Below are 57,671 nucleotides of genomic sequence, written 5' to 3' on the forward strand. Positions count from 1 at the left end.
CGCTGGTAGCATCGGCACAACGGCCGTCTTTTCCATGCCAGGCTCCAGAGGGGCCGTTAAGCTGGCGATGGAACGCCTCATTTTGCCTGAATTAAGACACGTCATGCGCGAGCTGTACAAGAAATAAAGGAACGCTGCCACTTGTCAGCTTGTCTAAATCTGTTCGAAAATGCTGCTTCCTGCGCTTTCCCGAGAAATAATCACTTGTCCGATACACACAAGCATACATGAGGAACAAGCCATTGATGCAAATAAGGACCTGCCCCATTTCATGCGGAGCAGGTCCTTATCTTGTACTATCATACTCGGTTCATGTTCAATGCCTATCCATATCCTAATGCTCGTCGCTCTCTGTGGACATATAGCTGTCGATCATCTTCTGCTTCATCTCCCAGATCTTCTCGCTTAGATTGACCCGGTAAATCTCAGGATTCAGCTTCCGCAGGTACTGCGGCCAGAAGAGCTGCAGCTGCTCGCGATGGTAATCACGAATCCCCTCGAGAGATGGCAGTTCATATACCTGCTTGCCTTCTACGAAGATCGGCTCCAGCATAGGAATCGCCTCATAATGCTCTACGTATTTCTTAAGGTAAGAATGCACAGGATTGAACAGCTTGAGTCGTTTGCCGTTACGAGGGCGATCCTCATCCGGGAAAAAGATATAATCTGCGATCGCCTTCTTCTGCTTCGGATCGACGATCCGGTATACTTCCTTCTTGCCTGGGGTTGATACCTTCTCCGGGTTACTGGAGATTTTGATCGTCGGCACCATCACACCTTCAACCTCTCGCTCTACCAGCTTATATACGCCTCCTAGAGACGGCTGGTCTGAAGCGGTAATGAGCTGAGTGCCCACGCCCCAGGTATCAATACGCGCTCCCTGTGCCTTCAGGTTAAAGATCGTATTCTCGTCCAGATCATTCGAAGCGACAATCTGCACATAATCCAGGCCAGCCGCATCCAGCATCTCGCGTGCCTGAATGGACAAATACGCCAAGTCGCCGCTGTCCAGACGAATCGCATTCATCCGCTTGCCCTGGGACTCCAGCCATTTGGCTGTCTGAATCGCATGCGGGATGCCGCTTTCCAGTGTATCGAACGTATCGACGAGCAGAGTCACCTGATCTGGCAGCACCTTGGCATAGATATCGAAGGCCTCCTGCTCGGACATAAAAGTCTGTACCCAGGAATGTGCGTGCGTACCTTTGGTCGGGATGCCGAACCGTTCACCCGCCAGCATGTTGGAGGTCGCGTCGAATCCAGCAATGTAGGCTGCGCGTGCTCCCCATACTGCTGCATCTGCCTCCTGCGCTCTGCGAGTACCGAACTCAAGCAGGATATCCCCCTTGGCCACTTGCTTAATACGAGAAGCCTTGGTCGCGATGAGGGTCTGATAGTTCATGAAGTTAAGCAATGCGGTCTCCACCAGCTGCGCCTCCATGATGGTCCCTTCTACCCGGACAAGCGGCTCATTCGGGAACACCAATGCCCCTTCCTTCATCGAGTACAGATCGCCGCGGAATGAGAAATGACGAAGCTCCTCCAGGAAGCGGGGATCGTAATTCTCCTCCTGCTTGGCCAAATACTGAATATCCTGTTCTTCAAATCGAAGGCTCGCAACATAATTCACAATCCGTTCCAGACCTGCGAACACAGCATAGCCGTTACCGAAAGGAAGCTTCCGAAAGTAGGCCTCAAACACCGCCTTGCGTTGGTGCGTTCCATTCGCCCAATGGGCATACATCATATTAATCTGGTATTTGTCCGTATGTAGCGCGAGACTACTTTGCATCGTAATCATCCTTTCTGCCATGCCGCTTCGGCATCCGTTCACCATGAACCATGAACCTGAGTCTGTAGGAGTGGAGCCACATTGCGGTTCCACTCGTTTATTGTTGTATGTCGATAGCCACTTAGAGCCTTGTGACGTAGCCGTCCCCGTAAGTCTTTATACTACGTATAATGGTACGTCGTATACCAGCTACACCGTGAAGATTATTTTGCCAGGACAGTATCCTCAGCGCGCTCTACCTTAGCCCCCAAGCTACCACTGAAGTGTCCGAGCGCCCACTGGTGCCCCGCCTCATTAAAGCTGGCGACCGCATCCTCGTATACGGTGATGGCAAAGCCCTTATTGTAAGCATCTACCGCTGTATGCAGCACACAGATGTCTGTGCACACGCCAACCAGATGCACCTCTGTAATGCCCCGCTCACGCAGCTTCAGCTCCAGATTCGTGCCACTGAAGGCGCTGTATCTTGTTTTGTCCATCCAATAGATACCGTGTCCCAGCTCCATGTACACCGTCGCCAGCTCGCCATACAGCTCACGACCTGCCGTCCCACGAACATTATGAGGCGGGAACAGTGTCGTTTCTGGATGATAGGCATCCTCTCGCTCATGCAGGTCTACCGCCATGACGACGAAATCCCCTTGCGCCACGAAAGCCCGGGTCACAGCAGCAATACGCTCATTCAGGTCGACGGCTGGCTGGCCGACGGGCAGGCTTCCGGTTACAAAATCTTGAGTGTAGTCAATGACAATCAGAGCCTTCATACTCCCATCTCCTTTACGATATCTCAGGTATAGATCGACAAACGCGGAATGCGGTCACTAAAACGATATAGCTGTGCAGGCCGCTGCGAATACTGATTCGAGCTAAGAGGTGTGCCGTCCTCATCCCGAACCTCTTCCAAAATCCCCTGTCTGCTGCGTGTAGACGTTATTTTGCGGATAAAATTAGGCTCCTCAAAGTCAGGCACGACCGTCTGAATAACCTGATATAGCTCACCTAGCGTGAAGTGTGGCGGCAAAAATTGCTTCGCTATCGTTGTCTGCAGCATCTGCATCTGAATCTGGCGATAAGCGTCTGTGATGATCTCCTTGTGGTCGAAGGCAAGCTCCAGCTCCTCCAGAGCCTCCTGCACCGTGAACAGTCCAACCTCGGATGCATCATCTGCAGCCTGCCGCTCCTCCAGCATCCATTCCTCTACAAGCGCAAAGAAGGCATGCGATATAATCCATCCGCGTGGATCACGACCAGGCTTACTGTATACTCCAAGGTACTCCAGATGACCGCCGTCGACCCCAGTCTCCTCCATCAGCTCACGCTTGGCCGCATCATACATGGATTCCTCCTCCTGACAGAATCCCCCTGGTAAGGCCCATCCGCCTTCATAAGGCCAGCGACGACGCTTGATCAGCATCACCTTCAGCTCACGTAGCGGCAAGGTCTTGGTTACGGTCTTGCGCTCACGCTTCGTTAACGTAAACATGACGATATCGGCAGGCGCTCCGTCAGGTGTACGGTATTTCTTTACATCGTAAGCATCCTTCTGTCTCTGTTCATGATCATGATTCTTATTTGAACTCATTCTCATCACCATATTATATCATTTTGATATTTTCATTATGACAAGATTACAAGAAAAGTCAACCCTTCTCCTGCAATCTGCTCTGTGGGATCGACCGGAAAGTTGCTGTAGCAATGGCTCCCACGGTGTCGGCAGTGTCCCTGATCTCTGCTTCCGTTGTTAGTGTCCGTCCCCCTTCATGCACGACACGAGCCGTTATAATGAGCTCGCCCTCCTTCATGGCAGAGAGAAAATGAACATTCAGATTGGTCGTTACACAGGCCCCCTGTGGACGCAGGGCAAGTGCTGCCATCCCCATCGCCTGATCCATCAAGGATGTCAGTACACCTCCATGAATTATGCCCATCGAATTCGTATGCTGGAGCCCAGCCTTCATTGCCAGACGCACACGTTCACCGTCATACCCAAGAAATTTACAGCCCAGCAGACCCCAAAATCGGTGGTCTCCATCTTCAATCATGTTGCGTAGAACCTCTTCCATGCCGGAAACCCCCTTCTCTTGCTAATTAGTCGATATCGCACACAACCTGAGTCCAAAAAAAGTACGGAAGCAGCCTCGCTTCCGCACTTGCCTGTTACCTGTACTGCTCTATCCTTTAATCGCCGCAGCTGGATGGAGGAGCTTCGCTCCCCGTCTCAACATGAACCTTCTCGGATACCGTGTCCCGAATGGCCGACATCACCGATTGGAGAATATCATTGATTTCGACCTGGCTCTGCTGGAACTCTGTCACGATCGGAATATTGTCCAATTGCTCCTGTAGCTCCTCCAGCTCCTGTTCGATTTTGGCAACCATCGTCTGATTACGCAGTGATTCAAAGGCAACAATCTCCTTTTGCTTCTTCTTCATGGCAGAGATCAGCTGCTGAATCTGTGGGTGCTTCTGCACCTTCTCTTCGGCCTGACGGAAATGCTGGACCTCCTCGCTGCTCTGCAGCAAGCGTGCAATCTCCTCAGCCTTTTTCAATATATCTTCACGAACGACAGGGTGCGCCTGGCCGTTTGAGTTCTGATGAGGCTCTTCTGCCCCATGCTGCAACCGTTCTTCTGACACAGTCGATCGCTCCTTTACGATTTATAGGCTAATCTTGATCTATTGAAATACTTGTCCTGCTGGTAGGAACCGTTATTGTGCTACAGGCGTCGCTACAAGGTTACCCTTGATGTACCAAGTTAGTGCATCTGTAATCTCCACTTGCACGAAGGTACCGATCAGATCGGTGGCTCCTTCAAAATGCACCAGCTTATTCGTGCGTGTCCGGCCTGCCAGAACCTGTGCATTGTTCTTGCTCTCGCCCTCGACCAGTACCTCTACGATCTGCCCCCGCATCTTGTCATTGCTGTCCTTGCTATATTCCTTGATGGTATCGTTCAGGCGCTGCAGGCGTTCCTTCTTGATCTCCATCGGTACATTATCCTCCATGATCGCCGCAGGCGTACCCTCACGCGGAGAATAAATATACGTATACGCCATGTCATATCCGACCTCCCGCACCAGCGACAGTGTATCCTCGAATTGCTCATCTGTCTCCCCGGGGAAGCCCACAATGATATCTGTGGTAAGGACGACGTCGGGAATCGCCTGCTTGATTTTGGACGCCAGCTCCAGATAATGTTCTCTAGTGTATTTGCGACTCATCTTCTTCAGTACGGCACTGCTGCCAGACTGCACAGGCAGATGAATATGCTCCACCAGATTACCGCCCTTAGCAAGGACATGGATCAGATGATCGTCGAAGTCTCGCGGATGCGACGTCATAAAACGAATGCGCGGAATATTGATCTTACGCATATCATCCATCAGATCCCCGAAGGTGTATGCCATATCCGTAAAATCCTTACCGTAGGCATTGACATTTTGACCAAGCAACGTAATTTCCTTGAAGCCTTGACGGGCCAGTTCCCGCACCTCCGCAATGACATCCTCGGGGCGACGACTTCGCTCTTTTCCCCGTGTAAATGGTACAATGCAATACGTGCAGAACTTGTCACAGCCGTACATAATATTCACCCATGCCCGCATGCCTTCCCGCTTCTTGGGCAGGTTCTCAATGATATCGCCTTCCTTCGACCATACCTCGACAACCATTTCCTTGCTAAATAAAGAGTCCTTGATCAACTGCGGCAGACGGTGGATGTTATGTGTACCGAAGATCATATCCACGAAGGCATGCTTCTGAAGAATACGATTCACAACGTTCTCCTCCTGCGACATGCAGCCACAGACGCCCAACAGCATATCTGGCTTTTCCAGCTTCAGATGCTTCAGATGTCCCAGCTCTCCGAATACCTTATCCTCTGCATTCTCACGAATAGCACAAGTATTCAGCAGAATAAGGTCGGCCATCTTGCGATCCTCGGTTGGTTGATAGCCCATTTGCTCCAAGAGACCCTTGATCGTCTCTGTATCATGCTCATTCATCTGACATCCATAAGTATAGACCAGATAATGCTTACCCTTACCGAGGTGCTTCAGCTCATCAGGCACGGCATTCTCATACAGGACCCGAACGTCCTCCTTGCCCCGCTTTTTCTCATCTCTATGATTGGGTGTAGCGTTGATCTGTATGTTACGTCCCTTGATTCTATAGGTTGTTTTGCCGTCAGTCTCACTGATGACCTTGGCATCGGAGAAATCAAAATATTTGGAATAGTCCTTCGTATGGTCAGACATAGATATCTCACTTCCTTTTCTGTCAGGGTACCTTTTTTAGCCTATATTCAAAGACCACGATCGTAATGACTACAATAAAAGCTCTAATCAAAAATTATAGCACAAACCCCTTGACTATTCCATGAATGCCCGCATAAACGAAGCTTTATACAGTAATGCCAGCTCTCTCTGTCTACTGCACTCGTCTCATCTCCTGCATACTTTTCACTCTGCATATTAATACATAGGCTTCATCTGTACTTTTGTACTATTAAGGTAGGCCTCAGATCGGGTAGCCTCAAATGGAATTCCATAATTGAACCGTGAAAAAGCCGCCCCCAACGATACCTTGGGTGACGGCTGCGGCCTAAGCTAGCTGTATTGGTAGGCATGTTCTAACAGCCCTGCAATGCGCTCCCGGGAATCAGATAAGGCATCATAGAGGAAATCTACTGTGGAATCCTCTAATCCAGCATAGCCTGCGATTCCGTTATTGGGATAATCCGAGATCATGTGGGTGTAATTATACTTATCGAATACATGTTTCTTTCTAATATGTATCTATAGCACTAAGGGGCGATCCCGACAAGCTCAAGCTTGCGGAATCGCCCCTTAGTACACCTGCGGCTACTCTCCACAGGCAGCTCACCTGTACAAATGACAGTGAGCATGGTTCATTTAATTATTATTCTACGATCTCAGCAGTATCACCGTTGTTAATGCCTGCTGCATTCGCTTCATCTGTATCAATGTGCATGTCCAATGCAAAATCAGGAGATACACGAGCAATGACATTCTCGAATACTACACCACGCTCACCGTTAAAACGCACCTTCAACAGCTGCTTGTCTTGAATGCCCCAGTTCTCTGCATCTGAAGTATGGAAATGGATATGGCGAGCAGCAATGATTACGCCCTCCTCCAGATCTACTTCTCCAGCAGGTCCTTTTACTTTGACCCCTGGTGTGCCGTCAATCTTACCCGATTCACGGACAGGCGCTTTTACACCGATTGCAAAGGAATCTGTACGGGAAATTTCAAGCTGGGAAGCTGGACGTGCTGGTCCCAAAATACGAACCTTCTCAAAGGAACCTTTTGAGCCAATTACAGCTACAGTTTCATTAGCTGCAAATTGTCCTGGTTGGGACAATGGTTTGAATTCTGTGAGTTGATATCCTGCTCCGAACAGAGCCTCGATATGCTCTTGAGTCAGGTGAATATGACGTGCGGATACGCCGACTGGTACGATTTTGCTCATCGTAAAGGTCACTCCTTCTTCTCTATACACGCTTATGCGTCATGGACCATTATACTCCTATTTGTAAGGGAATGAAAACCTTCCTGTCGGATGTTCGTAAAAATGTCGAAAACAACGCGTTAAAATGGCAGTCACCATAGCTTAATCTGCTGACCTGACCATTGAACACCAATCATGTATTTTATACTTAGACGATCATACCCGTAATACACAGATTAACGTACATTGCAGCACATTGGCATAGGCCGATATTGCATCGGCCACACTCCACATTTCTCACACCTTCGTGCTCGATATCGGTGCTTGAGGTAAATTCTTGGCCAGATATCCAAGAGCATTGCCAGCGAGCCAGCCACGAACGAGACTCTCCGGGTAGTGCTTGAGCAACAGCCCTGCCCAAGCTGGATAATCTCCCGGATGCGCCAGTCCGCGGACATGCTGGTCCATCCCGTCAAAGTCCGATCCCAGCATAATCTGTCCAGCCCCCCCTAGTGAACATATATGCTCGATATGCGGCAACAAATCCTCAGCACGTACATCTGCCCCATCCTTTACGAATGGCGGATAGAACACAAGCCCAATACGTCCATCTCTCGCAATCAGAGCACGAATTTGCTCATCAAGCAGGTTCCTTACGTGATTCTGCACATACCGTGCGTTCGAATGAGAAGCCACCGGCGGTGTATCACTTTGCTCCATGACCTCCCAAAAGCCGGACTCGCTCAGATGTGACACATCCAGCAACATCCCCAGCTTATTGCAGTACCGGATCATTTCCCGCCCCTTGTTGGTCAATCCAGCATTACGCTGCTCCAGCACACCATCACCCGCCCAATTGGCATAATTCCAGGTGATTCCGATGAGACGAATACCCAGCTCATAGCTCAAGCGGATATATTCCAGGTTCCCCTCCAGTGCGTCAGCCCCTTCCAATGACAAGAGACCCCACGCTGGGGCTTCCACGACTGCTTTTTGCAGCTTCGGCTCATCCTTCTCTGGTGCAATGCCAGCTTGCCTGGACAACTGCGCTGCCTCTTCACGCCACCGCAGCGTGCTGAGCCCACCATCGGGATAAGCAATATGCTCACGGAACAACTCGACCTGTCTGACAATATGCTCGAACCGCTGACTCCCTACTTGCTGCGGAATGAAGATGGCGAAGGTCTGGAGGCCTACTCCTCCCTCCTTCATTCGGCTACGGGTCACATCCAGCGCCGGATCCTCAAAGCTCAGCGCTTGCCCCAGATGCATTTTGTACAGCACGTCACAATGGAAGTCGATTACAGGCCAGTTCGGTAGCACTGACGTCATTTTATCCCTCCTGTCCTCTAATGCAAGAAAATGCAAAAAGACCCGTTTACCGAATGTAAACAGGTCTATGCTATTTAAGCACTCTATCTTTTATCCCTCACCTGGGCTCCACAATCAGCTTAATGGCTGTGCGGTCCTCTCCGTCAATAACAATATCCGTGAAAGCTGGAATGCAAATCAAATCCACGCCGCTTGGCGCTACAAATCCCCGGGCAATGGCTACAGCTTTGATAGCTTGGTTCAATGCACCTGCTCCAATCGCCTGCAATTCAGCTGCTCCGCGTTCACGCAGAACTCCGGCCAGAGCGCCGGCAACAGAATTGGGATTGGATTTTGCTGATACTTTTAATACTTCCATAGTAAGTACCTCCCCTGGGAATAAGTAATGGCTTGATTCTCCACTAGTAGATGTTATTCGAGGATGGGCAAAAAATTCCTGCTTTTTGGTAATATTATTATTTCAAATCTCAACAATTGAAGCTTACTCCATTGTCCATTCGTCCTCACGCAGGCGAATCTTCTGGATTCGTTCTGCCCGGCCCGTCTGATCATTCAGCTCGACGACAACCGCATGGAAGTGCCACTTGCCCGTATCCACCTGGAACCGAACAGGAAGCTGCGTCTTGAACTTCCGCAGGACAGCCTCTCGTTCCATACCGAGTATGCCTTCCCGCGGTCCTACCATGCCTACATCCGTCATGTAAGCCGTGCCTTGCGGCAGAATGATGTCATCATTACTCTGAACATGGGTATGAGTTCCAACGACGATAGAGGCTCTACCGTCCAAGTGCCAGCCCATAGCGATCTTCTCGGAGGTTGCTTCTGCATGGAAGTCCACCAGAATATGCTTCACCTTCTTGCGCATGCTGTCTACAATATCATCCGCAGCCCGGAATGGACAATCGATCGGGGGGAGAAAGGTTCTCCCTTGCAAGTTGACGATACCCAGCTCCTTACCGTTCGCCTTGATGATGGTATGTCCACGTCCCGGAGTATCTGGCGGAAAATTCGCTGGGCGAATCATACGCGGCTCATCATCAATGAAATCGAAAATTTCTTTGTTATCCCACGTATGATTCCCCATTGTAATGCCATGCACGCCCAGATCAAGCAGGTCTTTTACGATCGCAGCCGTAATTCCTCTACCCGAAGCTGCATTTTCTCCATTTGCAATGATGATGTGGGGGTTATGCTTACGCTTGAGCTCTGGCAGATTGTGCTGTATAGCTTTTCTGCCGACACTCCCGACAATATCGCCAATAAATAAAACCTTGATATGAATTCCTCCTAAATTACCGTGCTCTACCTTTAGCATAATACACTCTACCCGATATTACAAAAAGGCTGCTCGTTTGTACATCGGGTCAAGCCATATCATGATATTGAGTGATTAACTGGGTTGCCAAATGGCTCCTTTGCTTTCTTAAGTCTTACAGCATTCTATAAACTGAATGAAAAATGGCCCCTTCGCAGGTGGCCACTTTTCATTGATCATTCTATTGTGTATGCACAACCGATATACCTAAGCGGTACATCTACTTCGCATACTCGACAGCTCGCGTCTCCCTAATGACAGTTACCTTGATGTGTCCAGGATAATCAAGCTCGTTCTCGATCGTTTTCGTAATATCGCGTGCCAAGCGGAAAGCATCTGCATCATCGATCTTCTCAGGCTGCACCATGACGCGAATTTCGCGTCCGGCTTGAATCGCATAGGATTTCTCTACACCCTCGAAGGATTCCGATATCGCTTCCAGCTTTTCCAGACGCTTGATGTAAGTCTCCAGCGTCTCTCTGCGAGCTCCTGGTCTAGCTGCTGATAATGCATCTGCAGCTCCTACCAGCATTGCAATTACAGAGGTCGCCTCGCAATCGCCGTGGTGAGAAGCAATACTGTTAATGACAACAGGATGCTCCTTGTATTTCTTCGCCAGCTCCACGCCAATTTCGACGTGTGATCCTTCCACTTCATGATCCAGCGCTTTACCAATGTCATGCAGCAAGCCTGCGCGCCGTGCCAAAACTACATCTTCACCCAGTTCTCCAGCCATGAGTCCAGCCAGATAAGCAACTTCCATGGAATGCTTCAGTACATTTTGACCATAGCTGGTACGGAATTTGAGTCGACCCAGTATCTTGATGAGATCCGGGTGCAGACCGTGTACGCCCACTTCAAAGGTAGCTTGCTCTCCATATTCACGGATACGCTCATCTACTTCGCGACGGGATTTCTCTACCATCTCTTCAATCCGTGCTGGGTGAATTCGGCCATCTGCCACTAGCTTCTCTAGAGCAGTACGAGCGATTTCACGACGGATCGGATCGAAGCCGGACAAGATAACAGCTTCCGGTGTATCATCGATAATGAGATCAATCCCTGTCAGGGTCTCCAGTGCACGGATATTACGACCTTCACGTCCAATAATCCGGCCCTTCATTTCCTCGTTAGGCAGAGTTACTACAGATACCGTAGTCTCAGCCACGTGATCGGCGGCACAGCGTTGGATCGCTAGCGTAATGATTTCACGGGATTTCTTATCCGCTTCCTCCTTCGCTTGTTGCTCGATATCCTTGATCATCTGAGCCGTCTCGTGTCGAACCTCCTGCTCTACATTAGAGAGGATAATACTTCTTGCATCTTCCATAGTCAGATTGGAGATACGCTCCAGTTCCGTAACCTGACTCTTGTAGATCGATTCAATTTGTTGCTGGGTTTCATCAATTCGTTTCTCTTTGTTAGCCACTTGTTCTTCTTTACGTTCCAGCGATTCTATTTTTTTATCCAGTGACTCTTCCTTTTGCAGCAATCGTCGTTCCTGCCGTTGAATTTCATTCCGACGTTCACGAGTTTCTTTTTCAGCCTCGTTACGGATGCGGTGGACTTCGTCCTTCGCTTCCAGTACCGTTTCTTTTTTCAGTGCCTCTGCCTCTTTTTTAGCGTTTTCTACAATTTGAGCGGCAGCGTGTTCTGCACTGGAAATCTTAGCTTCTGCAAGAGATTTCCGAATAAAATAACCGATCACGAACCCAAAGAATAATGCGGCTACAACGAGAATGATCGACAAGATCGTAGTAGGATCCATACTGTTCACCTCCTCGTTGGTTCCTCCAAGGCATTCCTTGGGATTTGCAGTTGTCAGTTTTGCTCATCAATCATTAAGCAAGAATAACGGCGGCATGCCGTTTCATTTCAGATGTACACGTGTACAGATGTCCACTTGTACAGGACCGCTCCAGCGGCATCACTTATGAATAGCAGTGAATCAGACCGTCGTGACACTTTTTTGGAAGGAAAAAGCGATCATCTGGCAGTACAGATTCATGTCCATTTTATTATTTGGCAATTGTCATTGTCAAGAGAATGACATATTGAATCACATGTCAATGATTTATAGACTCAGCCAAAAGCATAGACTCGTCATACTCCATCATACTCATCCTCATCAAGGCTGGCTTCTTCATGCTCCAATATTTGCTTGAGCACTCCCCTCACCATTTCACCGGAAAACCCACGCCGCAGTAGATAAGCATACGTCTTGTTCCTTCTGTCCCGCAAGTCACCACGAGTCTGCTTCCATTTCTTCATACCGGCTGCAACAGCACTGTCCAGCTCCAGCTCATCCTCGACCTCGGCTAACGCCTCTGCAATGGTGTGCTTCGCAATTCCCTTTTGCTGCAGCTCCTGCCGCACCCATAGCTTGCCTTTGTACTGCTGCGAAATGCGTTGCCGCACCCACTGTCTGGCATATAGCTCATCATCAATCAGCTTTTCGTTGCCAAGCCGTATCAGGATCTCTTCAATGATGTCGGGAGCAATATCCTTTTGCAGCAAACGTTGGGTGATCTCCATTTGAGTTCGAGGCTTGTGTGCCAGTGTCCGAAGTGCATGAATGTAGGCCTGCTGCTTCTCATCGGCGAGTACAATTTCCTCCAGATCGGCCTTGGTGAATGTAGCGCCCTTGGTCATACGGTATTTGATCATGACATCTTCCAGTACAGACAGGATATGCTGACCAAAATGGATCATGTATCGTCCCCGATCCCGCCGTTTGCCAGGCTCTACACGGGTGATCTCCAATGTCACTCCTTCAGGCAAGTAGGATATACCGATTAAGTTCGTGGTTGGCGTAGAGCTGTCACTCGCTTCCAGTCCCTTGAGCTCGTCACCTTCCATTTCGTCCTTGCTGGTATCGTTATTTCTGCCAGGATTTCGTCCCGTCCCATATCGGTTGGTTCTCTTCCAATTCATGAATCAAGCTCCTCACTTCCATCCGTTCCCCTACTTTGCCAGAAAAGCAGTCTACAGATAAAATAATGCCCTGCAATATCGTGCAGGGCATAATGATCATCATATTAAGATTCATTTAAGTTCTTTGGTACCTGAATAATACTAGACAGTGCTTAGGTAGTACAGAGAAATACTATTCAAGCTCCAGCAGTTCCTGCTCTTCCTTCGCTTCCTGAGCAGCCTGCTCTGCGGAAGGAGGTGCAATGGTTGTGACCAGATTGCTCACTGCGCGGATCTTTTGCTCAATGGTATCTGCGATAGCAGGGTTCTCTTTCAAGAACTGTTTCGCATTCTCACGGCCTTGTCCAAGACGCTCGCCTTCGTACGAGTACCAGGCACCGCTCTTGTCGACAATGTCATGCTCCGTGCCCATGTCAATCAAGCTGCCTTCCTTGGAGATCCCTTCTCCATACATAATATCTACCTCAGCTTGCTTGAAAGGGGGAGCAACCTTGTTCTTTACTACTTTAATACGAGTACGGTTACCCACGATGTCATTACCCATTTTCAAGCTCTCAATACGACGCACATCTAGACGTACAGTCGAGTAGAACTTCAAGGCACGTCCACCTGGAGTTGTCTCCGGATTACCGAACATAACGCCTACCTTCTCACGCAACTGGTTAATGAAGATCGCAATGGTCTTGGACTTGTTGATAGCACCAGACAACTTACGTAGCGCTTGGGACATCAGACGGGCCTGAAGACCCACGTGAGAGTCTCCCATCTCCCCTTCAATTTCAGCCTTTGGAACGAGTGCAGCAACGGAGTCTACAACAATGATATCTACAGCTCCACTGCGCACCAGTGCTTCAGCAATTTCCAGTGCCTGCTCACCAGTGTCGGGTTGGGACAACAGCAACTCATCAATGTTCACGCCCAGCTTGCTAGCATATGAAGGGTCAAGTGCATGCTCTGCATCAATAAAAGCAGCTTGTCCGCCCGTTCTCTGTACCTCAGCAATCGCATGAAGCGCAACCGTCGTCTTACCTGAAGATTCTGGTCCATATATTTCAATAATCCGTCCTCTTGGGAACCCGCCAGTTCCCAGAGCGATATCTAATGCAATCGATCCACTGGGAACAGTTTCCACCTGCATGTGGGTAGATTCTCCGAGCTTCATGATTGAACCTTTACCAAATTGCTTTTCTATCTGACGGAGCGCCATATCCAGCGCAGCACGACGATCTGACAATTAGCTCACATCCTTCATGGTCAGCGTTTGCCTCGTGACTTCACTCAGCCCAACGCTCTATTTATACATACATCATACCTCGTTTGGAGACGTTTGCCAAGCATTTTTTCGAACATACATTCGTTTTTTTACGTCCCAAAACAGCAAAAGAACCGTCGGCCATTTGACCACGGTTCTTCCGTCTTTCTCCATTATAGCATTGTCCTGCCTCCAAAACAACGGCCCAGCACTGGCAAAATAGGTCACCTACCCCCAGCTCTCGCGCCCAGCTGCCGCTAATGTCACAAGCAGTTGCTACTCTGAATATGGGATCAGACAGCATATCAGAGACCACTCATGCCCCCTGATTCGCCACCAGGCATCTCCAGAGTCGATATAGAATGGACTTCACCGACCGCAGACGAATCGTCTCCCGGTTACCGTTCAGCCTCAACTCATAGATCTGCGTTTCCTGTTCTCGCTGTGCAATGGCAATATACACCAGACCTACTGGCTTATTCTCGGAAAATGCCGGTCCAGCGACACCGGTAATCGACAAGCCATAATCACTATCCGTAATCATCCGGACTTGCTCAGCCAGTACCTGGGCCACCTCTCGGCTGACTGCTCCAGGACTGTTCTCACCCTCCAGATAATGATGCGGCACGTTCAGGAGCTTCTCCTTCATCTCATTGGAGTAGCATACTATGCCACCCTTCAGGACAGAGCCGCTCCCTGGTACAGAGGTAATATGCTCCATCAGCATCCCGCCAGTGCAGCTCTCTGCTGCACTCAACGTCAAGCCCTCTCTGATCATCCAGTCGACCAGTGTCTTCTCCAGCGGTACATCCTCACTCGCATACAGATGCTCAGCCAAGCGCTGCTGAATCTGTACCTCAGTCGAGCTCAACCGGACCATAGCCTCACTTTCGCTTGAAGCCTTGGTGGATAGGCGAATTGTCACCTCTCCCTCCTTGGCATAGGGAGCAATTGTAGGGTCCGTCTGACTGTCAATGAGATCAAGTAGCTTGGTCTCTAGTGCCGACTCACCAATACCAGCGAACTTGAGCATTTTGGAGTACAGGGCCAACTGCTCACCCTGCAATGCATGCTGCATCAGCCAAGGACGCGCTTCCGTCTCGAACATGGGAATCAACTCTTTGGGAGGTCCAGGCAGTACTATATAATACTTTCCATCCTGCTCCAGGCCATTCCCCACAGCAAGTCCTGTCTCATTCGCCAGAGGCGTCGCTCCTCCCAAGGTAAGTGCCTGACGGCGGTTATTGTCAGTCATCTCGACACCACGATTACGGAAGAAGCCTTCAATCTTGTCCATCGACAGTCGATCCTCATGAAGCTCCCGTCCAAGCACAGCAGCCAGCGCATCCTTGGTCAGATCGTCCTGCGTCGGGCCCAGACCGCCAGTCAACAGCACCACATCAGCCCGTCCACTAGCAAGGCGAATGGCCTCCTGCAAGCGGCTCATATTATCGCCTACTACGGTCTGGAAATACACATCAATTCCGATTGCTGCCAGCTCCTGTGACAAATACTGCGCATTCGTGTTCACAATTTGACCGAGCAGCAGCTCCGTACCTACTGCAATGATTTCTGCTCTCATATTCTCGCCCTCCGTTAGTTCTTGCCCTAATTATGCGATTACTAGGTACAATACATGGATCACTGCACCATCTGAAATGAAAAAGCAATAGGTAGCGCCCTATTGCAATTTATTTAACGCCTACTTATCAGGATTGACACACTTACGAATGAAGCTATAACTTACAGTTCAGTCTTCAGCTATAAGGAGCAGAATGACCCGGGATCGCCCGAGTCATTCATACACCGTCTACACATTGGAAGAACGGATTAAATGCATGTTCTTCGCGAAATAGTCATAGCCCGAATACAATGTCACGATCGCTGCAGCCCACACCGCAATCTGATCGAACGGGATACCGAAAAATATAAAAGGGAAGTTGTTAATTAGCAGGGCGACAATGGCTACGATCTGTATGATTGTCTTCAATTTACCCCAGTTGCTGGCTGCTACGACAGAGCCATCCAGCAAAGCAATCTGGCGCAAGCCCGTTACAGCGAATTCGCGGCTGATAATAATGACTGCAATCCAAGAATCCATCTTCCCCAGCTCAACCAGCGAGATGAAAATGGCTGTAACCAGCAGCTTATCAGCGAGCGGATCCAGCAGTTTGCCCAGATTAGTCACCATGTTATGCTTGCGAGCCAGGTAGCCATCAATGCCATCCGTGCTAGCCGCAATAATGAAGATTAGGGCTGCCATCAACTGATTAAATGGAAGATGAAATGTTCCCCAGCGAATCGGGTCCGGGTAAAATTCAAAATCCACAAGAAGGCATACCATCATTACCGGAATGAGGCCTATGCGCGCCAATGTAATTTTGTTGGGTAAATTCACAATACACTCTCCCCTATATTCTTTCATCTAATTTCTAATTATGTACAGAAAGCTACCTCTACTATTCTGAAGAAGTATCATGCTATCCGCTATTCAGTATAATACACGCCCGAAATGCATGTCAAAGACGCTTCCCCCCAGCATTTGGGCGATTTCCCTCCCGTGCAGTCTCCTGGAACCTCCCACGGAAGCTACTGGGTGATTCACTCGTCCAGCGCTTGAACTGGCGGCTGAAATGGGCAATGCTCTGATAGCCCAGCCTACGCGACACTTGCTCCACGGTGAGCTCCGGGTCCATTAGGAGCAGCTTGGACTTCTTGAGCATCAGCATAGTCATGTACTGCCGTGGAGATAGTCCGTACACACGATTGAACATTCGATTAATTGCGGACGTACTGTAGCCAACCTCGGAAGCAATCCGTGTAATGGTCTCTGTCTCGCGGTATGCACCGTTAACGGACGTATGATCCTCGACGGATCGTTCGATTCGCTCCGCAACACGTGCTGCAGCTTGTGTCATGCGTATATGCCCTGCCCCAATCGCCTGCACAGAGAGCGAGCCGCTAAGCGCAGCAAACAGTTCAAAGAGAGCAGACAACACGTTCATGCGCACCTCCAGGCTAGGCGTAGGGGCAACTTGTGTCAGTTCGATCAGCTTGTCCAGCGCAGGGCGAATTGCTGTAGCAAGCTCACTCGAGGCTGCATGGAAGCAATGAGGATTGCGGTTGAGCAATTCACGAAAGGATACATCATCTACATCAAAATGAAGACAATAGTAAGTCATATCATGCCCCTCAGCGACACGACTCTCGTGCTCATCATCGGGCCGAAGCAGCAGCAAATCCCCAGGCCCTTGTACATACCTTTGACGATTCACAACGCTCTCCTGCATTCCCGACAGTACCAGGTTAACCTCGAACAGCGGGTGTCTGTGACTTTCGTATGTCCATTGCTTCTCTACTGTTCGTATATGGGCCCCAAACACGCGAAATGTGGAATCCATGTCCGGCAGCATACGTTCTGATCTTGTATATCTTTCATTGATCTGTCCCATTTCCCTTGACCCCTCCGGTACAGTTATCTTCTGAACCACCTTGATCGTTTTGGATAAACATGAACCCGCTATGGATATATATAGCGTGGACTCTCATTGCTATGATAACATTACCGACCTATTCTTTTAAAGTTACAGAATGGGTAAATTATACGTCTTATTTATTTCATAACAAGGAGTGTATAATCTATGGCTAGCATTCAAAATCCAATCCTGACCGGCTTCAACCCTGATCCCAGCATTTGCAGGGCTGGCGACGATTACTACATTGCAGTGTCTACCTTCGAATGGTTCCCAGGTGTAGGAATCTATCACTCCAAGGATCTGAAGCATTGGCGCCTTGTCTCACGGCCTCTATCCCGATTAAGTCAGCTGAATATGACCGGCAACCCCGATTCAGGCGGTGTCTGGGCTCCACAGCTATCCTACAGAGATAATCAATTCTGGCTCATCTACACAGATGTCAAAGTAACAGAGGGCCCCTGGAAGGACTGCCACAACTATCTGGTTACTTGTGAGACGATCGACGGCGAGTGGAGCGAGCCTATTCATATGAACAGCTCTGGGTTTGACCCCTCGTTATTTCATGATGAGGACGGCAGAACCTATTTCGTCAACATGGTGTGGGACCATCGTGCAGAGCAGCACTCCTTCTATGGCATTGTATTGCAGGAATATAGCGCATCCGAGGGCAAGCTGATCGGGCCGAAGGAAATCATATTCAAGGGCACTGACATCAAGCTAACCGAGGCTCCACATCTGTACAAAATCGGAAATTACTATTACTTGCTAACCGCAGAGGGTGGCACAAGGTATCACCATCAGTCCACGATTGCCCGGTCCAAAAATATACACGGTCCTTACGAGGTACATCCACACAATCCGCTGCTATCCTCCTTCGGAGCACCGCGTAACCCTTTGCAAAAAGCCGGACACTCCTCGATTGTGAAAACGCATACAGATGAGTGGTTTCTTGTGCATCTCACTGGAAGACCGTTGCCGAGAGAGAATGAACCCCTATTAGATCCTCGCGGCTATTGTCCACTGGGGAGAGAGACTGCCATTCAACGGCTAGAATGGAAAGAGGATTGGCCCTATGTTGTTGGAGGCCATGCACCATCGTTGCACATTGAAGGACCTAACATCCCTGATGCTCCCTGGGAGCCTGATATTGCGGAGAAGGATGATTTTGACAACAGTCAGCTGAATCTTCATTTCCAGACCTTACGCATTCCTCTGGGCAATGACATTGTATCCTTAACAGACAATCCTGGGCATCTGCGTCTGTATGGCAGAGAATCCCTGACCTCACGTTTTACACAGGCATTTGTCGCGAGACGCTGGCAGCATTTTCACTTCACGGCAGAGACGAAGCTGCGCTTTGAGCCCACAACTTTTCAACAAGCAGCCGGCCTTGTCAATTATTATAACACCGAGAACTGGACCGCCTGTCAGATTACATGGGATGAGGAGATGGGACGAATTCTGGACATTTCAGTCAATGATAATCTTAGCTTTTCACAGCCTCTGCAGGATCAGAAGATCATCCTTCCGCCAACGTCAGAATACGTATATATGCGTGTAGAGGTGAACCTTGATACCTATAGATACTCCTATTCCTTGGACGGCAGCACCTGGGAAGCCATACCGATTGATTTCCCTTCCTATAAGCTGTCCGACGATTACATTCGCGGTGGCGGGTTCTTTACTGGAGCCTTTGTGGGCATGCAATGCCAGGATACATCAGGTCAAGGCCTGCATGCCGACTTTGACTACTTTACTTACAAGCCACGCTCATAATGCGAGCCATCGTCGTCATTTGCACCCATTGTTAGACGCTTCAATGTACCACCAATATTGGGTGAGTTCACATCCGCTAAGAGAGTCATTCTACGTGCGATCCAGGCAGCAAACTAAGGCATGCTGGCAGTAAAGTAATCTAGAGAGCATACAGCAAAGGCATCCTGTCAGGCCATAACCCTGAGGATGCCTTTCTTCCATACTTCCATTCTTTCATCTCAGTTGCTCAATAACAGCGGTAACGCTAGAATCTATCCTTTGACCGAGCCAGCTGCGATTCCTTCTACAATGCGGTCACTGAGAAAGAGAAACATAACAAGTATAGGTAGAATACTGATCATCAACGTCGCGCCGATCGCTCCCCAATCCGTCGTATATTGACCAATGAAGTTCTGCACGCCAACTGTCAGCGTTTTGAGCATATCCGAGCTAATGAAGGTATTCACGAAAATGAATTCATTCCAGTTATAAATCATGTTAATTATCGTGGTCGTCGCAAGCACCGAGCCAGTCATCGGCAGTACGACCTGAAAAAAAACCCTGTGTACCGAGCAGCCATCCATCACAGCGGCCTCCTCCACCTCTCTGGGAAGCGTGTAATAGAAGCCCAGCAGAATCAGGATCGTAATCGGCATATTGAAAGCCACATAGGCCAGAATCAGCGACAACGGATGATCCGTTAATCCAATTCGATTAAACATGCTAAATAAGGGAATCAATGTGGAATGAACGGGAATCATCATCGCCACCATGAATAAGCCAAGGACGAAGGAGCTTCCCCGCCACTTCATTCTCGTAATGGCAAAGGTTACAAGACTCCCCAGTATTACCGTCAACAAGGTAGCCGTTATTGTAATCCACACACTGTTCAAAAAGTATACACTGATATTCCCAGCGCTCCATACCTTGCCGTAATTCTCCCAGCGCAGCTCCCCAGGTAGAGACAACGGCGGAAGATTGAATACCTCCTGATTGTTTTTCAGTGAGAACAGCAGGAGCCACACGAGCGGGAACAACTGAAAGATAACCACTGCGCACAAAATTAAATATAGCAGTACATAGCCGAGCTTTCGCAGGGGTCGTGAAATGAAGGTTGTACGCTTGGTCTGCGGCTTATACGCAGCTTCGAATCGCATGTAGCACACCTCCTGACTAGTTATTAAATTGCTGAAGTGGACCATTATAATGACAGTCTCACTCTAGATTTACGTGCTATAGATCTTCGTGCTATAGATTCACGTTTCTACAGCTACGAATACTGAATCGTCTCCTTGCTCGCCGTCGCCCGGCGAATGATCCACGTCACGATGAGACAGATCAGTAACAAGAAAAATGCAATAGCACTTCCATATCCAAAATCATAGGCACGGAACGCTGTCAAATACATGTAAGATGCCATCACCTCACTCGCTCCATTTGGCCCACCGCCTGTCATGACATAGATGAGGTCAAAATATTTCAAGGAGCCGACGACGGCCAGCACGATCGTCACCTTAATGACCTCGAGCATAAGCGGGAGCCGGATGCGCAGGGCAATCTGCAAAGAGTTTGCACCGTCAATTCGTGCGGCCTCCTCCAGCGTGGACGGGATATTCTTCAATCCAGCATAGTAGATGAGAATATAAAAACCCGCATATTGCCATAGAATCGGTACGAATAGCGCATACAGTACGAGATGAGGCTCGGCCAGCCATGCTGGCGGATTCGCGATTCCCATTGTCTCAAGCAGGCTGTTCACGATCCCGTTCGTTGGATGATACATACGCAGCCAGAGCTGGGCAATAGCTACAGAGGACAGAAGCATCGGAATCAAATAGATTTTGCGAAATAGATTGGCCCCCTTAATTCGGGAAGCCAACACCATGGCTACTGCCAGATAGATGATTAGACTTACTGCCGAGAATAGTGCGAGCAGCAGGGAGTGCCATGCACTGGCCCAGAACTTGTCGTCGGTGAGCAGTGCTGTATAATTCTCCATGCCGATAAAAGTCAGAGCCCCAATCCCATTCCAATCATGCAGTCCATAATATGCGGTAAGGAGGATCGGTATGTAGACGATTCCCAGAATGATGAGTAAGGCAGGAAGTACATACAAGGTAATAATCTTCTTGTTGGACATGACTTTATCCAATATACTCAGACTCCTTTCTCCGTGCTGGCCCTTGGCAGGTCGATATGGTGACCCTACTCCGCCAAGCGCGACCCGGCAACTTGCCGGATCGGATGGCTCAGTCGGATCATAACCTCTCAAGTGTTGAACTGATTATTTCCACAGCAGTGCGATTGATATCAGGCGATTCAAGTGTTAAATATCCACGATGTCTAGAACAAAGACCGAATAGCGAGTTATTTCTGCCCGGAATTGCTCTTGGCCATCGCCGCATCATGCTCCTCGGAGAATTTCTCAGGGGTCGCCGCCTTGCCAAATAGGGCCTGAATCATATTCAGGTGTGTCTCAGCCGCATTGGCCTCCATCTGCACATCTGCAAACAATGTAATGCTGCTCGCCTGATTCATTTCCTCGAATAGCTCAATGTAGAGCGAAGGCAGCTCGAGTGTATCCGTATTTACCTTCGTGGCCGGGATGACGCCTGCACCTGTCACAGACTGCTCCCCCCACTCGCTCACGAAATACTCAACGAATTTCTTCGCTTCCTCCTTCACCCTCGAGTTCTCCGAGATGAACAGCCCGACACCTGGTCCGCCAACCCAGCTATTGATATTACCTTTGCCATCAGAGGCAGCCGGAAATTTGAAGAAGCCCACACTGTCACGGAATTGCTGTGGAATCTCTTCGTTCGTCGTAAAATTCGGCAGCTCCCAGGTGCCCATCATGTACATGGCTGCCTTGCCATTGAGGAACTCGGATTTGGCTTCTTCATTGGACAAACCGTTAAACCCTTTGACAAAAGCATTCATATCCACCAGCGTCTGTACCTCAGTAGCTGCCTGAAGTAATGTGGGGTCCTTGAAGCTATTTTTTCCTTGAATGGCACCTGCCAGTGTCTCCTGGCCACCAAGCCGGTCAGCCAAATACATATACCACAGTGAACCTGTCCAGCGATCCTTGTTGCCCAGCGCAATCGGAGCCATCCCCTGATCCGCCAACGTTTTCACTACATTCTTGAACTGGTCATACGTCTCGGGTACCTCCACACCATACTGTTCAAAGATTGCTTTGTTATAGTACACAGGTGCAATATTGAATTCCAACGGCAAGGCATACGTCTTACCATCCACTGCATAAGCCTCTGTCGTGCCCGCTACGAACCTACCATTCAGCTCTCCAGCGAGCAGATCATCCATTGGTGTGAACAGGCCTCCTTCTACATATGGTTTCAGAAATCCAGCAGCCCAAGTGACTCCCACATCCGGCAGTTCATTTGAGGCGGAGAGCACCTTCAGCTTGTTCTTGTATTGCTCATTATCGAGCACCTCCTGCTTGATCGTTACATTCGGATGCTCCTTCTGATACTCGTCAATAATTTGATTCACAATTTTGTTCTGTCCTGCGGACACGCCTGCTGGCCACAAATGCATGAAGTTCACCGTCACTTGATTGCCTTCATTGCTGCCTGAGCCTTCACCTCCAGAATCACTACCTGCATTACCACAGCCAGCTACTATCAAAGTAAGGCACCAGATGAGGAGAAGAATCGTCCACTTTTTGTTGAACATGCATACAACCCCTTTTCTCATGTATAATCGCGGGAACTGTAACCGCTTCACCAAAATTGTAACAATGTGCTCCCATCGAGATAAGGTAACAACGATTAGGATTAATGCCACTATGATTAGAATATTTCGGTACGGACTAGATCTGCTCATCAGGGTCGGACAGACTTTGACGATATTGACCTGGGCTTAGCCCTTCCAGACTGCGGAACACCTTCACGAAATATCGAGCCGTCTGGTAGCCTACCTGCTCGGCAATCTCTGCTACTGGCATGGATGTACCTACCAGCAATTCTCTCGCCCGCTGGACACGTCGGTGGGTCAGATATTCGCTGAACGTAAGTCCTGTCTGTTCCTTGAATAGCACGCTCAGATAGCTTGAATTCATATGTAATGCATAGGCTGTCTCACGTAGTGATAAGGGGTCCTGTAAATGCTGATCAATATATCGAAGCGCCTCCTGCACCTTCGCCACATAGGCCTTCTCCTGTCCGGCTGTCTCCAGTAGCTTCACATCAATTAACTGCTCCATGCGTAGAACCCGTTGCATATTCTCTTCTTTGGCTAATGCCGCTTCTACCGCACCTACGAGCTGTTCTTTATCCAAAGGCTTCAGCAAATAGTCCACAACACCAAAGCGGAGCGCCTGACGGGCCAACTCAAATTCAGAGTAACCGGAGATCACAATAATCGCTGGTGGACGAGACCTGTGATGAATGCGTTCAATCAGTTCCAGCCCGCCTAGCTCAGGCATACGGATATCGGTTACTACCAGCTGTGCTTCCTGTGCCTGCAGCCATTCCAGTGCCTCTAAGCCGCTGGCAGCGGTCTCAATCCGGCAACGCCCAGAGGACCAGGTGCTTATGGTCTTTTTGACCCCTTCACGTGTCCTTGGTTCATCATCTACGATCAGAATTGTCTTCATATCGCTTCACCTCTTCTACTTCCTCCAGCATGATCAGGGATTTCGAAGGATATCGTCGTGCCATGTCCTGGTTCGCTTTCTATCCGTAGGCAAGGTCCACAATTCTCAAAAAATAACCGCAGACGCCGCTCGACATTGGCAAGACCAACACCGCTACGTTTATTACTCTCTGTGTGCCCTGCGCTAAAACTAGCATACAGCTCCTTCACCTTGTCTCGGCTCATACCCGGACCATTATCCGTTACCGAGATGAGCGTATGACCCGGCCGTTGAGCAGGAATAGCGCGTACGACGACTTGTCCGGGCTCCAGACGCTGCTCCACACCATGCCAGATGGCATTCTCCACGATGGGCTGAATCAGGAGCTTCGGGATTAGCAGGCGCTGGCTCGCCTCGTCTACCTCCATGGACCAGGAAAGACGATGCATGAGACGCATGTTCATAATGACCAGATAACGTTCGACATGCTCCAGTTCTTCACGAAGTTGGACCCACTCATCTCCCTCTCGGCGATGAATAACGTAACGGAACAATCCGGACATCGCCACGACAATACGGGCCAGCTCTTCCTCCCCACGTTCATCCAACTCCCAGCAGAGCGCCTCCATCGTATTGAACAGGAAATGCGGATGGATCTGCGCCTGAAGTGCCTTCAGCTCCGTTCTGCTCTGGAGGATTTCCTTCTGGTAGACGACCTGGATCAACTCATTCAATGAATCTACCATCTGATTATAGGAAAGACTGAGCTCCCGAATCTCAACCGTTCGTGAACTGAGAGGTATAGGATTCATCGTCCCTGAGCCTATTCCCCGCATACCTCGAATCAAATACCGGATCGGCCGAATGAGCATGGTCGTCAGAATAAAGCTCAATATTAGAAACAATACGGCTCCAATCATCGCAGATAGCAGGATCGACTGGCGTAGTACTGGAACCCATTCTGTCGTATAGTTCACCGGTGTCAGCATGATCAGCCTCCAGCCAGTGGGCTCCAATTCGTTGTGTACAGCCACATAGTGCTCTTTCCCGAGCTGTAACGTCCCCTGATCCTGCTCAGCTGCAAAAACATCTGCGGCGTCCGCAGCAGAGGCAGAATTCGCCGATAGCACATGACCTCCCTGATCATATAGCCATATCCCTTCCCTAGTGACGGTAGAAAAGCTGCTCGCAGCATCCGTTAAAGTGAAGTAGGCTTTATCTAATCGAATATAAAGATATCCACCGTGAGTGAAGGATTTCTCGACCAGACGTATTCTCCTTACTGCTACAACTGCACTGGCATCAACCGGATCTTCACCGAACCAGACTAGCTGCCCCTTCCCCGCATCAGCCTGCTGAATCCAGTCAGGAGGGAGCCTGTCCACGAGACTTCCATCATCCAGAGGAAGCAGTCTACGATAATTACCTGTATAGATCTCCAGTGACTTGATGTCTGTAGCATAAGCTTCATATTTGCTAACCTCACGCTGGAGCTGCTGACGATTTTCGAACGATAGAGGACTGCCCTCCGCCTCCTGCATCAGCAGACGCTGAACTGTAGCATTGGTCGATACCTGCGCCGTCAGCGTATTGACCTGATTCAGCATCGCTTCCAACCTGCCCATCGTCTGCATGGAGGTCTGCTGAATGTGGCGCTCAGCACTGTTGCGGAGCAATACGGACACCTGCTTGTACACAATCATCCCGATGAATATAAGTACAATGACCATTACGAGCATAAAGCCAAGAAAAATCTGATTTCGCAACGTATTCAGACTGTTAATCCATCTAGACATGCGTCTGCACTCCTTTCCAATAGAACATCCTTATTCACGAAAGCAAGGGAATATGGCAGCGCAAAAAAGCCTCCTTGCCTCCAATATGCTTGGGCAGAAAGGCTTTATTGTCTATTTCTCCAGCCAGAGGACTCGTCCGCCAGCTGTGGTCGATGGGAGGCGAGCAAGCTGAGCACGCCTACAAAGGCCCTCGCGCTATGATCTACACAAGCATCAGAACGAAACCGCTCTATTTATCTGCCTCTGGGGTGGTTATACCTTGCGAGCTGATGAAACGCCGCCTTGGGGAGGTGGGACTCATCGAACAGGAACGGCCAGTTCTTCCGCCCCCGTACTGGAAAATCATCCAGCCATGTATAATCGTCTGCTGCACCCCAGAAGGTTACAGAGGACACATGCTGACGATACTCCTTCAGCAGTTCGAAGACGTCCGCATAACGGCGAGCCTGCAATTCCAGCATCTCTTCGCTCGGTTGTGTGAGATCCTTACGATGATCATCGAAGCGATACACGGACATATCCAGCTCGGTGATCTGCAATTGCAGACCAAGCGAAGCATATCTTTCGATGGCTGCACGAATTTCATCCAGACCTGGCTCATAGAGATTCCAGTGTGCCTGTAGCCCTACTCCATGAATGGGCACGCCCTGCTCTAGCAACGATTGAAGAAGCTTATGAATCTTCCGGCTCTTCTGCGGATCGGATTCATTATAGTCGTTGTAGAACAACAGTGCGTCTGGATCAGCCTCATGCGCGTACTCGAACGCTTTGGCAATGAAGTCGGGGCCTGCAATCTCCAGCCAACGTGAGGGACGAAGCAACTCGTCTCCTTCATCCGCAATAACCTCATTCACCACGTCCCAGGCGTAAATATCATTTTTGTACCTGCTCATAACGGTTCTAATGTGAGATTTCATGCGCTGCAGCAAGGTCTCCTGATCCACCCTAGATCCGCTATGGCTTTCGAACATCCAATCAGAGGTCTGATTATGCCACACAAGCGTATGGCCTCGCATCTTCATGCCATGCTCGCGTGCAAAGGAGACGATACGATCTGCTTCCTCGAAGGTATATTCGTCCTCTGTCGGATGCACACTTATGAACTTCATTTCATTCTCAGCCGTAATACTGTTGAAATGCGCCACTAGCAGATCACGCTGCGTATGAATGGTTCGTGCGCTCACTGCCGCTCCAATCAGAAAGTCGTGTCTGAATTGCTCCTGAAACAGCTCCTTCAGCTTCGGCACTTGGCTCTTGTACTGCGATTGGCCCTTGTACTGCGACATCCAGATCGCCTCCTGTAACCTGTATATTTCGAGCGGATAAGCTCATGACAGCATGCAAGCTATCCTTTGACGCCGCCCAACGTCATGCCCTTCACAAAATATTTCTGAAGAAACGGATATACGAGAATGATTGGCACGCTTGCTACAATGGTCATTGTGGCCCGAACCGAGGTCGGTGTGACCTGATTGACTCCACTCTCAGATCTGGCGAACTGACTGGCATAGTCATTCCCAGAATTAAGCGAGGAGTTGGAATTTTGTAGAATCTTCATCAGCTCGTATTGCAATGTGCTAAGCTCACCGTATGAGGAATTATACAAAAAGACATCGAACCAGGAATTCCATTGGAACACAGCCGTGAACAACGATACTGTAGCTAGTACCGGGACACATAGCGGCAGGACAATTCGGATGAACGTACTGAACTCGCCAGCTCCGTCGATACGTGCGGACTCCAGAATGCCCTCAGGCAAGCCCTCAATGAAGGAACGAATTACGATGACATTAAATACCCCGATCAGTCCTGGAATGATATAGACGGCGAACGTCCCCAGCATACCGAGCTCACGAATGAGCAGAAAGTTCGGAATGAGGCCTCCATTGAAATACATGGTCAAAATAAAAGCGATGGATACAAATTTGCGCAGAACATACTCCGGGCGACTGATCGTATAAGCGACCATGGCACAGCAGAATACGGAAGTCAGTGTGCCAATAATCGTCCGCAGTACCGAGATGAGCGTAGCGTGAAAGATAGTCGCTTCCTTGAAGACATACTTGTAGTTCTCCCAAGTGAATTCTCGCGGCCACAGATAAATACCGCCTTTGACCGAGTCATTTGCATCATTAAGCGATACCGCAAGTGTATTAATAAAAGGATACAACGTCACAATGATTAAAAATGTCATGAACACGATGTTACACGTATCGAATATCCGATCCGATGGTGATTTGAACCGGGCATGCATACGCGGTGCAGCGGATGTCTTCGCCATAGCGGTCCTCCCGTCGTTATTGTGCCAATTACACTATTACACTATCTTACGTCACTCTCCAAGGCTTGCTCGCCTACCTGCCCTCTTGAAGAGCACCGTCTCGAACCGAGACGAGCTTGTATGTTAGAATAGCCTCTCACCACCAAGCCGCTTCGCGATATGATTCGCACTGAATAGCAGGATGAAGCTGACGATCGTCTTGAACATCCCTGCAGCAATCGAGAGCGAGAAATTCCCCATCTGAATTCCGTATTTCAGTACGAAAATATCGAGGTTCTCCGAATAATCTACGTTCATGCCATTTCCAAGCAAATATTGCGGCTCAAAGCCTGATTCGAGCAAATTACCGATATTCATAATAAGCAGGATGATAAACACGGGCTTCAGCCCCGGAAGTGTGATGTGCCATATGCGTTGAAAACGTCCGGCCCCGTCCATCTCTGCCGCCTCATATTGTGCCGGATCAATCATCGTCATAGCTGCTAGATAGATGATCGTATTCCAGCCGACATTCTTCCATACCTCTGAGGCTCCTAGAATCCCCCAGAAATATTCACCTTTGCCGAGCCACAGAATAGGCTCCTGGATCAGCCCAGACCACAGGAGTAGCTCATTAACGATTCCGCCGTCAGCGGATAGCGCAGTTGAGATAATACTCGCCGCGACGACCCAAGAGATAAAGTGCGGCAGATAGCTGACAGTCTGTACGAAGCGCTTGAACATGATGTTGCGCAGCTCGTTCAGCAGAACAGCAAGAATGATTGCCGTCGAGAAGCCCAGAATCAGATTAATGAAGCTCATGGCAAGCGTATTGCGCATAACCCGGAAGAAATGCTCATCCTGAAATAGAAACACAAAATGCTGTAAGCCAACCCATTCCTGGTCAAAAATTTTCTTCGCTGGCTTGAAATCCTGAAATGCAATTGTCCAGCCCCATAAGGGGAGATACTTAAAAATGAACAGCCATATCAAAAAAGGAATCGACATGAAGACGAGCGTTCTCTGCTGTAGCAGCTTCTGAAAAAATCCCTTTCGGCTAGCTTTTACTTCCGCTAAGGTCTGATGCTGTACAGGCTCCAATGAATTCGCCTTATTCACAGCTTCTACTCCTCTCTCTCCCAAAATCCGGTGTAGCCCCTCTCATGCCTTTTGAAGACATATCTTCACGATATACCGGGAAGTCCCTCCGTACGGGAGTTCCCGGTGGGCCTGTGATCATTCGATTATTTGCCCTGCACTCTGTCGATCTTTTTTGCGATCTCTGTAGTAATGAACTCCTCGTAATCCTTGACACCCAGCTTGTTGAACTCGGCAATGTACTCATTCCAGATGCCTTCGAAATCCGCTGGATTCGCCAGTACCAGGCGTGGGAAGTATTTCCGCTGCAAATCGCTCTTCTTCTGGGTGAAAATCTGTGCCGGGGAGCCCTGTACCATAGGAATGCTCCAGGCCGGGAACCATGGACGCTCATCAGGTGCAGCAAACAATTGGGAGAAGGATTCGATACCATAGGCATCCAGTATCTTCTTATCGCCCTCGGTATAGGACATCTGCGCTACCTCAGGCTGACGCCCGGCACCCACGGAGTTGCCATCGGGAAGCGTAGAGCCGCTTCCGTACCGTGGCCAGCTGTACTCAAAATATTTGAAGCCGAAGGTCTCACGGAATGCCTCAGCATTGGTCTGTACAATCTGTTCTGGCGTGCGGTAGAAGCGACCGCTCTCATCAACAGAATAGGTCTCGTCCTTGATGCCCCACTGCGATAGAATCTGATTCTCATCCGTCAGCAGATTATCGAAGAACTTAATGATCCGCTCTGGATTCTTGGCGCTGACCGAAATGCCAACCCCACGGTTGTTGATAAAGGAGGGTGGATCTAGGTACTGATCCTTGGTATTCTCGTCAAATACGATGGGCAGAGCCATATATTCCAGATCATCATTGCCAGAGGCTCTGGAGGCTTCACGCAGATTGTTCAGCGCTTGCCCGGCCTGCCATCTGTAATCGAAGAAGCCAAGCACCTTACCAGAAGCCAGCTTCGCCAGATATTGATCATAGTTGTCTACGAAGGAGGACTTGTCGAACAGCCCTTCCATATTCAGTTGGTTCAGTTCCTGTAAATACCGCTTCGTAATGTCATCATCCGAGTAATCGTTCGCCTGATGCGTCTGCATATCAATAAGAACATCGCCCTCGTTAGGGTAGCCAGCCAGATGCATTGGCGGATTCGTAAAGGCAAAGAATTTATCCTGTGTGGTCAGTGCCAGGTAGCCTGTCAAGCCCTCGCCTGGATGCTTTTTGACATAGTCCCGAATCAGGTTCAGATACTCATCCAGCGTCTTGACCTTCGGGTAGCCAGCCTCCTTCAACACACGGCGCTGAATCCAGAATGCTCCCTGCTCCACATTCGGATCGGAGATAAATTCACCTACGACCGGGCTCATAGGCAGGAAATAGATGTTCCCATCCTCGGCCTTCATGAGATTATAGTACGGCTCGTAGACCCGCTTGATATTCGGACCATACTGGTCAATAAGATCGTTAAGAGCAATGAAGGAGCCTGAGCTGACCAGCTTGTCAATGGAATCCCCTGGTACGATCACGTCAGGATAATCGTTACTGGCAATAAAGGTACCTATCTTCGTATTCTCATCACCCACAAGATGCTCCATTTTAAAGTTGACACCCGTCTGCTCCTCCAGCATTTTACCTATCGTCGTTTCGTTAGTATTTTTGTCTTTACCAGCTACGGAGTTGAAATAAGTAAAGGTGACCTTGTCATCCGGTCCGCCATCCCCTTCTGCCGATTGGGTTCCTTTTCCGCTACAGGCAGCGAGTAAGGATACCATCATCACCATTGTCAAACAGCCAAGCCAAAGTTTCTTGTACATGCTCTGGGCCGACCCCTTTCGCTTCTGGTTTTTGAAAGCACTTTCATTATATGGGAGCCAATGACACATGTTTACCCGCCAATCTTTAGAGGATACTTAGAAAACTATAGAAGCTGCACCTATGACGTGGCTATCCACTTTCCCAAGGTCCGATCTGAACCTTACTGGCCAAATTAAGCCTACAGAAGCTTCAAAGGAATAAAAAGCTGGATGCGTGTTCCCTCCCCAAGCGAGCTATCCATCTGGAATTGAAATTCTGTGCCGTAATACAACTTCAGACGATAGATGACATTCTGAATTCCGATTCGCTCCCCCATCTGCGTTTCTGAATCCATATAGCTATGGATTCGCTCTACCTGCTCCCGTGGCATCCCGGCTCCATCATCCTGAATGATACAAATCAGGTGATCCTGCTCACGCTTCACAAGTACACGAAGGCTACCTCCAAGCTTCAGCGGCTCAATACCGTGGATGACAGCATTCTCTACGAATGTAACGATGGACATCTTGGGGATTAGCCACTCTCCTTCTTCTACAGGGGAATCAACCGAATATTTAATCTTCTCACCGAACCGGTAGCATTGAATTTCAAGGAAGCAGTGTACAAAGCCAAGCTCCTCCTTGAGCGTGACCATATCCTTCTTCCACACTAACGAATTGCGCAGCAGCTTCGCGAGATGATGAATGATCCGTGCGGTCTCATCCTCATCCTTCATCAGGCTTCTCATACGGATCGTCTCCAGCGTATTGAACAGAAAATGCGGATGGATCTGGCTCTGCAGAGCATTCAACTGGGCATGCCTCCGCTGTAGCTCCAGATCCTTTTTCTGAATATCAGCCACATATACGTCGTTAATCAAGCTCTCGATCCGCCTTGTCATCCGGTTGAACTCATCGGTCAACTGCCCGATCTCATCTCGCGCCTCCGCTCCTTCAATCGTAGCGTAATTCTGATGCTTGACCTGCTTCATATGCTTAAGAATTCGTACTAGCCGTACATTGAGCGATTGACTAATCCAGAGGATGACCAATGTCGGCAGCAAGAAATTCAGACACGTAAGCACCACAATGAATCTGAGCGACTGCTGGACATCACGTAGAACTACATTTTCGGGAATATGAGCTATCAGGGTCCAGGTATTCAGATTATTCGTGCTGAAGGGCTGCGTCTGGAAGGTGATGTATTTCTCGTCATGCGTGATATGAATATAAGGAATACTTGACTTTAGTACATCTACATTCGGGTCCGTTGTATATTCGACCTTGCCGCTGCTGCCTAGCAAATAGATTTTGCCGGGAATATTGAGATTGCTCAGAATCTGCCGAATGGCATTGGTCTGCATGTCGATCTTGAGGTATTTAACATGATGATCCTGAGAAGTAAAGTAGTCCATTCTTCGCACTACACTGAAGCTGTCCAGTTGCCCGAATTGGCCTGTTCGCAAGACCACCGGCTGGGAGGAGGGGTTCCGTGATACCTGTTGGTACCAGCTTTCCTGCTGTACATCGTAGTCAATCAAGTTGATTCCTCCCGAAGGCAGCAATGTGGGATTATCAACATACACCGTAATCTTCTCAACTGAGTTGTATACCGCACTGCCCGAGTTAAGAATACGACGCAGATACGAATCGTAAGCTGCGACATAGTTAGCGGGGTCTTCATAGACGGTATCCACAATCTCGTTCAGCTGAATATCGGTGTAGAACACAGATGAAACCTCCGTAGCAGCTTGTACCTCGCGACTGAACTCATTTTTCATTTGCTCCAGTGCCACCCGCACATCCTGCATTCGTTGCTCCCTAACACTGGTGGAGGTGACCTGATAGAATACCAGATTGGTAATCAAGATGGGCAGGAAAACAGCCAGAAAATACATCAGGAGCATTTTATCGCGAAGGCGAACGTGATTCAAACTAAGCTTCATCATGCTGTCCCTTCCACATGAAGCCTGCCATGTTGCTATCTATGGTGCCATTAGCGTTACCAGCCTGATGATCGTTAGCAACGTTATTAGCATTAATAGACTCATTGGTCTCATTGGTCTTATTGATCTCATTGGTCTTATTAGTTTCATTAGTTGCATTGATCTCATTAGTCTCATCAGCATTGTTCCTCGTCCCAGCCTGGGTTAATCCAGTCTCATTCAGTAAGCGAGTACGATACTCGGTCGGTGTAGAACGCTCCATCTTTTCGAATTGGGTCACAAAATAATCCGGATTGGCAAAACCCACGTGCCCCGCAATCTCATAGATACGAAGATCCGTCTGACGCAACAGGCGTTTGGCTTCACTTACACGTAGCTGCAGTAAAAAGTCATTAAAATAGATGCCATATGTTTTTTTGAACAGCTGTCCGAGATAGACTGGATTCATATAGAATTTCGCTGCGATGCTCTTGAGACTAATATTATGATGAAAATGGGTCTCGATATAGGCTCTGATCTGCCCAATACCGCCCTTCTGCTGCTCACGGCGAAGCTGAGCAATATAGTGTGCGCTCTCTACAGCAAATGTCGTAAATAGCCGCTTCAGCTCTCTCAAGGACAGATTATGGTCATGCCAGATCATCATCGCTTCAAGACTGGCTAGGTGGTCCTGTTGTCCACCCATCCGATTCAGCACTCGCACAACACCAAGCACACATTGGTTAATGGCGGTCTTCACCGCTTCAGGCGCGTACAGCTTGCTCTGGAATGTGCGAAACAGATCATGAATCGTTTGCTCCAGCTCCTCAAATTGTAGCTCCTCGATCTGCTCTAGCAGCTTCGTGTACAGACTCTCCTCCAGACCAATATAGTGCAGCTCCAACTTGATAGTGTCCTCGAAGAGGACAATACCGCACTCATCATAGACATACTTGTACTGCAAGGCTTCCTTCGCGGAGGCATAGGCTTGCTGCATCTCATCCAATCCTTGGACAGGCTTACTGAAGTACAGCAGTACTCTTCTCTGCTCTCCACTCAGAAGACGCTGCACCTGAACTGCAAAAGCCTGCAGATGTCCATCCATCGACGAAATCATCCGCTCAGGCACGATAACTCCGATCCGATTGCGATGTTCATGCAGATATAACGGATGATCGGTCCCTATGACCTCCCGTAGTGCCAGCTCCACCTGCGTCTTGAGCGCCTCTCCATCTGACTTGTCCTCCACGCGAGGACGAATGAAGTCATGATCATTCAGCTCCACAAAAACATAATACAGCCGCTCACTAGACTGCAGCTGCAGTCTGGATTCCCATTCCCGCAACAGTACACTATCCACCTCTCCCATAATGAGAGATTCCATCAGACTTTCTGACAGAAGCTGATTCGTTCGATAGCGGGCCTCGCGCTCTTCTGCCAGCCGCTTGCTCAGACGAACAAGAGCATCGCTCAGTTCGGCTTCATCGATCGGCTTCAATATGAAATCATGCACACCAAAACGCACAGCTTGCTTGGCATAATTGAATTCATCATATCCGCTTACGATCATAAAATAGGGATTGGCCGTTCCTTGTGATTTGACCCGCCTGATTAGCTCCAGCCCATCCAGCACTGGCATACGAATATCCGTGATGACTACATCGGGCTGTAGACGCTCAATGATTTCCAGTGCATCCTCACCATTGTCCGCCTCTTCGACGATTTCGAACCCGCAGGCCGTCCAATCCACCAGCTTCAGTAGTCCTTTGCGCGTGAATACCTCATCATCCACCAAGATTACCCGGTTCAAATGCACGGTATACCCCTCTTCCCTCATCCTTATAGTCGTTCACCTCAATAGGCAAACGCTTTCATTTCTAATTCTTTATTCTATCTACATAAAAGTCAACATATCTCAGATGTAAGTCATTAAGTATAATTGTGCATTGGTATGTGTAGCATTGGTATGTATATGCCGGAGCTATCTCCAACTGTTCTCCCGATAGATCCTATCGAATCTATGAAAAGAATCACTGCAACAACAATAGCTAAAAACCGCCCAGGACTTTTTGAATCCAGGACAGCTTTTAGCCGTTAGCCTTTGAATACAATCTCATCTGCTGGCCCAGTTACGCTCGCACAGCTTCATTACAGATCACTTGTAGCACGATATCCCTGGTTTCACTTATACAGCGCAGCTTCACTTGGCTATAACACCTGAATACTATAGCAAGATGGTATATAATGGACCGGGACATCCGGAAAGTCATCTTGTAGCCCTCTGGCAATCGCTTCCATCCCTGGACCCTCACTGACAGCATGCCCTAGTAGGAACAGGACCTTCCCCATGCCCTGAGCAATACTGTCCCCAACATACTCCGGTGTCTCCCATTCGGGACCTTCACCGATCATGAGCAGCTCCACCCCCTCAGCCTGAAAAAGTGGAATCGCATGCGCACCACTACCTCTGTATCCCACAGTAATGCCAATGCGACGGCAGAGGGACTCATGATCGCCAATATACCGAAGATATGGTAAATGCAGCTTTTTCTTGATCAGATTCGCTAGTACTGCTACTGGTACTGCTTCAGGTAACAGCACGATCGTTGAGGTCGACATCGCCGAGATGACATAGGCTTCCCAATCAAGAGCCGTCACCAAGCTATGCGTTATGATATCAGGGCTATATCGATGTGGAGCATCGTGATGGCGATAAATAACAATCCCCGACGAATGGATCAACTCCTGCTTGGCTTTGTATACGGGATCTCCAATCAGTTCAGCCGAAGCCTGTATTCGATGACTATAATAGATACCTTCATGTGTAATCAACAGATTGGCATCAAGCTCCAGAGCTCGTTGTATCACGTCATGAGATGCACAAAAGGTAACCGCTATTCCCCTTACAAATGTATCTGGTGTACCAGTTAGCAATCCATCTACGTTCTGATCGTGTTGTGCCATCCCTTCCCATCCTGCCGTCGGCTCTACTAGTCGTTGAATGACGTCCTGAACCGTAAGCCTCATGTGCAGCCTCCCTCTTACAGTTGCGTGTAAATCTATACCGAATCTCTTCCTGCGGAGCGCCGGAATTGGAACCAGCCGAAGTCAAACTGACTACCAGGCAAAAAGAGAAAGGTGACCTTCTGCATGCCCCGAATCGGCTCCAGCTGAAACATCCGTTCTGTGTAATCATCCGATTGATGGAACTCCACCAATTGACGATGCTCCTGATTCCCATCATGAAACCGCAGATGTAATGTATTCTTATCAATTGAAGATCGACCATAGAGAATAAGCTGGTCTGCTCCCTCCTCCTGAAAATCCATATGCAAATATTCCAAGGAAACATTATTGCCTATGCCCTCAACAAAATCCCCTGTGACTGTAAAGGTATCGCCATAGATGTGATCACTAGCGGCTGCCGTATGGCGCGCAAAAGCCCGATTGATTGGCTCGAAGGAGAAGCCCTTGATATGGACCTTCTCCTGCAATACGAAGCAGACCGACGTAATTCCCCGCAGCGGCTGGGACAGCACATATGTCTCCTCCTGATACACGTTCCAGCGTGATTCCTTTTGATAGATGACATCGGCCAGCATCGTGCTGCCCGCTTCACCAGGTATACCCTCCCATATTTGCAATGCATAAGGCTCACTTGACAGAGCAAAGATGGGGATCGTAATCGTATCTGCTCCGAGCGGACCGAAATCCAGCTCATGAAAGCCCACCTGTGTCTCTCCGTCGCGGCTAGTCGCAACCCCCTTCTCGTTACCATTGCTGAGATCGCCTTGGCTGTAATCATAAAGTCCTGCAGAAATGAATTCATAGGGATTCTTGAAAGCGGGTCCCAATCCTGTCCCCGTGAATTCCAGCTGTGACATAAGCCTGATGTGCTCTGTCCCATTACGACTAGTACAACGTACGCGGAAATCCCCATCTCCGATTGCGATAACAGTCGCACTATTCTCCGCCGGGACGATGCGAGCCATGTTAGACACAATTCCGGCTTCATTGACGACAGACCATTCCAATTCAGGATAGGTGGCATGTGGGGGATGGAGCTCGGCGCGGACGATCACTGCTCGAGTCATTGGATCAAGCTGCTGCCCTCCCTCGCTGATCAGCTCGATTTTACGAACAAGAATTTCATCCTTGCATCCCGTCACGATTGGCAGATCTTCATTTCGCTGTTGCGCGTCGATTCTACCTAGCTCGCCTGACTCGACAGCTACTACGGTGTCGAGCAGTATAGACGCAGTAGGCAAGCCTGGTGATGATACACGAAGCTGAATTGACCCAGCGTGTAGAGTTGATCCTATGATCGCCATTACCTTGCCGCTGAACAGCCGTCTGCTCCTTCCTTTGTAAGGGTCATAGTCTGTACTATCCCCATTGTCGAGTCCCAGCAGCCGACCTGCCCCTGTTACCTCTACGTGGATGCGATTGTTGGCATTTTCTACAATACGTCCGTTACCATCTTTCATGGCAATCTCAACAAAGATCAGATCGGTACCGTTAGCCAACATCGACTTGGAATCAGCATGCAAGACAATACGTTCAGGATCTCCGAAGGAGGCTCTTGTGTCTGTAGCAAGTACACGCCCGTTGTCGTCATATGCAATAGCCACCAGTTCTCCCGGTTCATATGGAACCTTCCACCAGCCGAGCAGCTCATGTCCATGAGTATGGTCAATGTAGTGGATACCCAAGCTTCTTCCGTTCAGACGCAGCTCGACCTTAGGTGCATTGGAGCAAACACGAACATCGATCATCTGACCAGGATTGAAATCCCAGTAAGGAAGCAGGTGAACCATGGGGTTCGTCCGATAATCCGTCCATGCAGCTTGATAAATAAAGTAGGCATCCTTCTTGAAAGTAGCTGTATCCAGCTGTCCGAAATAGGAGCTCTTCGTATGGTATGGGGTAGGTTCACCAATATAGTCGAAGCCTGTCCATATGAATTGGCCCAGCGAGAAGGGAGTGTCCCGCTCAGCCAGAATGCAAGCCTCGGCTGACCTAGCTCCCCAACTTGTAGGGCTGTTGCCCAGCGAAGAGCACTGTCTGTCGTCTTCCGTAAGAATGGATTGCTCATACGGGAAATGATACACCCCTCTACTGGATACGACGGAAGCTGTCTCACTACCATAGATGATCCAGTCGGGATACTGTAGATGATGGGCAGCGTAGTATTTATCGCCATAGTTATAGCCAGCCACTTTGACAAGATCAGCACATTTGCGGGCATTCTCCCACGGCATATAGTTCGACCCAATGGTTACGCTTGCATTTTTCCGTGGATCATGCTGCTGCACATACTCCATCAGTCTGAGTGTAATCTCCTGCCCTCGCTCATCCGCATGCGTATCATAGATTTCATTACCGATGCTCCACAGCATCAGACTCGGATGGTTACGGTCTCGTCGAATCCAGCTCCTGACATCCCGTTCTGCCCACTCCCCAAAGAATCTGGCGTAGTCATAAGGCGTCTTCGGACGCTCCCACATATCGAAGGCCTCCGACACGACGAGCAGGCCCAGTTCATCCGTCAGCTCCATAAGCTCCTTGGCTGGCATGTTATGTGCGGTCCGGATAGCATTCGCCCCCATCTCCTTCAGCAACCGCATTCTTCCTAGCAGCGCCGCCTTATTGAAGGCTGCCCCCAGCGCACCCAGATCATGATGCTCGCATACACCATTCAGCTTCATTGGCTTCCCATTGAGCAAGAGTCCCTGCTCAGGATCAAGCACGATATCACGAAAGCCGATAGACTGGCTAATCGTCTCCAGCAGCTCTAGGTCAGAGGTCACTCCCTGCGTCATAACCTCGGCCTGACCAGCATGTAACTGCCCGTTAATCGCCTGAGAAGGCAACCTGTGAATTGTAGTGACAAGCTGATACAAATGCGGTGTATCCGGGCTCCACAGTAATGGGCATTGTACCTGCATGGTTAGCTGACTGGTAATGACTGGACTGGTCTGTGCATCTATCAGCTCGCCTTGCGCGATAGGATTTTGTATAGCTGCAACCGCCTGCCCGGCCTGCCATAGCGTATGCGTCAGTTGAACGGCATGACTAAGCCTGAGCTCTGTCTCTATATTCAGTTGCCAGAACGGGTCCTCCTGCTTGGTAGACACATAGATGCCATCCGTTACAATGTGGCTTGGCCCTCTGGTCTTCAGCCAGACGTTGCGATAGATGCCTGCACCCGAATACCAGCGGCTACTAGGCGCCTGATGTACGACTTTGACTACAAGCTCGTTGTCCCCTTGGACGAGTGCATCCGAGATCACATGCTCAAATGCCGAATAGCCATATTTCCACTCTCCTACAACCTTGCCGTTGACGTATACATATGAGTCCATATAGACCCCATCGAAGCACAGAACGAGCTCTTGCCCATCCCAGTCCGGGCTCCATGATATTACCTTGCGATACCAGCCAATGCTGTCCTCATAGAGCTCTTGGGTATTGTAGATGAGCCAATCATGGGGAATGTCTACCTGTTCGAAATTCAATGCATTCCAATCGGTTGTACCCAGACTGCTCTTGGCGAATGTCCAGCCTTCGTTGAAGCGTACCTTGCTGTTCACAGTGCATACTCACATCCTAGGTTTAGTATTCAGACTAAAATAGAGAACGATGACTATTCTCAAGCAAAGAGTTTTGATTCTTCTACTATATCACGCCATTTGGTAAAAGATGTATTTATTTGGCAGGTTCTATATTTCTCAAAGAATTTTCTTTATGCACCGTCTGTAAAAAACATCTCGGATCATATCATCTCCTGCATTTGTGATTACACATTCGTCTACTTGGAATAATTTTCATGTATTGATTTACACAAATCTCGACTTACGTTTACTTTGCAATTACGAACTTTTTCTATACTAAAGCAGATATACCGCCATGAGCTAGAATAAGGACCTGATCATGAAAGGGGAATCTGTTACGTTGAACAAGAAAAAAACCTGGCTCGCCGTGCTCTCCACGGCGGCAATTCTAGCTGGTGGAGTAGCAAGTAATCCTCTATCCACGCATGCAGCAGATGCCGCAGAGGCTGTGCAGCTACGTACAGTTATCCAGAATATGCAAGGGAAAGTACAATGGAATCCTCGCACCAAGCAGGTGGATATCCAAGCTGAGGGACTGAATGCCAGCCTTCAAGTGGGATCAGGCAAAGCCACGATTAACGGCAGCTCTGTGAGCCTTGACAGCAGCACTTATTTGTCTAATGGCAAGACCTATATTTCCGGCAATACGTTCTCTCTCATGCAAGACGCTGTGTTGAAAGCGCAGAACAAAACCGGATTCGAGCTGGCAGCTTCCTTCCAGATGCCAGGGAATAAAGCGGAGATTGCTGCCTCCACACCCGATGGCAACCGCCTGCTCGTAACCGAAGCGGATATGGGAAGCATCAGTGTGCTGGACATCGCAGATCTGAAGCAGGTTCGTGTCTTGAAGACCATCAGCTTCCACGAGTTGTCTCCTGCTGCAGAGGTAACCAGTGTCACCGTCTCCAAGGACGGGCAGTATGGACTTGCTGTGCTTCGTACTGGAGACACGGATCTTAACGCTAACAAAGGCTTGCTCGCTGTCGTAGATCTGTCTACGTATACTACAGTCAAAACCTATGAGCTCGGGATTGGCCCCGATTCCATCGCACTCTCACCGGATGGACAGCACGCTGTAATTGCGATCGAGGATGAAGAGCTCAATAAGGAAGCAGATGAGATCGACTACGCAAATGCTAAGAGACCTGGCAGCATTATGATCGTGAGCTTCCCAGGCGGCGATGTCCTGCATGGTGAAGTTACGGATATCCCTGTCTCGCTTGCTGAAGTACCTGGAGCCATTTATCCGCATGATCCCCAGCCGGAGTATGTAGCGATTAGCCCAGACAGCACAACGGCTGCTGTGACTCTCCAGGAGAATAATGTAATTGCCCTGGTTGATTTACGTACCAAGCAGCTCAGCCATGTCTTTTCTTTGGGGACGACCTCGCATTCAGCAGATCTAGAGGATGATGGCGTCGTACACTTCACTGATGCGCTGACTGCACGTTATGAACCGGATGGCATTGCCTTTACGGCAGATGGCCAGTATGTACTGACCGCGAATGAAGGCGATCTCGGGAAGAATGAATTTAAGGATGGAGTCAAGGCGGGCGGACGCAACATTGCAGTCTGGAATTTGCAAGGCCAACGTATATACGACAGCCAGAACCTCATTGATGAGGCCACCGCCAAAGTAGGACTGTATCCGGACGATCGCAGTCCGAACAAGGGCAGTGAGGTTGAGAATGTAACCATTGCTGACGTAGACGGCGTGACGATAGCTGCAGTAGCCTCAGAACGAGCAGATGCCATTTTGTTCTTCAATCTGAACAATCCAGCCGAGCCGAGCTATATGGGTCTCATCCCTACTGCAGGTGAATCACCGGAAGGCATCCACAGGATACAAGGGCGAAGCATGTTCGTTAGTGCAGATGAAAGCACCGGAACCTTGAGCTTCTTTGCCAAATAGGCTTATAGGATAACATAGTTGAAGTCATATCTATAGTAAGTATCACTATTAAAAAATACACCCTTTGGAGTAAGCTGAGCCACTTTGCCCGCTTGATTCCAAAGGGTGTATTTATCATCATTTGAAATTCGTAAATTGCAGATCCAACGACAGATGCTCAGCCCCGCGTAATAGCTGCATGACCGATTGAAGATCATCTCTGCTTTTGCCTGTCACACGAATCTGATCGCCCTGAATCTGGCTCTTAACCTTGAGCTTCGAATCACGAATAAGAATATTGATCTTCTTGGCATTCTCCTGGTCAACACCTTGCTTGAAGCTTAGCTTCTGGCGAACCGTCCCCATAGAAGCAGGCTCAATCTTTCCATAGTCGATGTTCTTCACTGCCAGTCCGCGCTTGATCATCTTTGATTTCAGAATATCCAGCACAGCGTTCAGCTTATAATCATCATCCGAAGTGATAACCAATGCATCCTTCTCCAGGCTAAGATCGCTCTTGCTGCCTTTAAAATCAAAGCGAGTCTCAATCTCACGTTCCGTCTGATGAACAGCGTTCGTCAGTTCCTGCATCTCCATTTTACTAACGATATCAAAAGAGTGTTCAGAAGCCATATGTATCATCCTTTCCAACCATTTCAATTGTATTATATGTAAAAAAGGAAGCCCTGTCTAATCCCGCAATCACCTGCACCTAACCAACCACACGAAAAAGGTATTCTGGCAATGAACCAGAATACCTTTTGCTATGCACTTATCCAACTCGTACATACGCTTGCCTTAGGAACGGCTTTCGATGGGACGTCTGAACATATCCAATATCCCGAGCACGATATGTGCCAGACCAAAGCCCAAAATGCCATATCCCCAAGCATTTGGTGTCAGATAATAACCTAATAGGCTGACTATAATACCCAGTCCTGTTACGATCCAGCTAACGGTCAAGCTGATGCACCTCCTTCAGTCGGAGTCTAATGACTACCTGTCTGTAGACAGTCATAGTATCTCCAGAAGGCACTGGCTATATGCGTGAACTACTACTCATCCTTGATCCTTCAACTAGCTCACATTCGGCTATGATCCTAAAGCTTATTTCCCTTAATTGTTGGAATCGGAAGCATCCGCTTCAGAATCAGCGCTTGCGTCTGTCGTGGAATTGGAGCTCGGGTTGGCGGCTGAATCATCCATTACTAGACGAATGCGCGTTGTCGCTTTTCCATCCGTAATCGGCTGTCCAGCAACCGTGATTGCTGTGGCCGCGGAGTAGCCTGACTTAATATACATACCCTCAGCACTCAGATCCCAAGAGAAGGAATCACCGCTTGCCGTATTGCCGTATTCCAGCTTCTCGCCCCGCGAATTCTCTCCCTTGTATACCTCGAGCCAGCTATGGCCAGTTGCATTAATTTCAACCTTCACCGGAGTACCCTCTGCACCAGATACCTTAAAGATCGTCGTACTCCCAGCCTTACCATCCTCAGTTACAGTAACTCCTGTTGGAGTTGAGGTTTCTGGCTCATCGTCATTGGGTGTAGTGGACCCATCCTCCGCACCCGTACCGCCTCCAGGCTCATTCGTCTCCCCAGGCGTCGTTCCTTGCCCCGGCTCAGTGCTGCCACCATTTTGCCCAGGTGTAGAGGTAGATGGAGTCTGCTCTGTAGGAGGAGGATTTTGTTCTGTTGCAGGTGCGGCTGGCGGCTCATCCGCATTGTTCTTGTTAAGAGAGTTAACATACCCATAGATCAGCACCACGATCAGAATCGGGAAAAGCCATAACAATATGGAAGACAGACGTTTGATGCTTCTTTCACTTCCATTTGAACGATTGGAGCGCTTCTGCATCACTGGCTCCATCACAGTTTCCGGCTCGCTGGCAGGGACATCCTTCTTATGACCTTCCATCAGCTCATCAGGGTTCAGACCTACCGTCTCCGCATAGGTCTTAATGAAAGCCCGCACATAAAAGGTCCCTGGCAATACCTTATAATCTCCAGCCTCGATCGCTTCGAGATACCTTTTACGAATTTTGGTCATTTCCTGGACATCATCCAGGCTCAACCCTTTTTGCAGCCGGGCCTCTCTAAGTTGTTGACCCAGTTCAGACATGCCATCATCTCCTCGTTCATTACGCAATATTATAGATCATCCGTATAACTTGTAGTAAATGTATCGTAAATGATTTCCTCATTCGGATTGTTCCGCAACTCAATAATAATATCAAAATCATCGAAGCTGTAGCCGGATTCACGCACAAAAATGTCCGGATGCTCAATAACCTTCGTACTGCGCATACTCATAATCTCCTGCAGGAGATTGTAATGCTTCTCATTGGAACGGATTGTGCTTACAATGCCATCAATGATAAACACATTGTTGGGATTCATCTCTTCCTCAGAAAGCTGGCTTCTTACGGTCTGACGAAGCAAGGTAGAGGATACGAAAGTCCATCGCTTCATGGCACAGACGCTGCTTGCAATAATGGATTCGGTCTTGCCTACTCTAGGCATGCCACGTAGCCCGATAACCTGATTGCCATCCCTTTTAAATACTTCACCCAAAAAGTCGACCAATAACCCAAGCTCATCGCGAGTAAAACGAAAAGTCTTGCGATCATCCGAATCACGATCAATGTATCGACCATGGCGTACAGCGAGAATATCCACCAGCTTCGGTGGGCGAAAGGCTGTAATCGTAATATTGTTAGCCTTTTGCAGCATTTCTCCCAGAATTCGGATCTTCTCATCATCATCGGATTCCAGCAACATACCTCTACGCTGACCTTCCACCCCATTGATGGTGATAATGTTCACCTCGAGCATCCCTAGCATGGAAGCAATATCCCCGAGCAGCCCCGGGCGATTTTTATGTATTTTATATTCCATGTACCATTGCTTGGTTTCCGTCACATTGACACCTCATTCAAACCTATATTCTAACACATATCGACATCAAATATCGAATTTCGTCATAGAAAACCTATTCCTTAGTCTCCACGGACAAAAGAGTCAAGTTTATGATATATAAAAAAGATTCAAAAAACAAGAACAGTCGTGTAACTATTAAAGACAGCCTCCTGCTGATGCCGTCTGTTGCAAGCCTGCTAGACGCTTACATGCCCACAGCATGTACATTTAGGCAGAAAAGCCCCCTTACAGGGAGCTTTATCTGCAATTACTGCTACTTCGGCTTAAGCGTTCAGCTTGGCAAGCTTCACCATGCATCTGGCAATGGTGTGACGCTCATCCTCGTCCGCAACCTCCCACAGCTCCTTCAAGGCACGGTTGGAATAGTTGGACGGGTCTACCTTTTCATCCAGGAACTCACCGATTTCAAAAGCAAGCTCGGCAATCGTGTCCTGACTGATCCCCATTTTCTCGGCCTGTTCTACACGTTGGCCAAGGAACTTCTTCCAGCTATCAAAATTTTTGAGTACTGACGACATCTCGGATTCCTCCTTACAGGCAGTTATAATTGGGATGGACAATTGTAATATGCGCTGTCAGCCCGTTCTCTATACTGCCTGAAGCTCAAAAATCCGCGACTTGTGATGAAATCATGTCAGGTCAGCCAGCCACCATTCGGGCTAATAATCTGACCATTGATGTATCCCGATTCAGGCAGAGCCAGAAAGTACACAAGTGACGATATCTCGTCTGGTGTAGCAAGACGCCCGGCAGGGATCTCTTCCTCCAGTTCGCTTAATTCCTCGTGGCTCAGATGCTCCAGCATAGAGGTATCGACTGCTCCCGGTGCAACAGCGTTGACCGTCACGCCAGAGCGCGCAGTCTCCTTGGCCAGCGCTTTGGTGAACGCGTTGACCGCTCCCTTCGTGGCGGAATACAGCACCTCACAAGAGGCACCCGTCAGCCCCCAGATGGAGGATACATTGATAATACGCCCGTATTTCTGACGGATCATATGCGGGAGGAACGTCTGTGTACATAGAAATATACTTTTTACATTTACCGCCATCACGCGGTCCCACTCCTGCTCGGATATGTCTTGCAGCATACCATAATGCGATATTCCCGCATTGTTCACCACGATATCCGGCTTCATGCCGTGATTCTCCAGCTTCTCATACATACGCTTGATCTGCTCATGATTGCACAGATCGGCAGCTACGGTCATTGCTTGCCCTGGATACGTCATACAGCGACGAGCTACTTCATTGGCCGCTTCATGAGAATTGCGATAATGAATAACGACCTTCATGCCAACCGAGGCGAATCGCTCCGCTATGGCTGCACCAATCCCCCGGCTTGCGCCCGTGACGAGAACCGTCATGGATGCTAATGCTTTTTGCTCTGCTCCGGTCTCCCTCTCCACCTTAAGGACTCACCACCAGAGATACTGCCATTTGATTCCAATCCAGATGCTCCTGCAGTCTGCGATTGACGTCCTCTAAGGTAATACTCTCATAGACTGGCAGCACCTCAAATAGATCGCTACCTCTGAAACGATGTCTGGTGAATTCGTGTGCAATATTTTCGGGCGAATTCAGCATGCGTAAATATCCGCCAATTCTCTTTTTCCGGGCACGTTCAAAATGAGCCTCCTCGAAGCCCTTTGGCTTGATCGCCTCGACTTCCTCGCGGATACGGGCCAATAGCTGGTCAGGGTCCTTCGTATCGCCACCAATCGCCGAGAAAGCATACTGAGGAGAGCTGTTATACTCATGTCCGAAGCTATCCGAGATTAAGCCCTCATCATACAGCTTCTGATATAACTGTGTACTGGTGCCAAAGAGCATATCCAGCATCAGCTTGCTCTCCAGATCATGTCGGAGCAGCGACTCGCCTGTCAGGCCAAGGCGGGTCTCTTTGAAGCCGAACAAGCACTTGGGCAAAGAAACTGCCAGCTTCATTTCCTTGCGCGGATTTGCCACCGTAGACGGTTCCGGCTCGAACAGACGATCAATTTCGCCTTGCGGCTCGTAAGTTTTGGCGCTCTGATTGTTGCGTACAAGCTCGAATACTTTCTCAGGCTCCACACCACCTACTACGAATAACAGCATGTTGCTCGGGTGATAGAAGGCATGATAGCATTCGTAGAGCGTCTCCTTCGTAATCGTATTAATTGACTCCACCGTACCCGCAATATCGATATGCACCGGATGCTTCGAGTACAATGCCTCAATCAGTCCAAAGTAGCTTCGCCAGTCCGGATTATCATTGTACATATTGATTTCCTGACTGATGATGCCCTTCTCCTTGTTGACATTCTCATCGGTAAAATAAGGATGCTGAACGAAATTAACGAGCGTCTCCAAATTATCATAGATACGCTCCGTCGCCGAGAACAGATACACGGTCTGATCAAAGCTTGTAAATGCATTCGCGGATGCCCCGTTGGAGGAGAATGTAGCGAAAATATCACCCTCAGGCTCCTCGAACATTTTGTGCTCCAGGAAGTGGGCAATGCCGTCCGGGACCTGATGCTCTTGCCCTTTTACTCGAAAATGATTATCCACCGAGCCATATTTTGTCGCAAACGTTGCGAATGTCTTCTGAAAACCTGGCTTGGGCAGCACATATACCTGAAGTCCGTTATCCATGACCTCATGATACAGCGTCTCCTGCAAATGCTCGTAAGGTATGCTCTGCACGTCTATTCCTCCTTCTGGTCTCGCAAAAAGTAAATGGTGTCCAGATGAAACGTGTCAGCCGCATCCTGCACGTCCTGCACGGTAACAGCCTCGATCTGTGCCAGTAGCTCATCAACCGAGCGATCCTTGCCCGACAATTGTCTGTTGAAATCATACGATATCATCTCAAAGGCGGAATCCTGCGTTTCCTTCAGCAGGTTACGGATCATCGCCTTCGTCTGTGACATCTCAAGTTCACTGATATTGCCACTACGCATATCATCCAGCTGCTGACGAATAATCTTGACTGCCTGCTCGTAATTAGGAATCTCAATTCCCGACTGAATCGTACCAATGCCTTTGTGCCCGTCATATCGGGATGAAGCATAGTAGGCCAGACTTGCCCGTTCGCGCACATTCACAAACAGCTTCGAATGGGGATAACCACCAAGCACGCCATTATACATCAAGGCAGAGGCATAACGTGGATCATCGTATGTGATACCTGTGCGGAAGCCCATGTTCAGCTTCCCCTGATTCACATCAAGCCGTTCAACGACGGTCTGCACCTCGCGTGTAGCCGCACGCGATGATTCCTTCCGGTAGTCCGGTGCAGCAGAGCGATCCATCTGGAAGTAGCGATCGACTAACGACTCCACCTCTTCAAGACTCGTATCCCCTACAACGTAGAGGTCCAGACTGGCTTGCCCCAGCCATTGCTGATAACTGTTGTACAGGCTGCTCGCATCTATATTATCGAGATCCTTACGTTGTCCAAGTGGATGCAGTCGATACGGCTCCTCCTTGCACATTTCTTCAAGGCAGCGCTCACCAGCATAGCGTATCTTATCGTTCACGATCGCTTCGAGCTTCTTGCGGACCGTCTCCTTCTCCTGCTGTACATACGACGAACGGAAGGCTCCGTTCTCCAGCACAGGGCTGGTCAACACTTCTCCAAGGAAGGCCAGAGAGCGATCCAGCAGACTTTCACTGCTGCTGACGAAGCTGTCATTTATCGCGTCCATTCGAAGCTGCACGATCTGATAATCGCCCCGCTTGTAAATGTCAAAGCCGAAGCCCGTGCCATACAGCTGTTCGAGCTGTTCCCTGAATTGAATGGTCTCAGGATAGCTTGAGGTTCCGCGGCGAAGCACGAAGGGCGTTACCGCCACGTTAGTTACCGTGTCCTCTGTGAGAGGTACACCGGCGTACAAGGATATAGCAAAAGTCTTGAAACGTGTCGTTGGTAACACATGAATGCGCAGTTGCCTGCGGCTGCCTCGCTCAAAACTCGTCTTAGTCAAGTTCAAAACCCCTTTGCAGCATCAATTTCATTTCAGTAAATATTGGCAACATCTATCTCTTTATTGTAAACGATGAAAATGACAAGAAGCAACCGAAGACAGGCCCCGGTTGCTCATGTCAGGATTACATGGGCGTGGATTGTTCACTTTCAACGCATGCGAGGGCATTGGCTAGCAACGGACTGAAGCACTTCTAAGCTACATGCAGAAAATATGCTGCCCAATCGTCTTCACCTGCGGACGGGTCCAAATCCATTTGGAAGTCGCTGTCCGTGGGTTAAAGTAGTACAAGCATCCTCCAGATGGGTCCCAGCCATTCAATGCCTGCTGTACCGCCTTGCGTGCCTGCTCGTTGGGCTCCAGCCAGATTTGTCCGTCTGCCACGGCCGTGAAGGCTCCTGGCTGAAAGATTACACCTGAGGCTGTATTTGGGAAGCTAGGCGACTTGACACGATTCAGAATTACGGCTGCCACAGCTACTTGACCCTCGAACGGCTCCCCGCGGGATTCACCGTATACTGCATTAGCCATAATCTTGAGATCGTTCTCGGACATGCCCATGGTATTTCCGGAGCTCAGTGAACCGTCTCCCGGATCAGCTGCTTGCCCTCCTGCTCCTGCATTTGCATTGTTTTTCTTATGCAAAGGCGTCTCGGTTGGCTTCCAGTGCTTGGTCGCGTTCACCAGTTTCAGCTTCGTTTTTGCACCAACCACTCCATCTGCTTTCATGCCAAACTCACCTTGAAACCATTTGACAGAGTTCAACGTTTTGCTGCCAAACTGACTATCTACTTTACCGTGATAAAAGCCCAAAAGCTTAAGGCGGCTCTGTAGTTCATAGACATCCTGGCCATAGGAACCGAAATTGATGCTCTGAGAGCTGAATGTAGGAGCAGCAGGCTGTAACTGTTCCGTCTCAGAAGCACTTACCTTGCTTGAGCTGGCGCCTTGCTTATCGACAATCCCTGCGTAGATGGCTGTAGATATCACCATTGCACAAGCGCATATCCAAAGTGTCAGTTTTCTCATAAGCTGTGATCTACCTTTCTGTGGTGGAATGAACAGGATAGCTACGCTTATTATGACAAGCTAACAGAGATGCTATTCATTGCTTCTCTCTTCGGGCAATTCCTTGCGAAAGTTCAGGATATACAACAAGAAAACGCCTATTGACGTACTTTCACAGAAGACAGACCGCCTTTATTTGAAGTTTTTCTTGCGCTCATTGAATGGTCTCGCTTCGCTAAAAACTTATAATTTCGATGAACTAAAAAAACAGCGTCTCTCCAAAAAGGAAAGCCGCTGTTAATGTTAGTTCAAAAGTGTTAAATTCGACGTTCAGTCATTCAACAATGCATCTGTTTCAAGTCTCATACCTATGTGATTCAGGAACTGATCTTGTTCTGCTGATATTGCTCCAGTGAAATTAGGACCTCACGCGGCTTGCTTCCCTCATAGGGACCAATCACACCACGTGCCTCCATAGAGTCAATTAGTCGTGCAGCACGCGTATATCCGATTCTCATACGTCGCTGCAGCAGCGAGACGGAGGCCTGCTTGGCTTCGAGAATGATGTTTACAGCCTGCTCATACAGCTCGTCCACAATCTCCTCACCCTCCATGGATGACTCCTCAACCTCAGGAACGATAGATTCATCGTATTCAGCTTCAGCCTGATCTCGTACATAGCTGACAATGTTCTCTACCTCCTGATCACTCAGGAATGCGCCCTGAACACGGACAGGCTTAGAGGCTCCCATCGGCATGAACAGCATATCACCACGCCCGAGCAGCTTCTCGGCTCCACCCATATCTAGAATGGTCCGTGAATCGACCTGCGAGGAGACACCGAACGCAATCCGTGAAGGAATATTGGCCTTAATAACACCAGTGATGACGTCAACGGATGGACGCTGTGTAGCAATAATCAAGTGAATGCCTGCCGCACGGGCCATCTGCGCAAGACGAGCAATAGCATCCTCTACATCTCCAGCCGCTACCATCATCAGATCAGCAAGCTCATCCACGATAACTACAATATATGGAAGCACTGCCGCCGGGTTGTCACGCATCAGTTGATTATAGCCCTCAACGTTACGCGTTCCCGATTTGGAGAATAGCTCATAACGTTTTTCCATTTCCACAACAATCTTCTTAAGAGCAAGTGATGCACGCTTGGGATCGGTAACCACTGGCGCCATCAAATGAGGGATTCCATTGTATACGTTCAGCTCCACCATCTTCGGATCGACCATAAGGAACTTGACCTCATCAGGCTTGGCCTTATACAGAATGCTGGTAATAATACCATTAATGCAGACGGATTTACCCGAACCTGTCGCACCAGCTACCAGCAAATGGGGCATCTTCGCGAGGTTGCCTACAATCGTCTGTCCGGCAATATCCCGTCCAAATGCAATCGATAGCTTCGACTCGGCTTCCCTGAAAACGTTCGTTTCCATAACCTCACGCATTGTAACAACCGAGACCTCGCTATTAGGCACCTCGATACCAATAGCCGATTTCCCCGGAATCGGTGCCTCCATCCGAATATCTTTGGCAGCCAATGCCAGGGCAATATCATCGGTCAAGTTCACGATTCGACTTACCTTTACACCAATATCCGGTTGAATCTCATAGCGTGTCACCGCTGGGCCTCGAACTACCTCCAGTACCTTGGCTCGTACACCAAAGCTCTCAAGCGTAGCTTCCAGCTTGCGTGCCGTCTGCATATAATCATTCTGATCACCCGCATTGCCTGAACCCGCTGGTCGATCAAGTAGCTTTAGTGGAGGCAATCGGTAAGGCTTGGGCTGCGGCTGTTGGTCGACCACCGTTGCCCCTGTTGCCGTTACCCCATTCCCTGCACCTTCCTCTGACTGAGCAACAGTCTCAGAAGCTAATTGCTCTTCTGGCAGTGGCAGCTCCTCGTCCCCAAATTCCTCATCGAGTGGGTGCTGAATCATGCCATTCTGAGCAGACACATTACCTACATGTGCTTGGCTGTCCGTATTTGCCAGGGTACTATCCAAGGTAGTATACGGCTCTCTCTCTAAATCAGACAGCGGGGCATGACTACCCGGCTGGTTCGGCGAACGCCCCGCATAGCTATCCTCCTGAAGATCCTCATCAAGTGGGTCTTCCTCACTTCGTACCTGCTCGAAGAAATTGCGGATAATTGGGGAACTACTTGGCTGCTGAGCATTCTTGCTATTATCAGACTCTTCAACTACCTCCGGCATATCATCTCGCCCTGCTACATATATATCCTCATCTGTAGAATCAGTAGCATCAGACTTGTCTTCAGCAGGTGCTGTCTTGTTGCCGAACAGCTGAAAGAATAGCGGCTGACGCTTCTTCGGCATTTCAAGCTCTTCAAAATCCTCCTCCAGATCGTCATAATCCGGTATGGGCTCCGCCTTGATTTTTCCATTCGCTGCACGCGCGCGAGTGGCGGCAAGGGGACCTTGCCGCTCATTCCACTTGTGTTGCAATGCTCCCCCTACCTTGCGCATGCGAGTCCGTACGAACTTTGCCAGATCCACATAGGAAAGCTGTGTTATTAGCATGAAGGAAATGACGAACATCACAAGCATCACCAGCTTTGCGCCAGTCAAACCGAACAACCATAGCAGAAGTGTCAGTTGAAGAGCCCCAACGTAGCCTCCGCTAATCTCTTTATTGAGCATTGAGCCATCATCTGCTGGCCTTGGAGCAAGCAGCTCCGTATTCATATCCGTATGTATTTGACTCATCACATTTCCAGGCTCAAGCGCCTGAATCGGTCCCAGACGCTGTTCCATGGACGAGATTGCACTCATCAGTGTGAGAGCACACACCAGCAGAACCACACCACTTCTTCTTGTGTTCCATTGATGAGGCCACTTGCGATTAATCATGACCATTAACCCGATGAAAATGCCGATGAGAGGGATCACAAAATAGAATTTGCCGAGCACCAAACCGAACATTTTGGACAGAGAGCGGCCTACAGCGGCTTCTCCGGATAATGCTATTACAGATAAGGTAATTAGCACGATACCATAGATTTCATACTTGAGTACACTGCCTAATATGGATTTCTTTTTCTTACGTCTTCTGGCCATCCGTTTCACCCCTCCAGAAGCATATTATAGCATGACTGGCATGTATCCGCACATATGTTCTTTTCTGATACTTTTCGACAGAACCGTATGCCTGGATTATTCACCGACTATGTCCACTCAATTTCGCTCCCAGGCGCATACATGGGGTTCAGATAAGCTTCTAGCGGACAATCGAGCAGGCGGACGATCGTTCCAGTACGGGGCCCTGTAGAGCGAACCTGCATCAGTAGCCCCCCAACACGAATATCTTGGTACTGTCCCGTATCCTTCCATAGTCCTTCCCAGATCAATTCAGATGGCATCACGGTGTAGAGCGTCATTGTGGAAATCCTCCTCCGTGCGGGGCTGACAATGGATTAGGAGAACTCCCCGCTTGCTGAGCTGAGGCCCCACTCGAAGCTTGCAGCGATTGCAACGACTGCATTTGCTGGCGCCGGATTTCACGGCGTTCCTCAATCATGCTATTCAGTTTCGCCAGCGCTTCACCAATCCCGCCCACCTGATCCATCAATCCGTATTTGACTGCTTCTGCGCCGCCAACAGCCGTGCCTATATCCCGATTCAGCTCCCCAGTCTTGAACATAAGCTCCTTGAATTGCTCCTCTGTAATTCTGGAATGTGCCATTACGAAGCGTACAACTCTTTCCTGCATTTTCTCCATATACTCAAAGGTCTGGGGAACCCCGATTACAAGCCCGTTCATTCGAACAGGGTGAATCGTCATCGTTGCGCTTTCCGCAATAAATGAATACGAAGCCGAGACCGCAATAGGTACTCCAATACTATGCCCGCCTCCAATAACTACCGTAACCGTAGGCTTAGTCAGTGAAGCAATCATTTCTGCGATCGCAAGGCCCGCTTCCACATCTCCGCCTACCGTATTCAGCAGAATCATGAGGCCCTCAATTTTTGGATTTTGCTCAGCTGCGACAAGTTGGGGAATCATGTGCTCGTATTTGGTCGTCTTGTTCTGTGGCGGCAATATATAATGACCCTCGATCTGACCTATAATCGTCATACAGAATATGTTGGACTCTGCGGCTGGCAAAGCTGTCTGCCCGAGCTGTTGAAGGCTTTCAAGTACAGGATTCCGCTTCGGCTCCTCCTCACGTGGTGCTTGCTCCTCATTTCCCTCAGATGAACCATGTACCTGATACATATAATCTTCCTTTCTTAACCAGTTCTATGATAACAATTCACTTCTAGTATGTGGTTCGAATGGAATGATTTATACATACGCTAAGATGAATTCTAACAAAAATGTCAGTAGTGGACGAATGACTTTGATTCAACTCGTAAAAGGAAAGATGGCGAAAGCAGCGATACTGTTATATGCCGTTGTTATTTGCTGCCAAGGAATATTATCATTGTATAAGTCATCACATTTGCTACCTTTCTATGTAGGCTCTCATCCCCTGTCCAGAGGACATCTTTCACAAAAAAAGCCTTTCCACGGGAAGAAACCGTCCATATTTCTTCCGGGAAAGGCGACTGTGTGCCAGATATTTGATTTCAATCTGTTAATTATACTTCCATAATGATCGGCAAGATCATTGGTCTGCGGCGAGTCTGTTCGTACAGGAAGCGCCCCAAAGCATCCTTGACATTCGTCTTGAGGGAAGCCCATTCATTTACATTCTCACTCATCAATCTCTGCAGCGTGTTGGATACGATACGATTGGCCTCATCAAGCAATCCTTCTGATTCCCTTACGTATACAAATCCACGAGATATGATGTCTGGACCCGATACGATGGTTCCGTCCTGCTTGCTCAACGTGACCACGACCACCAGAATTCCGTCCTGCGACAACAGCTTACGGTCGCGCAATACGATATTACCTACATCGCCTACACCCAGACCGTCGATCAATACATTTCCTGCCGTTACCTTACCGGCCTTACGTGCTGAACCGCCCTGAATTTCGACAACTTCACCAATATCCGTAATGAAGATATTATCATGCTCCACACCAACGGATTCCGCGAGCAATGCATGTCTGCGCTGCATCCGATATTCACCGTGAATTGGAATGAAGAATTTAGGCTTCATCAGGTTCAGCATCAGCTTAAGCTCTTCCTGACTACCATGACCGGATACGTGAACACCCGGGTTGGCACCACTGTAGTATACTTCAGCACCTAGCTTGAACAAATCATCAATGGTGCGTCCTACATATTTCTCGTTACCAGGTACAGGTGTCGCTGCAATGATCACTGTATCACCAGGCAAAATGTCCACCTTACGGTGAGTCGAGCGAGCCATTCGCGTCAAGGCTGACATTGGCTCTCCTTGGCTACCTGTGCACAGAATAACGACACGGTCTGCGGACATCTTGCCCACTTCTTCAGGCTCAATAAGCATACCGTCCGGGATGTTCAAGTATCCAAGATCTTCAGCGATTCCTACCACGTTCACCATACTACGACCAATGACTGCGATCTTACGACCTGTCTTCTCGGCAGCATGAACAACTTGTTGGATACGATGTACGTTAGAAGCGAAGGTTGCTACTACAACCCGCTGTCTGGATTTGCGGAAGATATCCTCAAGCACAATCCCTACGCTCTTCTCTGAAGGCGTGAAGCCAGGCTTCTCTGCGTTCGTACTATCAGACAAGAGGGCCAGTACACCACGGCTTCCGATCTCAGCCATACGCTGCAGGTCAGCATAGTGACCATTTACTGGTGTATGGTCGAACTTGAAGTCTCCCGTGTGAACAACAGCACCTTCTGGCGTATCAATACACACACCTACTGAATCCGGAATACTGTGATTCGTGCTGAAGAACGAGAGGCGAAGATTAGTTCCCAGCTTGATCTCGGAGTCTGCATGGATCAGAATGCGCTTCGTCTCGCCAAGCAGATTCGCTTCCTTCAGCTTGTTCTCCACCAGCCCCATTGTCAGCTTCGTGCCATATACAGGCACATTCAGATGTTTCAGCACGTATGGGAGACCACCAATATGGTCTTCATGACCGTGCGTCAGCACAATCCCTTTTACTTTGTCACGATTTTCCGTCAAGTATGAAATATCAGGAATAACCATATCTATTCCGAGCATATCTTCCTCAGGAAATTTGAGTCCGGCGTCCACCACCACAATATCATTGGCGTATTGAACCACGTACATATTTTTCCCGATTTCACCGACGCCGCCCAAAGCAAAAATCAGCAATTTATCGTTGTTTGTTTTCTTAGACAAAAGAATCTAAACCTCCTATGGTAGTTGGACGTCGTACCTTAATTTATTCAGCAATTTAGCAACATATCAAGCGCATAATACAGCAATGTATGCAGATCACGCTGCTGAAATCCGGACACATTCCTGCAAAGCGTTGTCAGATGATGCAAACGCATATGCAAAATTAGTGCTTTGTTATTTACAAAACACGAAATTTCAAAATATTACCGCACCCAGTCACTTGCAATCATTATACATGATTAAAAAGCGAAAAAACAAGTCGCCTGTTTCTCATTTACAGGTTACCCCGTAATAGCACATCCCATGACAACGCAGTATAACAGCAATGTTGTCAATATATGCTTAACTTAAAGGATGGGCACAGTGCAGTAAAAAACATGGGCATTCTGCACCTCTGCCGATAGCAACGTGGCTGTATGAACTGCTCATTATTGCTCATTCATTAAGCATAAGACAATCCTCTTTCGGCGTACTTTCATACAAGGTCAGACCGAATTTAGTTAAAGTGATGACCCTGCCGAAGAGATATGAATTTTATGATCTAAAATAAAAAAAGGGCGTCCCGCCAGCTCTGGCCTCGGACACCCTTCAATGCAATCACATTATTTTATTCGTATAGCTGTTTAATTAAAGCTTTCTCTGAATCATTCGGCGCAACGAGCGGAAGCCTCACGGACCCTACATTCAAGCCTTTCAGCTCCAGTGAATACTTCACCGCTACCGGGTTGGGGCATTCAAACAGCCCCTTGAATACAGGCAGCAGCTCACCATGAAGCTTTGTCGCCTCTTCTATACGCCCAGAGATAAAGGCTTCCATCATTTGCTTCATCTCCGCACCAACGACGTGACTGGCTACGCTCACAATACCATAGGCACCGACAGACATAGCTGGCAATCCAGAGGAATCATCACCAGAATAGACTTTGAAGCCTTCCGGTGCACTACGGACAATCTTGCCTACCTGCTCTGTCGAGACACACTCCTTCGTCGCTACAATATTGTCGATCTGAGCCAATCGCAGTGTCGTCACACTGGACATACTTACTGCTGTACGTTGCGGAACATTATACAGCATAACAGGCAGCTTCGTAGCTTGCGCGATACTTTCAAAATGCCGGAATATGCCTTCCTGATTCGGCTTGTTGTAGTAAGGCACCACAAGCAGTACCCCATCCACTCCCGTGCGCTCTGCTGCCTGGGTTAAATAAATGGAATGGCGGGTGTTATTGCTTCCTGTACCCGCTATAATCTTGCAGCGACCTGCTGCCTTCTCTACAGCAAAGGAGAACAGCTTTATTTTCTCCTCATCACTGAGCGTAGGTGCTTCTCCTGTAGTTCCGGATATAACAAGTGATTCGGACTTCTGAACATCTATCAAGTAATCCATCAATTGAGCGGTGGCTTCCCAGTTAATCTCGCCTTGCTCGTCGAACGGAGTAACCATAGCTGTAATTAATCTGCCAAAATCCAAGCTTGCTTCCTCCCTTCCTACTTCATGCAGAATCTAGCGATGGAGCTCAAACTTGGCATGCAATGCACGCAAAGCCTGAACCATATCTTCCTTCTTGACGAGAACCCATATGGTTGTATTGGAATCCGCTGATTGCAGAATAGGAATACCGGCTACGGTCAATGCCTCTACGATCATGGCCATGATGCCGGGAACGCCATTAATGCCACCACCAATGACCGACACCTTGGCACAGCCTGACAGAATCTTAGGCTCAAGCCCAAGCTCTCCCAGCACCTGTAGCGCCTTGACGCCATCCTGATCTGATACCGTATATACAGCTCCAGTAGGAGTCACATTGATAAAGTCAACACTGATTCCGTGCTCAGCCATCGTCTTGAACACCTTCAGTTGCAGTTGTTCAATTCCTGCCTCCGTCTCCACGGTAATCTGCGTAACATTTCCCACGTAGGCAATTCCAGTTACATAACGATCCACCACACCTGGCTGCACCTTCGTGAAGCCTTCCGGATGAGTCACCAAGGTCCCCTCGGATTCCGAGAATGTCGAGCGCACCCTTACAGGAATGTTAGCCTGCATGGCAATCTCGACAGCACGCGGATGAATGACCTTCGCTCCCTGATAAGCCATGTTGCAAATTTCATTATAGCTGACATACGTAAGGGGGCGTGCATC

Annotated in this window: 47 protein-coding genes (2 of these 47 running past the window's edge); 3 read left to right on the top strand and 44 right to left on the bottom strand. The window is 49.0% G+C overall.

Annotated elements, in window-relative coordinates:
• Positions 1 to 127 carry the 3' portion of a MogA/MoaB family molybdenum cofactor biosynthesis protein gene (locus tag K331_RS0104200; RefSeq protein WP_028589317.1) on the top strand. Its footprint begins 416 nt before the window's first position, so the window shows 127 of its 543 coding nt (coding positions 417–543); its start codon lies beyond the left edge, outside the window; it ends in the stop codon at positions 125 to 127.
• A 207-nt stretch (positions 128 to 334) separates the two neighbouring features.
• Here the strand turns inward: K331_RS0104200 and K331_RS0104205 are convergent, their stop codons facing one another.
• The 16 genes from K331_RS0104205 to K331_RS0104290 all read right to left on the bottom strand — a co-directional run bounded on the left by K331_RS0104205 (position 335) and on the right by K331_RS0104290 (position 17,550).
• Positions 335 to 1,792, bottom strand: a complete 1,458-nt coding sequence (locus tag K331_RS0104205) for a nicotinate phosphoribosyltransferase (RefSeq protein WP_028589318.1) — start codon at positions 1,790 to 1,792, stop codon at positions 335 to 337.
• A 203-nt stretch (positions 1,793 to 1,995) separates the two neighbouring features.
• Complete coding sequence (locus K331_RS0104210; RefSeq protein ID WP_028589319.1) at positions 1,996 to 2,556, bottom strand: cysteine hydrolase family protein; 561 nt, start codon at positions 2,554 to 2,556, stop codon at positions 1,996 to 1,998.
• Positions 2,557 to 2,579: 23 nt separating this feature from the next.
• Entirely contained in the window at positions 2,580 to 3,374 is a 795-nt protein-coding gene (locus K331_RS0104215) for an NUDIX domain-containing protein (protein WP_028589320.1), read from the bottom strand.
• Positions 3,375 to 3,432: 58 nt separating this feature from the next.
• Positions 3,433 to 3,855 carry a PaaI family thioesterase gene (locus K331_RS0104220; protein ID WP_028589321.1) on the bottom strand — a complete coding sequence of 141 codons (423 nt, stop codon included), beginning with the start codon at positions 3,853 to 3,855 and terminating at the stop codon, positions 3,433 to 3,435.
• A gap of 115 nt (positions 3,856 to 3,970) precedes the next feature.
• Positions 3,971 to 4,429 carry a RicAFT regulatory complex protein RicA family protein gene (locus K331_RS0104225; protein ID WP_028589322.1) on the bottom strand — a complete coding sequence of 153 codons (459 nt, stop codon included), beginning with the start codon at positions 4,427 to 4,429 and terminating at the stop codon, positions 3,971 to 3,973.
• A gap of 72 nt (positions 4,430 to 4,501) precedes the next feature.
• Positions 4,502 to 6,049, bottom strand: coding sequence for a tRNA (N6-isopentenyl adenosine(37)-C2)-methylthiotransferase MiaB (miaB, locus tag K331_RS0104230; protein ID WP_028589323.1), 1,548 nt, complete (start codon positions 6,047 to 6,049; stop codon positions 4,502 to 4,504).
• A gap of 664 nt (positions 6,050 to 6,713) precedes the next feature.
• The gene (gene pduL / locus K331_RS0104240; protein WP_018883310.1) at positions 6,714 to 7,286 is read right to left on the bottom strand and encodes a phosphate propanoyltransferase; all 573 of its coding nucleotides are present in this window, start codon (positions 7,284 to 7,286) and stop codon (positions 6,714 to 6,716) included.
• A gap of 276 nt (positions 7,287 to 7,562) precedes the next feature.
• Positions 7,563 to 8,597, bottom strand: a complete 1,035-nt coding sequence (locus K331_RS0104245) for a dipeptidase (protein WP_028589324.1) — start codon at positions 8,595 to 8,597, stop codon at positions 7,563 to 7,565.
• A gap of 97 nt (positions 8,598 to 8,694) precedes the next feature.
• Positions 8,695 to 8,955: a stage V sporulation protein S gene (locus K331_RS0104250; protein ID WP_006286829.1), complete on the bottom strand. Its 261-nt coding sequence runs from the start codon at positions 8,953 to 8,955 to the stop codon at positions 8,695 to 8,697.
• Between the two features lie 123 nt (positions 8,956 to 9,078).
• Positions 9,079 to 9,912 carry a TIGR00282 family metallophosphoesterase gene (locus K331_RS0104255; protein WP_318842582.1) on the bottom strand — a complete coding sequence of 278 codons (834 nt, stop codon included), beginning with the start codon at positions 9,910 to 9,912 and terminating at the stop codon, positions 9,079 to 9,081.
• 220 nt (positions 9,913 to 10,132) lie between these two features.
• A complete protein-coding gene (gene rny, locus K331_RS0104260) occupies positions 10,133 to 11,680 on the bottom strand; it encodes a ribonuclease Y (protein WP_018883313.1) in 1,548 nt (515 codons plus the stop codon).
• Between the two features lie 335 nt (positions 11,681 to 12,015).
• On the bottom strand, positions 12,016 to 12,846 hold the full coding sequence (locus K331_RS0104265) for a regulatory protein RecX (RefSeq protein WP_028589326.1): 831 nt from the start codon (positions 12,844 to 12,846) through the stop codon (positions 12,016 to 12,018).
• A gap of 172 nt (positions 12,847 to 13,018) precedes the next feature.
• Positions 13,019 to 14,080 (bottom strand): recombinase RecA, encoded by a 1,062-nt coding sequence (gene recA, locus K331_RS0104270; RefSeq protein WP_028589327.1) that lies wholly within the window; start codon positions 14,078 to 14,080, stop codon positions 13,019 to 13,021.
• Positions 14,081 to 14,414: 334 nt separating this feature from the next.
• Entirely contained in the window at positions 14,415 to 15,680 is a 1,266-nt protein-coding gene (locus K331_RS0104280) for a competence/damage-inducible protein A (RefSeq protein WP_028589329.1), read from the bottom strand.
• A 228-nt stretch (positions 15,681 to 15,908) separates the two neighbouring features.
• The gene (gene pgsA, locus K331_RS0104285) at positions 15,909 to 16,496 is read right to left on the bottom strand and encodes a CDP-diacylglycerol--glycerol-3-phosphate 3-phosphatidyltransferase (RefSeq protein ID WP_028589330.1); all 588 of its coding nucleotides are present in this window, start codon (positions 16,494 to 16,496) and stop codon (positions 15,909 to 15,911) included.
• 121 nt (positions 16,497 to 16,617) lie between these two features.
• Positions 16,618 to 17,550, bottom strand: coding sequence for an AraC family transcriptional regulator (locus tag K331_RS0104290; RefSeq protein WP_028589331.1), 933 nt, complete (start codon positions 17,548 to 17,550; stop codon positions 16,618 to 16,620).
• A gap of 189 nt (positions 17,551 to 17,739) precedes the next feature.
• Between K331_RS0104290 and K331_RS0104295 the strand changes: the two genes are divergently transcribed.
• Positions 17,740 to 19,350 (top strand): glycoside hydrolase family 43 protein, encoded by a 1,611-nt coding sequence (locus K331_RS0104295; RefSeq protein ID WP_028589332.1) that lies wholly within the window; start codon positions 17,740 to 17,742, stop codon positions 19,348 to 19,350.
• Between the two features lie 251 nt (positions 19,351 to 19,601).
• Here K331_RS0104295 and K331_RS0104300 read toward each other — a convergent pair whose 3' ends face one another.
• From K331_RS0104300 to K331_RS0104360, 13 genes are all read right to left on the bottom strand, one after another.
• Positions 19,602 to 20,486, bottom strand: a complete 885-nt coding sequence (locus K331_RS0104300; RefSeq protein WP_028589333.1) for a carbohydrate ABC transporter permease — start codon at positions 20,484 to 20,486, stop codon at positions 19,602 to 19,604.
• A gap of 113 nt (positions 20,487 to 20,599) precedes the next feature.
• On the bottom strand, positions 20,600 to 21,481 hold the full coding sequence (locus tag K331_RS0104305) for a carbohydrate ABC transporter permease (RefSeq protein ID WP_028589334.1): 882 nt from the start codon (positions 21,479 to 21,481) through the stop codon (positions 20,600 to 20,602).
• A gap of 215 nt (positions 21,482 to 21,696) precedes the next feature.
• Positions 21,697 to 23,028: an extracellular solute-binding protein gene (locus K331_RS0104310; protein ID WP_028589335.1), complete on the bottom strand. Its 1,332-nt coding sequence runs from the start codon at positions 23,026 to 23,028 to the stop codon at positions 21,697 to 21,699.
• A gap of 136 nt (positions 23,029 to 23,164) precedes the next feature.
• Positions 23,165 to 23,950, bottom strand: coding sequence for a response regulator transcription factor (locus K331_RS0104315; protein ID WP_028589336.1), 786 nt, complete (start codon positions 23,948 to 23,950; stop codon positions 23,165 to 23,167).
• The gene (locus tag K331_RS0104320) at positions 23,947 to 25,725 is read right to left on the bottom strand and encodes a sensor histidine kinase (protein ID WP_028589337.1); all 1,779 of its coding nucleotides are present in this window, start codon (positions 25,723 to 25,725) and stop codon (positions 23,947 to 23,949) included. Before K331_RS0104320 ends, K331_RS0104315 begins: the two co-directional genes overlap by 4 nt.
• A 233-nt stretch (positions 25,726 to 25,958) precedes the next feature.
• Positions 25,959 to 27,011 carry an endo-1,4-beta-xylanase gene (locus K331_RS0104325; RefSeq protein ID WP_051289612.1) on the bottom strand — a complete coding sequence of 351 codons (1,053 nt, stop codon included), beginning with the start codon at positions 27,009 to 27,011 and terminating at the stop codon, positions 25,959 to 25,961.
• Positions 27,012 to 27,070: 59 nt separating this feature from the next.
• The gene (locus K331_RS0104330; protein ID WP_028589339.1) at positions 27,071 to 28,006 is read right to left on the bottom strand and encodes a carbohydrate ABC transporter permease; all 936 of its coding nucleotides are present in this window, start codon (positions 28,004 to 28,006) and stop codon (positions 27,071 to 27,073) included.
• Positions 28,007 to 28,129: 123 nt separating this feature from the next.
• On the bottom strand, positions 28,130 to 29,104 hold the full coding sequence (locus K331_RS0104335) for an ABC transporter permease (protein ID WP_028589340.1): 975 nt from the start codon (positions 29,102 to 29,104) through the stop codon (positions 28,130 to 28,132).
• Between the two features lie 125 nt (positions 29,105 to 29,229).
• Complete coding sequence (locus K331_RS0104340; protein WP_028589341.1) at positions 29,230 to 30,897, bottom strand: ABC transporter substrate-binding protein; 1,668 nt, start codon at positions 30,895 to 30,897, stop codon at positions 29,230 to 29,232.
• Positions 30,898 to 31,076: 179 nt separating this feature from the next.
• Positions 31,077 to 32,822, bottom strand: a complete 1,746-nt coding sequence (locus tag K331_RS0104345; RefSeq protein WP_028589342.1) for a sensor histidine kinase — start codon at positions 32,820 to 32,822, stop codon at positions 31,077 to 31,079.
• Positions 32,812 to 34,617, bottom strand: a complete 1,806-nt coding sequence (locus tag K331_RS0104350; RefSeq protein ID WP_028589343.1) for a response regulator — start codon at positions 34,615 to 34,617, stop codon at positions 32,812 to 32,814. The genes K331_RS0104345 and K331_RS0104350 overlap by 11 nt, the downstream gene beginning before the upstream one ends.
• 392 nt (positions 34,618 to 35,009) lie before the next feature.
• Entirely contained in the window at positions 35,010 to 35,828 is an 819-nt protein-coding gene (locus K331_RS0104355) for a Nif3-like dinuclear metal center hexameric protein (RefSeq protein WP_028589344.1), read from the bottom strand.
• Between the two features lie 32 nt (positions 35,829 to 35,860).
• Positions 35,861 to 39,394, bottom strand: a complete 3,534-nt coding sequence (locus tag K331_RS0104360; RefSeq protein WP_028589345.1) for a glycoside hydrolase family 2 TIM barrel-domain containing protein — start codon at positions 39,392 to 39,394, stop codon at positions 35,861 to 35,863.
• Between the two features lie 361 nt (positions 39,395 to 39,755).
• On the opposite strand from K331_RS0104360, the gene K331_RS0104365 reads away from it, so the two are divergent.
• Complete coding sequence (locus tag K331_RS0104365) at positions 39,756 to 41,327, top strand: choice-of-anchor I domain-containing protein (protein WP_226383530.1); 1,572 nt, start codon at positions 39,756 to 39,758, stop codon at positions 41,325 to 41,327.
• Positions 41,328 to 41,444: 117 nt separating this feature from the next.
• On the opposite strand, the gene K331_RS0104370 is transcribed toward K331_RS0104365, so the two are convergent.
• From K331_RS0104370 to dapG, 15 genes are all read right to left on the bottom strand, one after another.
• Positions 41,445 to 41,939 (bottom strand): YajQ family cyclic di-GMP-binding protein, encoded by a 495-nt coding sequence (locus K331_RS0104370; RefSeq protein ID WP_018883335.1) that lies wholly within the window; start codon positions 41,937 to 41,939, stop codon positions 41,445 to 41,447.
• 165 nt (positions 41,940 to 42,104) lie between these two features.
• Positions 42,105 to 42,269 carry a hypothetical protein gene (locus K331_RS32150; protein WP_166653173.1) on the bottom strand — a complete coding sequence of 55 codons (165 nt, stop codon included), beginning with the start codon at positions 42,267 to 42,269 and terminating at the stop codon, positions 42,105 to 42,107.
• A 153-nt stretch (positions 42,270 to 42,422) separates the two neighbouring features.
• Positions 42,423 to 43,430, bottom strand: a complete 1,008-nt coding sequence (locus K331_RS0104380; RefSeq protein WP_028589347.1) for a helix-turn-helix domain-containing protein — start codon at positions 43,428 to 43,430, stop codon at positions 42,423 to 42,425.
• A 29-nt stretch (positions 43,431 to 43,459) separates the two neighbouring features.
• The gene (locus K331_RS0104385) at positions 43,460 to 44,206 is read right to left on the bottom strand and encodes a DUF3388 domain-containing protein (protein WP_033412136.1); all 747 of its coding nucleotides are present in this window, start codon (positions 44,204 to 44,206) and stop codon (positions 43,460 to 43,462) included.
• A 305-nt stretch (positions 44,207 to 44,511) separates the two neighbouring features.
• Positions 44,512 to 44,766, bottom strand: a complete 255-nt coding sequence (locus K331_RS0104390; RefSeq protein WP_018883339.1) for a DUF3243 domain-containing protein — start codon at positions 44,764 to 44,766, stop codon at positions 44,512 to 44,514.
• Positions 44,767 to 44,882: 116 nt separating this feature from the next.
• Entirely contained in the window at positions 44,883 to 45,611 is a 729-nt protein-coding gene (gene ymfI / locus K331_RS0104395; RefSeq protein WP_084165336.1) for an elongation factor P 5-aminopentanone reductase, read from the bottom strand.
• 43 nt (positions 45,612 to 45,654) lie between these two features.
• The gene (gene yfmH, locus K331_RS0104400) at positions 45,655 to 46,932 is read right to left on the bottom strand and encodes an EF-P 5-aminopentanol modification-associated protein YfmH (RefSeq protein WP_028589349.1); all 1,278 of its coding nucleotides are present in this window, start codon (positions 46,930 to 46,932) and stop codon (positions 45,655 to 45,657) included.
• Positions 46,933 to 46,934: 2 nt separating this feature from the next.
• The gene (gene yfmF / locus K331_RS0104405; RefSeq protein WP_028589350.1) at positions 46,935 to 48,215 is read right to left on the bottom strand and encodes an EF-P 5-aminopentanol modification-associated protein YfmF; all 1,281 of its coding nucleotides are present in this window, start codon (positions 48,213 to 48,215) and stop codon (positions 46,935 to 46,937) included.
• Between the two features lie 198 nt (positions 48,216 to 48,413).
• Entirely contained in the window at positions 48,414 to 49,208 is a 795-nt protein-coding gene (gene sleB, locus K331_RS0104410) for a spore cortex-lytic enzyme (protein ID WP_404821463.1), read from the bottom strand.
• A gap of 392 nt (positions 49,209 to 49,600) precedes the next feature.
• Entirely contained in the window at positions 49,601 to 52,321 is a 2,721-nt protein-coding gene (locus K331_RS0104415; RefSeq protein ID WP_028589352.1) for an FtsK/SpoIIIE family DNA translocase, read from the bottom strand.
• A 107-nt stretch (positions 52,322 to 52,428) separates the two neighbouring features.
• A complete protein-coding gene (locus K331_RS0104420; protein WP_028589353.1) occupies positions 52,429 to 52,641 on the bottom strand; it encodes a YlzJ-like family protein in 213 nt (70 codons plus the stop codon).
• A complete protein-coding gene (locus K331_RS0104425; RefSeq protein WP_028589354.1) occupies positions 52,638 to 53,480 on the bottom strand; it encodes a ClpP family protease in 843 nt (280 codons plus the stop codon). The genes K331_RS0104420 and K331_RS0104425 overlap by 4 nt, the downstream gene beginning before the upstream one ends.
• Positions 53,481 to 53,845: 365 nt before the next feature.
• Entirely contained in the window at positions 53,846 to 55,525 is a 1,680-nt protein-coding gene (locus K331_RS0104430; RefSeq protein ID WP_018883347.1) for a ribonuclease J, read from the bottom strand.
• Positions 55,526 to 56,132: 607 nt separating this feature from the next.
• Positions 56,133 to 56,996 (bottom strand): 4-hydroxy-tetrahydrodipicolinate synthase, encoded by an 864-nt coding sequence (gene dapA / locus K331_RS0104435; protein WP_028589355.1) that lies wholly within the window; start codon positions 56,994 to 56,996, stop codon positions 56,133 to 56,135.
• 33 nt (positions 56,997 to 57,029) lie between these two features.
• Positions 57,030 to 57,671, bottom strand: the 3' portion of a protein-coding gene (dapG, locus tag K331_RS0104440) for an aspartate kinase (protein WP_028589356.1). 576 nt of this gene lie beyond the right edge of the window; 642 of the gene's 1,218 nt are visible here — the last part of the coding sequence; its start codon lies beyond the right edge, outside the window — the gene reads right to left on this strand; its stop codon occupies positions 57,030 to 57,032.

Source organism: Paenibacillus massiliensis subsp. panacisoli DSM 21345 (genome assembly GCF_000426545.1).
Taxonomy (GTDB): Bacteria; Bacillota; Bacilli; order Paenibacillales; family Paenibacillaceae; genus Paenibacillus; species Paenibacillus panacisoli.

What these genes read in the sequence shown, in the direction of transcription:
- K331_RS0104320 (WP_028589337.1), bottom strand. Translation starts at nt 25,725, where the DNA reads ATGTCTAGATGGATTAACAGTCTGAATACGTTGCGAAATCAGATTTTT.
- K331_RS0104215 (WP_028589320.1), bottom strand. Translation starts at nt 3,374, where the DNA reads ATGAGTTCAAATAAGAATCATGATCATGAACAGAGACAGAAGGATGCT.
- K331_RS0104315 (WP_028589336.1), bottom strand. Translation starts at nt 23,950, where the DNA reads ATGAAGACAATTCTGATCGTAGATGATGAACCAAGGACACGTGAAGGG.
- K331_RS0104370 (WP_018883335.1), bottom strand. Translation starts at nt 41,939, where the DNA reads ATGGCTTCTGAACACTCTTTTGATATCGTTAGTAAAATGGAGATGCAG.
- K331_RS0104420 (WP_028589353.1), bottom strand. Translation starts at nt 52,641, where the DNA reads ATGACGCTCTACACCGTGATGCCATCTGAATTGATCTGGGAAGGACTA.
- rny (WP_018883313.1), bottom strand. Translation starts at nt 11,680, where the DNA reads ATGGATCCTACTACGATCTTGTCGATCATTCTCGTTGTAGCCGCATTA.
- sleB (WP_404821463.1), bottom strand. Translation starts at nt 49,208, where the DNA reads ATGGTGATATCTACAGCCATCTACGCAGGGATTGTCGATAAGCAAGGC.
- K331_RS0104205 (WP_028589318.1), bottom strand. Translation starts at nt 1,792, where the DNA reads ATGCAAAGTAGTCTCGCGCTACATACGGACAAATACCAGATTAATATG.
- K331_RS0104295 (WP_028589332.1), top strand. Translation starts at nt 17,740, where the DNA reads ATGGCTAGCATTCAAAATCCAATCCTGACCGGCTTCAACCCTGATCCC.
- K331_RS0104255 (WP_318842582.1), bottom strand. Translation starts at nt 9,912, where the DNA reads ATGCTAAAGGTAGAGCACGGTAATTTAGGAGGAATTCATATCAAGGTT.
- K331_RS0104415 (WP_028589352.1), bottom strand. Translation starts at nt 52,321, where the DNA reads ATGGCCAGAAGACGTAAGAAAAAGAAATCCATATTAGGCAGTGTACTC.
- K331_RS0104340 (WP_028589341.1), bottom strand. Translation starts at nt 30,897, where the DNA reads ATGTACAAGAAACTTTGGCTTGGCTGTTTGACAATGGTGATGATGGTA.
- K331_RS0104385 (WP_033412136.1), bottom strand. Translation starts at nt 44,206, where the DNA reads ATGGAATATAAAATACATAAAAATCGCCCGGGGCTGCTCGGGGATATT.
- K331_RS0104245 (WP_028589324.1), bottom strand. Translation starts at nt 8,597, where the DNA reads ATGACGTCAGTGCTACCGAACTGGCCTGTAATCGACTTCCATTGTGAC.
- K331_RS0104380 (WP_028589347.1), bottom strand. Translation starts at nt 43,430, where the DNA reads ATGTCTGAACTGGGTCAACAACTTAGAGAGGCCCGGCTGCAAAAAGGG.
- K331_RS0104345 (WP_028589342.1), bottom strand. Translation starts at nt 32,822, where the DNA reads ATGAAGCTTAGTTTGAATCACGTTCGCCTTCGCGATAAAATGCTCCTG.
- K331_RS0104210 (WP_028589319.1), bottom strand. Translation starts at nt 2,556, where the DNA reads ATGAAGGCTCTGATTGTCATTGACTACACTCAAGATTTTGTAACCGGA.
- K331_RS0104280 (WP_028589329.1), bottom strand. Translation starts at nt 15,680, where the DNA reads ATGAGAGCAGAAATCATTGCAGTAGGTACGGAGCTGCTGCTCGGTCAA.
- K331_RS0104330 (WP_028589339.1), bottom strand. Translation starts at nt 28,006, where the DNA reads ATGGCGAAGACATCCGCTGCACCGCGTATGCATGCCCGGTTCAAATCA.
- K331_RS0104300 (WP_028589333.1), bottom strand. Translation starts at nt 20,486, where the DNA reads ATGCGATTCGAAGCTGCGTATAAGCCGCAGACCAAGCGTACAACCTTC.
- K331_RS0104265 (WP_028589326.1), bottom strand. Translation starts at nt 12,846, where the DNA reads ATGAATTGGAAGAGAACCAACCGATATGGGACGGGACGAAATCCTGGC.
- K331_RS0104390 (WP_018883339.1), bottom strand. Translation starts at nt 44,766, where the DNA reads ATGTCGTCAGTACTCAAAAATTTTGATAGCTGGAAGAAGTTCCTTGGC.
- K331_RS0104250 (WP_006286829.1), bottom strand. Translation starts at nt 8,955, where the DNA reads ATGGAAGTATTAAAAGTATCAGCAAAATCCAATCCCAATTCTGTTGCC.
- K331_RS0104355 (WP_028589344.1), bottom strand. Translation starts at nt 35,828, where the DNA reads ATGAGGCTTACGGTTCAGGACGTCATTCAACGACTAGTAGAGCCGACG.
- K331_RS0104425 (WP_028589354.1), bottom strand. Translation starts at nt 53,480, where the DNA reads ATGTATCAGGTACATGGTTCATCTGAGGGAAATGAGGAGCAAGCACCA.
- K331_RS0104220 (WP_028589321.1), bottom strand. Translation starts at nt 3,855, where the DNA reads ATGGAAGAGGTTCTACGCAACATGATTGAAGATGGAGACCACCGATTT.
- K331_RS0104290 (WP_028589331.1), bottom strand. Translation starts at nt 17,550, where the DNA reads ATGGGACAGATCAATGAAAGATATACAAGATCAGAACGTATGCTGCCG.
- pduL (WP_018883310.1), bottom strand. Translation starts at nt 7,286, where the DNA reads ATGAGCAAAATCGTACCAGTCGGCGTATCCGCACGTCATATTCACCTG.
- ymfI (WP_084165336.1), bottom strand. Translation starts at nt 45,611, where the DNA reads ATGACGGTTCTCGTCACGGGCGCAAGCCGGGGGATTGGTGCAGCCATA.
- K331_RS0104325 (WP_051289612.1), bottom strand. Translation starts at nt 27,011, where the DNA reads ATGTCGCAGTACAAGGGCCAATCGCAGTACAAGAGCCAAGTGCCGAAG.
- miaB (WP_028589323.1), bottom strand. Translation starts at nt 6,049, where the DNA reads ATGTCTGACCATACGAAGGACTATTCCAAATATTTTGATTTCTCCGAT.
- K331_RS0104310 (WP_028589335.1), bottom strand. Translation starts at nt 23,028, where the DNA reads ATGTTCAACAAAAAGTGGACGATTCTTCTCCTCATCTGGTGCCTTACT.